The organism is Pseudooceanicola aestuariicola, from assembly GCF_045763785.1.
Lineage (GTDB): Bacteria > Pseudomonadota > Alphaproteobacteria > Rhodobacterales > Rhodobacteraceae > Pseudooceanicola.
Map to the genome: position 1 here is coordinate 113757 of NZ_JBJGSF010000006.1, position 45901 is coordinate 159657.

The window sequence follows — 45901 nt, forward strand, 5'->3', positions numbered from 1 at the left end:
CCGCTCAGCGTGGCCAGAGGCCTCGTGTTCCGGGTGGAGGCCGGCACGGCCATAACCTGCGAGCGCGGTGACGGCGGTGCAACCGCCGGCAGGGGCCCCTCATGACCGACGACCGTTCATCACCGACCTTCATGTCATCTGCGTCTGTCTGAGGGGCCACAGACAGTTGAATAGTGCAGCAGTCCCGCCCGGCCCAGGTCGGGCGGGACTGCTCTCGTGGATGGTGTCGCAGTCATCGGTGACGCGGAAGGTTTCGAGAGAGGGATCACCGGGCAACGGGTCCGCCCGGTGAGCAGTGACGTTCAGGCGAAAAGAGACTCGCTGAGGTGCCCGCAATGCGCACAGACCTCGCGCCAGTGGAAGTTGACACTCCCGCCATCGATGGTCTCCCAATCGGTCCGCAACGCGTCTTTGCCGCAGGCGGTGCAGGGGACGACATGGCCGCCATTATCGTGATGGTCCATCCCGGTGGCCGTTCCGGGCTGCGACGTGCCTGCGCGGTCGCAGTGTCGGCAAAGGTCGTCCTCGGTCTTGTTCTCGTCGGTCATGATCTCATCTCCAGATGTTCGAGGGACCACCACGTGAGTGTGGTGGCATGGCCGAATGCCTGGTTGCCGAATCTGTCCGGGTCAGGGACGGCGCAGCCGCCGGCTGGCCGGGCGCAAAAGTTTTCCGGGCGCATCGCTCACCACAGGCATGGGGTCAAACACTGGACCGCCCTCTCCTCCCCCGCCGCCCCGGCCGAAAAGTTTTGCGATCCTTGAGGCGGGCGGGTTCGGGGGCCATCCGGAGGATATGCTTCCGTACTCATGTGTGTGATTGACGACAGGTTTGCCCGACACGAGCAGGCAAGGGGCGCGACCGGACGCGGGAGGCGGATGGAGCGGCGGGATCGTTTTGCCCCGCAAAACAGACCGGAGCGCAATCCGGCGGAGCGGCCGGGGAGCGACCTGCTCGCGAGACGGGCAAACCGGGATGCTGGGTGCAACGCCGCGGTGAGGCCGAATGGCCGAATGCGCGATCGGCCACCGGCCGATATCTCCACCGCGACTTGGCTTACCGTACGGAGGAGGCCGAGAGGCTTAGGAACAGGCATATGGAAACGACGAAAGGGCCGCGCAGCGCACGACCCTCTCTCTATCACTCGTCTGCCGTCTTCTTCGCCGGATCGGCGACCCGCATGACGGTGAGCCCCTTCGCCTCGGCCTTCTGCCCGAGGTTCAGCGCGACCCCGTTGCCGCCGAAGAGCACAACTCCCGTCGCAGCAAACTTATCGTCCAGCATCTCGTCATTGCACTTGAAAGGTGCCGCCCGCCCATGTGCGGACCAACGCGGATCGAAGCGCGCCTGCGCAACGCCGCGCGCCCGAGCCCACCGGGCGGCGATCATCTCGGCCCCGTGCTTGCCACCCTTGTGACAGAGGAAGATCTCCTGGTTGCGGTTCTGCCGGATGCGCTCGCGAACCTTGTCGAGTGTCGAGAAGATGACGTCGATATCGGTCCAGTCGGTCGCACCCGAGACGATCAGAGGGACACCCTCGACCTTCGACTTCGCGGCGGTTTCGCGATCATGCTGCTCCAACAGCTGCCGGGCCTCGAAGACCGCTCCGGTCTCCTGAGCGCGAGCACTGGCGCGCGATCCCGATGCCGGGATGAAGACATGGCCGGTCTCGACCTCGTAGCATTCCGCCGCCGCCTCGCTCATCACCTCGATGGCCCCGACGATCTCGCGGACCTGCAGGAAGCGGGCCTGCGCCTCTTCGAGCGCGGTCTCGGCGATCTCCGATCCGTCATGGGATTTTGCCAGGGCGCCGATCTTATCAGCGGTGCGGTCAAGCTCCTTGCCCAGAGCGATCTTGCGGCGCTGCAGGATCGTGGCGATCCCGTGCGCGAGCGGTTCGATCTCGGTCTCGAGACCGGTGCCGCGCAGCTGGCCAAGCAGGGCCTCGAAAGTCTCGCGGACGATGCTATCGGTCAGGACGTGATCCTCGGGGATCGGTAGCTCCGCGCCTTTTTCCGTCAGGCCGAAAAGTTCGATGGTCTCGTAGGCGTTCGCGTTCTCGTATGTCATGTTGGTGTCTCCAGATGTTCGGGGAACCACCACGTGAGTGTGGTGGCATGGCCGTACGTCTGGTTCACCGAATCTGTCCGGGTCAGGGACGGCGAAGCCGCCGGCGCGCCGGGCACAAAAGTTTTCCGGGCGCATCGCTCACCACAGACGCGGCATCGAACACTGGACAGCCCTTTTCACCCCCGCCGCCCTCGCCGAAAAGTTTTGCGATCCTTGACGCGGGCTGATTTGGGGGCCATCCGGAGGATATGCTTCCGCACTCATGTGTGTGTGTTTTGACGGTAGGTTTGCCCGACGCGAGCAGGCAAAGGGTGCGACCGGACGCGGGAGACGGATGGAGCGGCGGGATCGTTTTGGCCCAAAGCCAAAACAGACCGGAGCGCAATCCGGCGGAGCGGCCGGGGAGCGGCCTGCTCGCGAGACGGGCAAACCGGGATGCTGGGTGCTACGCCGCGGTGAGGCCGCATGGCCGAATGCGCGACGGACCGCAGGGCCGTTCTCCCCTGCGACTTGGCGAACCGAGCGGGGGAGGCCGTAAGGCTTAGGAAGCCATGTGGCGGATATCATGGATCAGCCACTTGCTATGCTACTCCGCCCGCATGTCCCCGAGGTCCGCGTCGAGCAGATCGATGGTGGGATCGCCCAGGGTGACGAAGCCGCCGTCGACCGCGCCTCGTTCGATCGACAGGATTGCCTCTGCATAGGGAATCTCGGTGACGGTGACGCCGAGCGCCTCCAGCGGGCGGACGACGAGGCCGCGCGCCGGTTCCGCGAACCTCGGAATCCGCAGCTTGAGGCCCTGCAACACGTCCACGCCCTCAAAATCCGGCTCAAAGACCGTGTCGGCGGCGAACACATTCCGGCCCTTGTCCGGGTCGTAGAGCAGGATTAAGGGGGTGATGGATTGCTGAACCCTGGCCCAATCGATCCGACGCAACAACACCCGGTAGGCATCGCTGCGTACCTGTCGATCCGGGTTCTGGATGAACACTGTGTAGTACCTGTCCGGGAACACCACCGAGACGGAACTGTGCCTCGTGACCTCCAAATCGTTTGCGGCGGTGGCCGTGGCAGATACCGAATACGTCCCGGGGACCAGGAACCTGCACATGAGTTGCGCGGCCACGGCATCACATTGCGCGACATGCGAGCGGCCCACCGGTTGCCCCGCGACACGCCATGTCAGTGTCCTCACATCCGGACCCCCAGTCGCGTTGAATTCGGTGTCGAGCCCAACCTGTGCCGTGACGCTTTCGGGGGTGATCTCGAGAGAGGGCGGCTCCGCAGGCGCGGTCGCACGTCCCAGAACCCACCCGCCGATCCCCACGATCGCGGCCACCGTCACACCGACCAGAATCTGCCCGCCAAGACTCTCTGAGGACATCGATCTACTCCGAGACGGTCATCACGATCGGACAATGATCGCTCGGATAGGCTTCCGCAAAGGTCAGGACCTTCCCGTCGGCGAAGGGCTGAAGGCTCCCATCACAACGGGTCAGCGCGGCGCCGGGATCGCGGAACACATAGTCACCCGTCAACTCGATCTGATCCGCCGTCAGCGTCACACCTTGCGCGAGGTTCTCCACGACGAAGAAGTCGATCTCGGCGCTGCTGCGGGGCGTGTAAAGCCATGGGCGCAGACCCTCGGCCTCGAACCGCGGGTTGTTCGCCATGGCCTCTTCGCCCAATCGAGCGAAATCGAACGCGAACGAGGACCAACACGCGCGCGTCTCGGCACCCGGCAGGATGTGCCCCTGCGGCACGTTCGGGAAGAACTCCGCCCGGATGTTGTCCGCCCCCTCGAGGAGTTGCCGGTTGAAATCCCCCGCCAGGATGATTGTCGTATCGTCGTCCTGGGCGTCCATCCAGGCGCGCAGGCGACGCACCTGCTCGCGCTGCGTCGCACAGTCGTCCTCCGTGCCAGGTTCGACGGAATTGTTCTTGCAGGTTGCCTTCAGGTGGATCGACGGCACCAGGTAGCGTCGCCCGTCGACCGACAGATCGACGCCCACGCCGCCGCGCACCGGGCGCGCGGGCGCGCCGCATTCGTTCTGATGCGGCACGGCGAGCTCATCGATCTGGAAGAAATCGTGCGCGAACGTGTCCCTGATCGCGATCGCGTTGTATATGTCATCGGCATCCGCCGCGCATTTCTGTGCGTTCTCATAGCAGCGGGTCTCGAACCGGAAGCTGTACCGATCGGGGAGGACCGCTTCCAGCGCCGCGACGCTGCCAATCTCCTGGAATGCGATCACGTCCGCATCTATGGATGAGATGATCTCCCGGATGCGGGTGTAGTCATCCGCGTCGCGGTCGAACCCGCGCAGTTCCGAGCCCGGCGCCCCCAGGTTCGCGATGTTCCAACTGGCCACCGTGAAGGGTTCCGCGACACCAATGGTCGGCACGAGCAAACATGGAAAGACGAAATGAAAGCCCCGCATCTAAAACCCTCTTCTCGGAATTGAAATCATCGGAAAATTGTTGGTCTTGAGACCACGATACGACAGTATCGATGATTTCGCGACCCGAGATCCTGTGAGTGCTTCAGTGCGGACAAAAAAGAAAGACGCCATCCCGGGAGGTGGGATGGCGTCTGATCTCTTCTGCCCGCGCCACGGGAGGAGGTGTGGCGCAAACCTGAGGCCGGTCTCCAGGGAGGAGGAGAGGAGAGCGATCTCAAAAGTAGGCTAGCCCGAAATGCTGCGGCGCAACAACGGCAAATGCTGCAATGCAGCTATGCACTTCATGCAATGCTAAACTACGCGACCCTTCGTATACTATTGTCGAGCGACAAATATGGGTGACCCGTCAATATTCGATATGTGCCCACAGGCGTTTGTCTAAGTACTTGCGAACGCGGAATCACTGGCTACGCGACGCCTGTTCATCCGGCATTTGCCCGGAAAGGCCGACGGAGATAGGCTTTTGCAAGTTCAAAGGAGTGAGTCTCAGGTGTTGCCAACGGTTCATTACATAGACCGCCCCAGCTTCCCTGAAGATCTGTTCAAAGACGTTGACTCGGCACAGTTGCGGATGGCGCTGAGAAACCTCCAGACTGCGGCGCGTGCCGTGACCGGCGCCATCCGGGACATGTATGCCTTCCCTGACGGCGGCGATCTCAAGGTTGGCGTCACTCCGGAGACCCACCTGAACGCACGGGCCCGCCAATCGCGCGTCGGCAGTCCTTTTTCGATCGAGTTTACCTCCGGCTACGTCCTTTGGGCAGCCGTCGTAAGCTCGGTACTCGCCCGCATGGTAGCCTCCGGGTTTCGCCTCGAAAGGACCGTGTCCCTGTCGTTCCGTGACTTCGCGGAGGACGTGGGGACGTCCGGGGTGCAAACCTGTGTTGACGTGACGATCAACGAGATCGGTCCAGACATTGAGGGCAGCTGGCTCTTCTTCTTCGAGTCACTCTATCTGCCGGTCTTGTTTCACGAGCTGGCCCATATCGTGCGAGGGCATCTCGGCCTGCTCAGACAGCGACAGGGCGGGGCGGGCCTGTGCATGGTGGACGAGTTGATGAGCCAGGATGCGGTCAACACGCCTCCCGGCTTTCCGCTACGCGATGTCGAGATCGATGCGGACGTCTACTGCTCGGGTCTGTCCGGCGAGTTCGCCTTCGCGCGATCCGCGACCCTGCCGCGCTGGCAGTATATGACAGGCAAAGAGAACCTTTATGCCGAATTCGTCGGATACGCACTCTTCGTGGTCGGCCAGGAACGCATGGCACGCGACAGGATCGGAACCCGCGACACCTACCCGTCGCCAAATCTGCGGTTGCTATTGCACTCTGTCGCCCACAGGGCGCGTTGGAATGTGGAACATCCCGAAAGTGACTATTTCGCGGAGATCTTTGAGCCCGCCATGGAATTATTGGCACCGCTCGAACCGGCCTTCCCCGAGCTCGATCTCCTCCGGGACACGATTACCAGGGAGGGGGAGGCCGACCTCAGGAAAGAGATCGCCGCCTATTTCGATCAGGACCCCGAAACGGAGGACGGGCTTTTTGCACCCTTCGCGTTCGACGCGCGATGGAGCGACCCCATTCCGAAATTCTTTGGGATATCGTGATCGAATGGAAGAGGTCTCGCGTGCGTATTGGAAGGTCGATCCAATCGTCAGGACTATGGGCGGATATCTCGACGTCACGGGGCTCACACCGGTCGAGACGACACTGGTGCACTGGACCGAACATGTCTTCGACATCAACATAGGCCTCCTGGACGCGCGCGATCCGGACCTCGACATCAAGGGGATCGACCTCGTCATCTCAGCCGGCGATGCTCCGAACGCGGCCGCGCGCCAATCGGGCGATCGCCGTGCAGTCATAATAAGCCTCGGCCTGCTGCGAAAACTTTGGCGGTTCCTTACGGCCGCAGCCCATCATCCGGACGTGCTTTCGCGCGCGCACCCCCTGAGGGATCCGGGAAAATCGTGGAAAGAGGCGCTCGACGGCCCGCTCATCGCCTTCGATGACTGGTCGATGGAGGCGGAGCGTGCGGAGTATTTCGTCGACATACTGATGCAGATGTTCGACTACGTGATTTCGCACGAACTCGCGCACCTCCTGCGGCGGCATATCGATCTCCTCTTTCCGGACGCAACACCCGGCTTTGTCGACGAAGCGGCAACATATCTGGACAAGGCCCCCGGCCGATCGCCAGACATGCTGCCGGAAACGCTACAGGATATCGAGTTTGACGCGGATGCGAACGGGCTGAACCAAATGCTCCTGAGCATGGATGAGAAACATCCGTTTCGGACGGGCTGGGCCGCGGAGGATGGGCTCGAATACGGCTTCCAGCTGGCGTTCGCCCATATCCTTGTCATGCGGGCGCTCGACACGAGGGAGGGTCCGGTGGATCGACCGGGGACGGAATATCCCTCCCCGCTCTTTCGGGCGATGAACTTCACCAACCTGGTGTTCAGATCCCTTCACGACCTGGTGCCGTGTGACTTTGAAGAGTCGGTGCGCGTCCACGACACCGCCTGGTTCGAGGCGAGCGAGATCTCCAAAAACATCGGTTTCGGCGACGGCAGATGGTTCGGGGAAGGCCCCTCGGACGCGGATCACGAGAAGTTCCTCGTCAGCGAAGCACGATATTTCGAGGCCACGCGCCGGATCGATCGCATCCTCGACGGTGCTGACAATGGGTGAGGAAGACCTCGAAACCCTGACCATGATCCGCGTCGCCGGAGAGTTCGTCACTTACGTGCTCTTCCCCGGGATCGACGAGACGGCCTTCGCCGAACGGATAGACTGGAGGCATCGCGACAGTGCGGGCCTTGACGCGATCATTTCGCCCTGGCGCAAGGATCGCTATCGCATCGCGATCGGAACCGCTGGACCCGATCTCATCCTGTCTCGCCTCCAAGCCGTCAACGTCGAAGGAGAGACCGCAGCTCAGGCCGAGCGGTTGGGCGGGATCGAACCCGCAATGACGCTGTCATGGTTTGCCGGTGTCGCCTTCTTCGCCACCCACGAAGCCTGCCACGCCGCAGCAGGCCATGTCGCCTATCAGAAGGCGCTGAATCCGGAAACAAACACGGGTGACTTGCCGCGACCTCTGGATCTGGCGACATTCCGGCTCCTGTCAGAGCTTGAAGCCGATGGAGTCGCCGCGGCCAGCCTCCTGTCGGCGGATTATGAGCTGATGCGCACGATCGAGGGGCTCTCATCCGACGGTGACGACAGAGCCGACAGCGCCATGATGTTCATCGTCATCGGCGTCTTCGCGACCCTGGAACTTCTCGCCTCGGAAGGGCCGGTCGCGGATGGGTATCCAACGCCCGAAACGCGCTATCTGAACGTGGTCGCGGCCGTGTTCCGTCACGTGGCACCGCACCTTCTCCTGCTGAAGTCGGGCGACTATGTTCGCCGCGAGGCGAGCGGCGAAGAGGTGCAAAACGTCGCGAACAGGTTTCGCCACTCGGTCCTTCCGGCGCTCGTCGCCCTGAACCACTTCGATGTGACCACGCCCTTCGGGGAAGACATTGCGGCGCTACTCGGCGGGGCGGTCCCCAACAAAAGTGAGGCAGGGCGAGACCTTGCGCGCTATAGTCGCGACCGTGCCCGATTCATGCGGGCATTGAGTTGATTTCGAGAGACACGGATGTGGGACGATTTCAATGACTGACGTTGTGGTGGTGATGCGCCTTGCTGGCGATGACGCGGACGCGTCCAAACAGGATATCCTCGCGCTGTTGGAAGGCGTGGCCGGTGCGGACGTTACCGACAGCTCGGTCGACGCGGCCCTGGGCATGACCGCAAAAGAGCTTGTGCTGACCGTGACGATCAGTTTCGCGACGTCGGTCTCGGCGAATTTCGCAACCAAGGCGATCGAGGACGCGTTGCAAGGACCACTACCCGACCAGGTGACGGTCGCAGAGATCTTTTGTGAGACGCCCTCCGAGAACAATGGCACGGTGGAAGAGACCCCGGAGTGATGCTTTGCCAGCGGGGCTATCGGACCGACGGATTTCGCCATCATCCTGCGACTGACAGGCCGTTGACCTCGAACTGATCGACCACAAAGAAAAACGGGAGCCGCGTTTCCGCAGCTCCCGTAGGCTAGGTAGACCGGGCCGGTCTAGGCCGACCTCGCTTATCGATCGGGACCAGGTCCTGTCACATCAGGACACCAGAGACAATCCCGCACCGGCGTCCCGCTCGCGCGCACCGCTCTCGACGAAGGGAATGATCGAGAAGGTCTGGCCGCCGCGCTGCTCCTCGTTCTGCACGGCATTCACCCGCAGATCGCCATCCGGCGTGTTGATGAGGAGCGAGACGTAGTCGTTGCCGGTCCGGTTGCTCTTCGCCATCCAGGCCGAGCCGACGCGGATCGGGTGGCCGCGCGGCGAGCTGACTTCGATCCGGTAGTCGGGATGGGTCTCCTCGGTCTTGAACTCATTCTCGATGAGCATGAAGTCGAGGTCAAACATCATGTTGGCGATGTAACCGGCGAAGGCGTTGTCTGCATCCATCGCGGTCAGCTCGCCCGAGATCGAGCCGGACTTCATGGCACCGTTCGAGACGAGCGGGATGATCTCGAACTCACCGGTCATTGCTTCGCGTGCTTCCTTCGTCTGCACGGCGTTGACCCGGAAGGGCCCGAGGCCGACATCGATCTGCATCGAGATGTAATGGTTACCGGTGGTGTTGCCGGTCTCGTTCCAGGCCGTGCCGATACGCACCTTCCGGCCCGACTTGTTCACCGCGGTCACATCAAAATCCGGGCTGCGCTCGGACATCTTCGTGCGGGTCTCGAGCTGGATCGCGATGTCGAACCGGCTCGAGTGGATCATGCCGGAATAGGCGGTGGCTGCGGTCTCGGCATTCTTGGTCAGGGTTCCTGCGAACATGGGTCTTCTCCTTGGGTTTGCCGCTGCCCGACACTTGGCCAGAGCACGCGGGATTGCTTTTCGACCCCTCATGGGATCGCAAAACCACAAGGCCCTCTTTCCTTTCTCTCCCGCCTGTCAGCCCGACCCGGCGCCGGAACGGGTGTCCGGCGTTGCCCCGCGCACTTCCCTCCCCTTTTCCGCCGCGGCACCATGGCGCGGTTCCGATATGAAGAAGTCGGCCTCGGCCCCGTTCAGCCTACGGCCGCTCCGGTCGGTCAACCCGATCGTGCTGCCGTTCGGCACAAAGGTGATGAGGTACTGGCCGAGGCCGTCCCGATGCACCCGGTAGCCCTCGTTCGCCCAATGGACAGATTTGCCGGCATCCACGGCGGCCTTGATCTCGGCGATGTTCATCTGGATCTCCATTTCAGTATTGGTGTTGGAAACAAGAGAGGCCCGATCCGTGGATCGGGCCTCTGTGCAACCGCGATTGACCTACCAGTCGAAGACCTCGAGATAGGGGACTGGCGGGACGTCCCGATCGAAGAGGACGTAGTCGCACCCGGCATCCGTCGCCAACGCCATGACCGCCTTGAAGGCGTCGCAGTCGACGCCTTCCGGCATGTCGGCGAGGGTTTCAGGGACGGAGAACAGCCAGCCATACTCATTCTGCATGCTCGGCGATTTGGCAAAGAGCCCGTTCTCGATGGCCTGCGCGGTTTGTTCAGGCAGATGTGCGGTGCTGCAATCGTAGAACCTGCGAACGTTGCGCATCATGATCCCCTCGCCTCCATCCAGTCCTTGAGGCCGAGGATCGTCTTGCCGGCTGCCACCTCGACCAGCCATTCCGTGCGCGGATCGCCGACGGGCTCATGCGCCTGCCGGTCGATATGCCCATTGGCCATCCAGGGCTCGGGCTGAATCCGCCCGAGCCAGTCGGCGAGGCTCGGGATGCGGCCCTGACAGTCTTCGCGGACATGCTGCTCGCCGATCCAGCGGATGGGAATCTCGCGCCCCGCCCCATTGGTGAGGGAGAGCCCGAAGACACGTTCGGCCTCGAAGATGCCTTGCGTGTGATGGCGCAGAGCACGGTGGGTGAAGATGGCGAGATGCTCCTTTGAGGCATCGAACCAGTCGTGAACGGCCTGATAGTCGGATGGCTTTCCGCCATACTTCCGGGCGGAACTTTCGGCATGATGGAGGGGATGGGCCATGTCACAGGCCCTCATCGAAACTGTGGGAGCATTCAACGTAGCGGTCGGCATGATCGAGGGTGATGCTGTCGGCGATGACATCCCAGGTCAGCGTGCCGTAGCCGCCCTCGTTGTTCTCGAAGCCGGGATGCTGGTGATAGGCGACGGACCAGGCGAAGTCGCCGAGCTTCGTGCAGAGTTCGTCAGGGAGCGCAATGCCTGCGGGCTGCACCGTTACGTCTTCGATATTGCCGGAATCGCCGTAGCCTTCGTATTCGGCGGTGACCTCGGTGATGCCGAGGCCTCGCAATTGCGGGAGCAGCTCGTTTCGGGTGGCCTTGTTGGCGGCTTCGCGCTCGGCTTGCCATTTTGCCATCGTCTCGGCAAAGGTGGTCTCGGAGTTGGCCATGGGTCTCGTCCTCTTGTCTGGGATTGGGGAAGGTACCGAGGGGTCCAGAGACCCGCTACGGCGGCGGAACGCGAGGGGGCAAAGCACCCTTCCACGTTCCCCCGACCGAAAGCCCGCTTTTCCTTTCAGGCGGCTCGCTCCGCCGCCGTTGGAGACCCTTCCCCCACGATCCGAGCCAGGATAGCGACGGTATCGATGCCCTCCCCTTGCGGCACGAAGACCCGGAGCTGGAAGGCGATGATCTCCGTGAAGCACCCCATGGCTTTCAGCCCGTCGATCGTGCCGCGGTCGGCCCCGTCGATCTCGAGACGGGCCGCGCCCGCGACCCGGCGGCGGGTGAGCGTGAGACCTCGGCCCAGATCGACCGGCGCGGTGGACCCAAGCGCCGCCGTCAGCATCTCCGGCGGGGTTTCCGGGGTGCCGACCATGAACCGCGCACGCAGGGCCGCGGCGCCGTCCTCGCTGACGGTCCGGCCGATCATGCTTGCCTGCCCTTCCGGCGTGACCCGGTAGATGCGCTCGTTTCCCGACGGGATGCCCTTCCAGATCGGCAGCAACAGACCGGTCAAAAGATAGAGCTTCGTCGTGGTGGTTTTGGGGAGGCTATCGGCCTCCGCGTCCCAGAGGCGGCGGAACTCGGGCGGCTCGATCTCTTCCCAAGCGGAGGCCTGGAACTTCCCTTCCTCGACATAGGTGGACCCGCTCGGCCGGATCACCTTACGCATGAGCGTGACGATCTCCTCGTCATACATCTGCATCGGACGCGACGAGATCAGTGCCGCGCGACCCGACGCACGGTTGATCATTGGCAGCTTGTCGGGGTTCCGGTCCAAAGCTTCTTCTTCTGAGAGCACATGGACTGGGTCGGTCACCTCGAGTCCGACGATCCGTGTCACCGCCCCGGAGCGCGGACAGGTCCAGAGGTCTTCCGCCGAGACCTGTTCGATCCTCTCGCCACGCAACGTCTCGACGCCGAGATCGAGCGTCCCAGCCGCCCGCGCCCGCTCGGTTTGATCGGCGATCCGGCTCATGAACTCGGCGAAGAGCGCGTTCTGCATGTGGATCGGCAGGGCCAGCACCCGGTTAAGGAAGCGCTGGATTGGCGGAAGCTCTTCGAGCAGCACGCCGTCCTGGTCGATCAGTTGCAAGGCGGTCCAATCCGTGAACTGCTCATAGCTCATGGCTCCGGCACGCCCGGCGGCCAGATCGGCGTAGTAGCCCCGGAGAGCGCCCCGCGCGATCGGGCTTTCGAGATTGTCCTCCTCGCGGAACATGCCCTGCGAGCCGGTCTCGCGCTGGCCCTTGGTGAGCGCCCCCAACTGATCGAGCCGCCGGGCGATCGTGGAGGTGAAGCGCTTCTCGCCGTGCACATCCGAGGTGCAGACCCGGAAGAACGGCGCTGACACCTGAGCCGAGCGATGGGTGCGGCCGAGCCCCTGGATCGCCGCATCGGCGCGCCAGCCCGGCTCCAGCAGATAGTGTCGCCGCCGTTTCTGGTTCTTGGCCGTTTGAGCCGCATGGTAGGAGCGACCTGTCCCGCCGGCATCGGAGAAGATCAGGATGTCCTTTTCCCCATCCATGAAGGCGCGGGTTTCCGAGGAATTGCTGTTGGCGCTGCGCTTTTCGATAAACAGGGCCCCGTCGCTGGATTTCAGGGGGCGGATGGAGCGCCCGGTCACCTCGGCCACGGCCTCGTCGCCGAAGGCCCAGAGGATCTGATCGAGCGCGGCGGGAATAGGCGCAAGCGTCATCAGCTCCATCATCGCCGCATCGCGCAAGGCCTCGGCCTCGCGCGAGACGACCAGGGCACCGTTCGCATCCCTCAGCGGCTCGGCCACCATGTTTCCGTCGATCTCCACGAGCTTCTGGGCATGGATCGGGAAGGCCTGTTCGAGGTAACTCAAGACGTAGTCGCGGGGCGTGAGTGCACCTTCCACGAGCTCGTCTTCGGGCTCCATGGCCTCGAGCCGACGTTTCAACAGGCTCTCGCCCGTCGAGACCACCTGGATGACGCAGACGAATCCCTCGGCCAAATCATCTTCAATGGCACGGATGACGGTCGGGGCTTTCATGCCCATCAGAAGGTGGTTGAAGAAGCGTTGCTTGGTGCTTTCGAAACGGGACTTGGCCGAGGCCTTGGCGGCGGAGGCGTTGGTCTGGCCGGAGGCATCGTTGACACCGGTCGCGATCAGTGCCGCCTCGAGATTGTGATGGATCGTCCGGAAGGCCCCGGCATAGGCGTCGTAGATCTCGATCTGGGCGGGTGTGAGAGCATGTTCGAGCACGTCGTATTCCACGCCGTCAAAGCTGAGTGCTCGCGCGGTGTAGAACCCGAGCGTCTTCAGGTCGCGCGCCACGACTTCCATCGCGGCAACGCCTCCGGCCTCCATCGCCGAGACGAAACTCTCGCGGCTCGGGAAGGGATATTCGGGCCCCTGGCCCCAGAGCCCGAGGCGGGAGGCATAGGCCAGGTTTTGCACGCTGGTGGCCCCGGTTGCCGAGACATAGAAGACCCGCGCCCGCGGGGCGGCGAGCTGCAGACGCAAGCCCGCGAGACCCTGCTGGGAGGGCTTCACCCCCCTGCCCGCGTCGGACCCTGCGGCGTTCTGCATGGCGTGGGCCTCATCAAAAGCCAGCACGCCATCGAACCCGTCGCCCATCCAGCCCAGAACCTGGCTCAACCGGGTCGTGCCGCATTTGCCTGCGGACCGGAGTGTCGCGTAGGACACAAAAAGGATGCCATCGCCCATGGAGATAGGCTGGTCAGGCTTCCATTTGGAGAGCGGCTGGATGTCGGCGGGCGAGCCGCCGAGGTCGGTCCAGTCGCGAATGGAGTCTTCGATGAGCGTGGCGGACTTCGAAATCCAAACCGCCTTGCGTCGGCCCGCGAGCCAATTGACCAGGATGAGCCCGGCGCATTCGCGGCCCTTGCCGCAGCCGGTGCCATCGCCGAGGAAATAGCCGAGGCGATAGGCGCGCGCCTCCGGATCATCGTCCGCACGGGTCATCCGGGTCTGGTCCTCGTCGATGGTGAACCGACCCGGCAGGTCGCGCGCGTGGGCATCGTTCGCCATGAGGATGGTCTCGAGCTGTGCCTCTGAGAGATGACCCCCCTCGATCAGGCGGCCGGGCAGGCGCAGATCGGCGGCGGCTTCATTCGACGGAACCGGGGGCGCGACCGAGGCCATAGCGATACTTTCGACCAGCGGTGTGGGATGTTCCTGGGCACCCGCGATCTCGATCCGCTGCGGACGATAGCGGGCATAGATGTCAGAGACGGGCGTGTTTTCGCGGGGCGTGGCGAGACAGGTGAAGGTCAGCGGGATGGCGGCATGGGATTTGGGTTTGGCAGACGCCGCCTGGGCGATTGGGCGCTTACGTGCAATAGGGACACCGACCCGGCGCGAGTCAGTCCGAAACTGCGCACCGGTTTGGATCAAGGGAGCGGCAGTGCGGGTTGCGGCGATGTCATCGACAATTTCCCGCGCTTCATCCAGATCGCCGACCGTTGTGCGGACGCATTTAATCTCCTCCCGCACCTTGTCGAAGACCATGAGCTGGGTTTCCACAGTGGTGCCGAGCTTGGCGTAAACATGGCCGGGGATCGTGAGCGCAAGGCGCGGTTTTGCAATGGTTGATGCCCGCGCCCAATGGGCCGCGTCCCGTTCCGGCGAAAATCCCATGGGCATAATCGCCACGAGACGTCCGCCGGGCGCCAGCCGTTTGGCAGCGCCGATCAGGTGTTTCGCCGCGATGTGCTTGTCGCGCGACCGATCGACCGAGGAGGCGAAGGGTGGGTTCATCACGATGACGCCCGGAAAATCGGGCACCGACAGGAGATCGTCGATATGCTCGGCATCGAAACCTGTCGCATGGCTTCCGAACACCACCTCGAGCAGCGCGCGGCGGAAGGGATCGATCTCGTTGAGCGTCGGTTTGCCGCCGGCACGGACGGCAAAACCGGCCAGTGCGCCGGTCCCGGCTGACGGCTCAAGGACGGTTTCGCCGGGGCGAATGGCTGCTGCGCGTATTACCAGTGCCGCAAAGGGCAGCGGCGTCGAGAACTGTTGCAGGCGAATCTGTTGCTCGGAGCGCCGGGTCTCCGTCAGGAGCCGTGAGGCGAGCAATCTGGCCATCGCGAGCACGTCCGAACCGCTGTCCCGCATGATCGTCGTCACCGTGGCGGCCTGCATCAGGTCATAGGCCATGCGCCAGGACCACGCGCCGCCGGCATCGCTACCGCCGAACGTCTCACGCATGATCCGAGCGAGCGTCGAGCTTCTGAGGGGCTGGTCTTCGATCTCCCTGGCGATCTGTGACAAGGCCTCCCGGAGGTGGGCTTGTGATGGGATTTTGGGTCCGTTTTGTGGATTGTGATCGGGCATGTCGTCTGTCCTTTGGCTCAGGTATCGGGTCCGACAGGACAAAAAGCCGCCTCTGCGCTTTCAAATGCGCGGAGGCGGCTCGAAGCTGGACAGATGACGTCGCTGGTGGCGGTCAGGAATCCTTCCCGGCGAAGAACTCCGCCAGAACTGGACTCGCGTCACTCTTCGCCGAGCCGAGGAGCTCGGACCCGGCGAGCGAGGCTTTCGACAGACGCACGAAGCCGCCTGTCTCCTCGATGCGGTAGCAGCGACGCTTTTGCCCTCCGCGCCGGTAATGGGTGGCGGTCACGATCTGGCAGGTGCTGCCATCGGTCAGCGTTACCGGTGCGGCCAGTTTGATCTTGTCACCCTCGTCGTAGTCCGGGATTGCCGCCCAGTCGCGGCAGCGCTGACGCCAGGCATGGGCATAGCTGTCGGGATCCTTCAACTCGGAGAGCAACGCCAGAAGGCTGAGCGGCGCGCGCGACTCCACGGGCCCGGCGCTCTCCTCCATGTCCTTGTAGCCCCAGCAGCCCTCGTCATAGCGGGTCAGAAACACGGCTCCAAAGGTGATCGACCCGTCGGCATCGGTCACGTAGGTTCTGTCTTCAATCGGCACGCCAACGATGTTTGTGAGCCTCAAAGCTGCATACCAGGTCGAGCCGACCTTGCAGGCCTTGAGCAACAATGTCTTGCGGGTATCCGTCTCGAAGGTGCAGAGCCGGGTGATTTCAGCCTTTTCGTCCGAGTAAGTCTTCACACGACGATCTGTATAAAAGAGCCAACCCATTTCAGAGTCCTTTCTCTTAGAAAGAATTGTTTGTCGCCTATGTCCCGAGAGCGCGAAGCGCGGCAGGACATTGGCGACGCGATTGTGAGAAAGGGCGCTAAGCCGCCCTCCGGTCATCGATCTCGATGAGAGCGTCGAGCGGCACCCGGTAGGGCAGCATCTCGTCGAAATCCTCGCAGTTGCCGTGGTTCTGCACGACCGCGTGGGTGTCGGTGGCGTCCTTCAGGATCACCCGGAACGTCCCCCCGAGACCGGAGGGGACATCATAGGTGCCGCCGATCAGATAGTCAGCGGCGCGGCGCAGGAAGACGCGGGTCGTATGGCCATCGGTCGCCAGCCGGATGGTGTCATGACCACGGTCGATGAGCATCTGCACGTCATCGAGAATGTCGGTGTAAAACTGACCCGTCAGATCCCGAAACGCCGCTTGCCGGGCCGCCATCCAATCGGCGTCCCGAAACGGGTTGATGCCCTCGGCGAAGGCGTAGGAGGGATCGGCGTGTTCGGTGGTGACGATTCGCGTGGTCTTGCCGTCGATCCCGTTCGAGCGCAGATGGACGCCATTGCCGACGATCAGGATCAGGGCAGGTTTGCCAACCGGCCCGTTCCAGTTGGGAAGGAAGGTGGAACAGTCGCGCGCATGCGCGATCTGCGCCGCGACGCTCGCCGCGGTGAAGCTGAGAAGTGCCATGGGATTTACCTGTAAGATGGAGGGAAGGGTGTGACCCGCCCCGGTCGGAGCGGGTCGCCTGTAGGGTCAGGCCGCTCTGGCGACCTCGGTTTCGTCTTCGGGTGTCTCGGCCTCGCTGGCATCAACCGGTTCGACGCCTGCCGTCTGCATCATCGGCGGGCACCAGGCCGCGACCGCCGCCCGCTGTGCATCCGTCAGCGTGGCGAAGGGCTCCGCAAAGAGCTTGTCGCAGAAGGCAACGACCTCCTTCTTGGTCGAGGAGGCCAGTGTCACAGCCTCCTGCGCGAGCCCCAGCTCCTCGCCGAGGATCTTCAGGAGCCAGGCCTTCTTGAAGCGGTTGAAGAGTGCCGCGTTTGGCGTCCAATGCTCCCGGATGTCCGGCATAATCTCGACCTCGAAATCATGCATCAGGCTGTCGCGCTGCCGGTCCCGTGCGAAACAGGATTGCGTGGTCGCGGCCGTAGCGTAGGCCACGAGTTTCGCCTTCTCGCCCGCATCGAGCGCCCGGAAGAGCGCGAACTGGTCGGCGGGGGATTTCGCGTCATCGGCCCAGGAGAGGTCGAGTGCGTCATGGGCCTCGGCCACCTGTTCAAGCGAGGTGCCGTCGATCTCGTCCATTTTGGCGTGGGTACGATACTCCTGGCGCGCATCGACCTTGATCGCTTGGGTGACGCCCAAGCCGCTGGTCAGCACATCCGTGACCAATTTGAAGAGCGTGAGGTCGAGCGTCGCCTCTGGATGCATCGCCATGGCCGCGCCGAGCGCCATCGCGCGTTCGGTCTTCAGATCCTCGGTGAGCGAGGCGGGATAGGTGATCTCATCACTATCTGCCGTGCCTTTCTCGCCCGGCGCGGTGGAAGCAGCCTTGCCGGAGCTCTCCGCCTTGTCTTCAGGACGCACCAGGCCAACATGCAGACTGATCTTGCCATGCAACCAGGCGGCGATCACGCCGGAGCGCGCAAGATCCTCGGCGCTATAGGCCTCCTGCAGATCCCGTGCCTCGGCCTCCAGTTCGTCGACCCGATCGTAGAAATCGTTGTAGGCCTCGTCTTCGAGCTCCTCGTTCTCCATCTCATGTTCGAGTTTCTCAAGCTCGGCGGTGATCTCATCGACGCGTTTTTGGCCCTTCTCGTCGGGCTCGACAGGACCCGGATAGACCCGGCCGTAGTCTGCCATTGCGGCATAGTCGTACTGGATGACCGCGTCGGCCCAGGCAAAGCCGATCTCTGCCCGCGCCTCTTCGGCGGCCGCGGCGAGTTTCTCCAGCAGGATCGTCTCGACCAGCGCGGAGTCCTCGAGCACGGAATGCTCGTCCAGTAGATCGGCCGCGATGGCGCCGCCGCGCGCCTCGTAGTCTTTGCGCACGAAGGCCCCGATATCGTCGCTGACCTGCACGCCGCGGGACTTCAACGCGTTCCGAACGGTGTAGGCCTGGACATGGTTGTCCTCTTTGGTCAGCGCCTCGAAAACCTCGCGTTGCACCTCCTGGCTGGGATGATCCGCGAAGGCTTTCATCGTGTCGAGCGTGATCGATTTGGCGCGGGCCGCGGCACGGATGTCGGGATGGATGAGCCCGTAGCGCAGACGGCCTTTCACGGCGGCCACGGTCGTGCCAAAAGTCCTGGCGATGGTCTCAGGGGTCTGACCGTCGACCTCCATCATCCGGGCGAAGGCCTCGAACTCGTCGATTGCGTTCATCGGGGCCTGGGTGATGTTCTCGGCGAGCGACAGCGCGGTGGTCACATCGCAATCATCGGGAACAAGGCGGCAATCGATCTTCGTGCGGTTGGTGAAGCCCTTGGCGGTCTTGTCCGCGACGAGCTCGATGAGTGCAGCATGCCGCCGGCCACCGGCGAGCACCCCGAACTTGCCGTCGATCTTCTGGACGAGCAGCGGTTGCAGAAGGCCGAGGACGGCGATGCTGGCTTTCAGATTTGCGATGTTCTCCGAGGCGTAGGTCTCGGGGGAATTGGTCCGTACATTCGCGGGATGGGCGACGAGATCGCCGATGGCGACGGTGGTAGGTTTGAACGTGTGAGTCATGACATGTCCTTCTCGACGTGTTTGAAAGGGCCGCACGGGTCTTCGCGCGACCGATCCCCGGGATTGGGGAACTCGAGCGTTTTCGGACCAATCGTGAATGGTGTGTCGCCACCGCGCCCGAGGCAGCGTTTGCTCAGCAAACGCGTTCGGGTGCGAAGGCGATTCCAAATGTCCGAAAACGGCTCACAAGGACAAGAGGCCCACTTTCCCTTTCGGAGGGTCAGCGGGCCTGTCGGTGATGGAAGGTTGGGGTGCGGCCTACCCTACCAGTCGTGCGCCATCATGACGGTCAACACGCGCATGGTGGTTTCGGGATTGTCGGGAGCCTCGGCGCCGTAGCGGAAGTCAGAGCTGGCCTCGTAGAGATCGATTTTCCAGAACACGGTCTCGCCGCGGATCGTGGCCGCCCCGAAATCGTGCCAACCTGCGGGATCGTTCTCGGGCTCGAAGGTGTCGAAGGCACCGGTGGCCTGGACGGCTTCCGTCACGAAGCCATCGCCTGCTTCGATCAGGGACTGGGTTACGACGAGGCGGCCCTGGATCGGCTGGTCCGGGGCAATTCCGAGGCAGGCAAACCTGCGGAAGGCGTCGTTTTGGGCCGCGATGGCGGCGACGTCGGGCGGGGAGAGCTCGGCGGGTTCGGGAGTGTTCATGGGTCTGTCCTTTCGGGATGGGTTGAAACCACCAAACCCGAAGCCTTCTTTTCCTTTGCTCTGAGACATCACCTCACGCGGCCCGATCGGCATCCCCCGCCCTGCCCGCCTCCGACCGGGCAATCAGATAGTCGCAGGCCCGCTGCGCGTCCGCCGCATGCTTGAAAATCGCATTGGTGTCCGAGCGCAGGACCCGGAGCCAGTTGTAGAGGTAGGCCGCATTCATCTCGAGCGTATGCGCCGTGAATCCGAGCTGCTGGCCCAGGAAACAGGACGTCAGCTCGGCAACGATTTCTTCGCGTGCGTAGGCTGTGTTCCCGAACCGAGACAGACCGTAGTTGCGGTTCAGGCGGTGCGGCGCCTTGGTGGCATGAGAATACTCGTGCGCCCAAACGCCGTAGAAGTTTCGCGGGTCCTGAAACCGTGTGATGGCCGGCATGTAGACCTTGTCGACAGCAGGCATGTAATAAGCCTCGTCGCCCGCGAACACCGTGGTGATGTCGATGGTCTCGAAGAAGGCCTGCATATGCGCGATCGGCTCTGCGGCCGGATGATCCGGCACGGGCTCGGGGTCGGGATGGAAACTGTCCGGGAGCCCTTCGATCTGACAGGCATTGAAGACCCGGTAGGACTTCTGGAAACGGAAGACGCGGGTGTCGTCGGTCTCGCCATCGTCAGCCCCTTCATCCCCCTCCCCCTGTTTCCGGCTCTGCCCGTAATAGACCACCAGGGAGGATTTCTCGCCTTTGCGAATCCTGGCGTCCAGCGCGTTGGCCTGTGGCATCGTCATCCAGAAGGGCGAGCGGTAGCCCGCCATCGTCGTCCGCATGGTCAGCAGGAAGTTATTGACGCCTTGGTAGGGCTCACCGCACACGCGCAGGGGCCGGGAACTCCCACCTGCCGTCCAGGGCTTGCGCCACGGCAGGACTCCGCGTTCGATGATGCGGATGAGTTCGTTGGTGATCGACGCGGCAGCGTTGAACTTGGGTTTGGATTTGGCCATGGGTTGTCTCCGATGTCAGAAGGAGCGCACGGCAACCGTGCGCGGATCGGAGAACGGTCTTGGAAAGCAGTTTCCCGGCGGGGGAGCGGGATCCCTCCGGAACCCCGCCTGACCCTTTTCCAGCCTTCTCCGGATCCGTCAGGACCCAAGGCCAGCTTTCACTTTTTTGGTGCTTCAGGACAAAATCCAAAGGCGGCACCCGCAAACAAGGAAGATCAACGCTCGCGAACACCGCGGTGGCGAGTCGCGCGACGACCGCATCAGCTCAACCGAGCCGACGCATGCCGACTCAAGAAAGCTCTGCCGTTCTCATTGGCCGTGCCACTTTTGGACTGTATGTCACCATCTGCTGGATGGTCACTGAAACGCAGCGACGCGGACTTTTCAGCCGTTCGCGCCGTTCGCCATGACTGCGCTAATGTCGGCTCATAACTTTGCAGCCAATCAAACGAGAGTACTATTTCAGAAGAGTAAATGCCCTCTCGATTACCGATGGGGCTGGACCCAGGCAAAACCGGCTTTGCCGCGCAGATCGCAGGTTAATTTCGTCGACGAGCCTTCCCGAGATATGACATATCTCATCTTCTGGCTCGGAACGAATTTCCAAACACAATCGCTTCGCTATCGGGAAGATAATTCCCAAATCAAATGGGTCGACGTCTTCGGTGGATTTCAACACAACAGGCACACTTCCGATCAGAAACTGACCTTCCGGGCTAGCGGGCGTTAGCCATGAAAAGCTGCATCTGGCAAGGTCGTCGATGGCTTGATGATTTTGTTGTGCGATCGCCCGTACTGTCGCATTCTTGACAACTCTAGTTTGAAAGGCTGGATCAGTAATCCTGCTTCGGAAATCGGCGCGTCGAGGCGAGTCTGACAGCTCAGTGCCCAATATGTCTCGCAGAGCGCCCTCCGGATCTTGATGTACCGACGATCTCTGATGGACTTCTGGTACACGGGTGTAAGCGTTGTAAACATACTGCGCGAAAGCTCTGCGAGTACTTTCATCCATTTCAGGCAAATTGCCATCAGCTGTGATGTTTAAGATTTCATCGCACATTGTAGCCCATTGTCCGTCCAGTGGTGCAAAGAAATCTTTTTCTAGTCGGCTGTCGTAACGGTTGTCTTTACCTGCCATCGGTTCTGTGACGCGGGTGGAGTAAAGCTCACTTTGCTGCATCGCACTGTAGGTCGATATTGGGATGACTTTGTTTTGTTCCTTAATCCCAAGGAAAAGGTTCCCTTCTTCGTCTTGGAAGCGTCGTTGTTGGTTCTGCGGGACGAAATGGTGTGCTTTGGGGCGGTTCAAGATTTTTGCCTTCTACCAAATACTTCTCTTTGATGCTCGCACGCGGCTGTTATTCGCAGCAAGTGGAAGCGCGTAATTTTCTGGAAGCTAATTTTGCCCTCGTTTGTAAGAGTCGCGTGTCCTGATAGCAGTCATTCGTACACCGTCCAGCAACGGTCAAAATGGGCTCAAAACCGACCCTCGCTGCGTCCTGCTTGAGCGACTGCGTTCGTCACGACGGCTGGAACGCAAGCTATAGCCGGTCGCACTTTCCAGCGGCCGCATGTTCTGTCATTGTTCTCAATCGAAACCCTGTTCCGATTCCCGAGCGTACCGCAGATGTGCAATCTCTATTCCCAGACCAAGAGCCAGGACGCGATGCGCCACCTGTTCGACGACATGGTCGAGGGGGATGAGGAACTTGTAGACAGCACCGGGAACCTGCCGCCTCAACCTGGCATCTGGCCCGATTATCCGGCACCGATCATCCGACATGGCGAAAGCGCAGCATGGCAGCTGGCAATGGCCCGTTGGGGCATGCCGACCCCTGCGAAGTTTCTCGAAGGCAAGCGCACCGACAAGGGTGTCACCAATATCCGCAATGTCGGCTCTCCCCATTGGCGGCGCTGGCTCGGTGTCGAACATCGTTGCCTCGTGCCCTTCACCAGCTTTTCAGAGATCGACGGACGCCGGGGTGCGCCGCGCAATTCGCCGGTCTGGTTCGCTTTGGACGAGGATCGGCCGCTCGCCTTCTTCGCCGGACTGCGAACGACATGGACCTCGGTGCGCAAACTGAAGGAAGGCGAGGTGACGGCGGAGATCTTCGGTTTCCTGACCTGCCCGTCCAATGCCGAGGTGGCGCCGATCCACCCCAAAGCCATGCCCGTCATCCTCACGCAGCCCGAGGAATGGCGGCACTGGCTGACCGCGCCCGCCGAGGAGGCCCTGAAGCTCCAGCGTCCCCTCGCGGACGGGATGCTGAAGATCGTTGCCGAGGGGGTGCGCGAGGATGCGGTTTGATCCGGCTCCGAGCGAACTCTTTGCCCTGGCCAGGCATCGGGTCCATGAGGCCGAAGGCCCGGGCCGGCGCAGCTTCGCATTGCTGCAGGCCGCCAGACATACCGAGGCCCTGATCTGGATCATTCCCGGCCATGCCCCGCACCAGCCGATGCTCCGGGGTCTGCCCGTAGGCGTCGGGGAGCGGCTGTATCTCATCCGTCCTTTGAGCGAGACCGACCTGCTCTGGGCCACCGAGGAAGCGCTGCGCTCTGAAGGCGTCGGACTGGTGATCGCGGAGCCGGAGAAGCCCCTCTCCCTGATCGCCGGGCGACGCCTGCAGCTGGCCGCGGAAGCCGGTCGAACCACCGGACTCATGCTGATCCGCGAAGGCCAGGGCAGCAATGCCGCAGAGACGCGGTGGCATTGCGCACCGAATGCGTCGGAACGACGGGACTCGACTCTGCATCAATGGGCCCTTAATAAGAACAAAAAGGGAACATCTGGAACCTGGACTGTGCATTGGAATGGCAAGACGGCTGCTGTCCATCCGGTTTCCGCGGCTGGCAAGCGACACAAGCCTGCGGAGACGTCCCGTTGAGGGACCGTTCGCACTGATCCACAGGTCAGGGAATGCCGATCATGTGCATTGCCTGAACCCGGCCGCCGAGACACGCGGATTGCATCCCGGCATGGCGGCGGCCGATGCCCGCGCCATCTGCCCCGAGCTGATCACCCGGCGCGCCGATCTCGCACAGGAAGCAGGGGCACTGGCAGGCCTCAGACGGTGGGCAGGTCGCTATTCGCCAATGGTGGCGCGCGACGGCCCGGACGGGCTTATCGCCGATATCTCCGGTGTGCCGCATCTCTTCGGTGGCGAGGCCGAAATGCGGGGCGACCTTCATGCGCGGCTGGAACGGGTCGGCCTGACTCTCTCGAGCGCCATCGCCGAAACCCGTGGCGCGGCCCAGGCGCTCGCCCGTCATGGCGGCGGCATCCTGCCCGAGGGCGCGGCGAAGGAGGGTATCGCCAGCCTGCCGGTCTCGGCGCTGAGGATCGGGAGCGATGTGGCGGAGGGGCTCGCCCGCATGGGGCTGAACAGGATCGGCGATATCACCGATCTGCCGCGGGCGCCGCTCGCGCGACGGTTCGGTTCGGGGCTCGTGCTGCGGCTCGACCAGGCGCTCGGCCTTCAGCCGGAGCCGGTCTCTCCCGAGCCGGACGCGCCGTATTTCGGGGTGCGGATAACCATGCCGGAACCGATCGGTCTCGAGGCCGATGTCATGTCGGGCCTTGCACGCCTGCTCGACCGGCTGTGCAGCACGCTGGCCCAACATCATCGTGGCGCACGGCGGCTGCGGCTTGAGTTGCACCGGGTCGACCGGGAGACCGCGCAGGTCGAGATCGGGCTGGCCCGGCCGATGCGTGATCCCGAGCGCATTGCCGCGCTCTTCAAGAAAGGCGTGTCGGAGGTCGAAGCCGGGTTTGGGATCGAGGCGATGCGCCTCGTCGCCCATGTGACCGAGGATTTGCCACCTGAGCAGCTCGGCGGACCCCGAACGATAGCCCGCGAGGACGCGCTGGCCGACCTCTTCTCCCGGCTCGGCAACCGGCTGGGCTTCGACCGGGTTCTGCGGCTCCTGCCTGCCACCAGCAAAATCCCCGAGCGGAGCTTTCTCGTGACACCCGCCGCCTACAGCGCGGCGGAACCTTCGCCACCGCATCGTGGACCGGATCGGCCGATCATCATCTTTCCGCCTGAGCCGGTCACCACGAAGGGGCTGGGCCAGCCCGGCCATCCACCGGCCCGCTTCGCCTGGCGGCGCATGTCTTTCACCACCCTGCGTGCGGACGGACCGGAGCGGATCGCGCCGGAATGGTGGTTCGACGATCCGGCCTGGCGCTCGGGCCTGCGCGACTACTGGCGGGTGGAGACCCGCGAGGGCGCACGGCTCTGGCTCTACCACACGCCGCAGGCGCCGGCCTGGCCCGCGCAGAGCTGGTTCGCACAAGGAGAGTTCGCATGACAGGCTATGCGGAGCTCTGCGTGACGAGCAATTTCACCTTCCTGACCGGCGCCTCGCATCCCGAGGAGCTGGTCACGCGGGCTGCCGAACTGGGCCTGAAGGCCATCGCCATCACCGACCGCAACTCGGTGGCGGGCGTGGTGCGGGCTTTCTCCGCCCTGAAAGAGCTGGCACGACTGCGCGAGGAGGCCCGCGCAGCGAGCGACGGGGCCGAGGCCGGTCCGGCGATCCGATCCCGGCAGGTGACCGATCATTCCAGCCGCCAAACCATGCAGCAAATGCCGGCAGGCGATGCACCCCGGATACCGCCGGATATGGTGTTGCCGAAGCTGATCCCTGGCGCCCGCATCGTGCTGACCGACAGCCCGGTCGACTGGCTCGCCTTACCCATCGACATCGCGGCCTGGTCGCGGCTGACCCGGCTCCTGTCCCTCGGCAAGCGGCGGGCCACGAAAGGCGAATGCCATCTGACGCGCAAGGATCTGTTGGATTGGGGCGAGGGCATGATGCTGATCGCGCTGCCGCCCGACCCGATGGAGCACCCGGCCCGGGCGGCTGCCAGCGACCTGCGGCACATGCTGCGCACCTTCCCGGGCCAGTGTTTTCTTGGCGCGGCACCGCGCTATGACGGGCGAGACCCAACCCGCCTCGACCAGCTGGCCCGGATCGCCCACGACACCGGCCTGCCGCTCGTGGCCCTCGGCGAGGTGATGATGCATCGCTCGTCCAGGCGTCCGCTCGCCGATGTTCTGACCTGCCTGCGCGAGGGCTGCACGATCAATATGATCGGGGAGCGCCGGCTGACCAATGGCGAGCACCGGCTCAAATCCCCGAGCGAGATGGCCCGGATGTTCCATCGCTATCCGGCGGCGATCCGGCGTACGCTGGAGATTGCCGACCGCTGCGCCTTCCGACTGGACGATCTGCGCTATCAATATCCCGACGAGGCGCGGGACGGCGAACCCGCGCAGGCCCGGCTCGAACGATTGTCGCGGGAAGGGCTGCATTGGCGCTACCCCGAGGGGCCGCCGGCCCGGATCGTTACGCGGGTCGACAAGGAACTGAAGCTCATCGGCGAGATGGGCTATGCGCCGTATTTCCTGACGGTCCATGACATCGTGGCTTTCGCGCGCTCGAAGGGCATTCTCTGCCAGGGCCGCGGGTCGGCCGCCAATTCGGTCGTCTGCTACCTGCTCGGCGTGACCGAGGTGCCTCCCGAGAGCATCACCCTGATCTTCGAACGCTTCATCTCGAAGGAACGCGGTGAGCCGCCGGATATCGACGTGGATTTCGAGCACGAGCGGCGCGAGGAGGTGATCCAATGGATCTACGAGCAATATGGCCGGCATCGCGCCGGGCTGACGGCGACCGTCATCCATTTCCGTTCACGCGCCGCGATCCGCGAGGTCGGCAAGGTGATGGGGCTGAGCCAGGACGTGATCGCCCGGCTCTCGGGGCAGATCTGGGGCTGGTCGTCCAGCGCACCGGGCGAGGACCGGATGCGCGACGCCGGGATCGATCCGGCGGACGGGCGTGTGGCGCTCGCGGCGAAGCTGATCGGCGAGATCATCGGCTTTCCCCGGCATCTGAGCCAACATGTCGGCGGTTTTGTCATCACCCATGGCCGGCTCGACGAGCTCTGCCCCATCGAAAACGCCGCGATGGAGGATCGCACCGTCATCGAGTGGGACAAGGACGATATCGACGCGCTCGGGTTCCTGAAGGTCGATGTGCTGGCGCTCGGCATGTTGACCTGCATCCGCAAGGCCTTCGGGCTGCTGGAAGATCACCGTCACCTGCAGCTGACCCTCGCCAATGTGCCGCCAGAGGACCCGGTGGTCTATGACATGCTCTGCAAGGCCGATGCGGTCGGGGTCTTCCAGGTCGAAAGCCGGGCCCAGCTCAACTTCCTGCCGCGCATGCAGCCGCGGAAATTCTACGATCTGGTCTGCGAGGTCGCGATCATCCGCCCCGGCCCGATCCAGGGCGGCATGGTTCATCCCTTCATCAACCGCCGTCAGGGCAAGGAGAAGGTCGAAGACCTCGGCCCCGCCATGATGGAAGTGCTGGGGCGCACCTATGGCGTTCCCCTCTTCCAGGAACAGGCGATGCAGATCGCGGTGGTTGCGGCCGGTTTCTCGGCGGCTGAGGCCGACCGGCTGCGCCGGTCGCTCGCAACCTTCAAGCGGATGGGAACCATTGGCGCATTCCGTGAGCGATTCATCTCGGGCATGTTGGCTCGCGGCTACGAGGCGGGGTTCGCGGAGCGATGCTTCGCCCAGATCGAAGGCTTCGGCAGCTATGGTTTCCCCGAAAGCCATGCGGCGAGCTTCGCGCGGCTGGTCTATATCTCGGCCTGGCTGAAGCGCCATCATCCCGCGGTCTTCACCTGCGCTCTGCTGAACAGTCAGCCGATGGGCTTCTACGCCCCGGCGCAACTCGTCCGCGACGCGCGTGAGCATGGCGTCGAGATCCGTGCCGTCTCAGTCAATCATTCGGCCTGGGACTGCACCTTGGAGCCACGCGGCGACGGGGCGCTGGCGCTGCGGCTCGGGTTTCGGCAGATCAAGGGGATGCGGGAGGAGGATGCGGTTTGGATTGAGGCCGCCCGAGGCAACGGCTACCCCGATGTAGAGAGCCTCTGGCGCCGGGCCGGTGTCAGGCCGGACGCGTTGGAACGGCTGGCAGAAGGGGATGCCTTCGCCTCGCTCGGTCTCAATCGGCGCGATGCGCTCTGGGCCGCCCGGGCGTTGCGAGGGCCAAAGCCCCTGCCCCTCTTCGGCGCTGACGGTGAGGGCGGAGCGGAACCGGCAGTTGCGCTGCCGGCGATGACGTTGGGCCAGGAGGTGATCGAGGATTACTTAGCGCTGCGGCTCTCCCTGCGCGCCCATCCGGTGGAATTGCTCCGGCCGCGCCTGCCCGAAAGCCTGCCGCATGAACGGCTGAACCAGGCGACCGGGCGCATCACCGTCACGGGTCTCGTGATCACGCGGCAACGGCCCGGCACGGCATCGGGCGTGATCTTCCTGACGTTGGAGGACGAGACCGGCGTGTCCAACGTGGTGGTCTGGAGCCGGGTCTACGAGACCTTCCGCAAGGCGGTGATCGCGGGGCGGCTGCTGCGTGTCACCGGCAGGATTGAACGCGAGGGACAGGTCGTTCATGTGATTGCCGAGCGGATCGAAGATATCTCGCCGATGCTTTCGAGCCTCGGGCGACCGGCCACCGACGCGGGCGATCGTCAGGCAGGGGCAATGGGGCACCCCACCCGAGGTGGCGGCGGATCAAGCGCCCGGCATCCGCGCGAACAGGCAAAGAAGCTGTTTCCGAGCCGGGATTTTCACTAGCAGCGCCTTTCCCAGAACTGCTGATGCCGTTCGGAGCTTTTCAGCATCTGAACGACGAAAAACCTCAGCCTTCAGCCAACAGATTCTTCTGAGCCGCTACCTAACCCTAGGAATAGTTTGGAGCTTCATCTTACTAGCATAGCAGGCCAGCACCAAAATGTGGCATAACTCCTCCAACAAACCTGAAAGAACGAATGAGAGGACAGCGAGCAGACCATGTCACCCGATACAGACATCGATCTGGACTCGCCGGGTCTTGCATTTTCCAAACTCTTACGCTTGGCGAAGCCTGGGAGAGTCAAAGCCCTTCTTCCTGACGAAATGCTCGACATTATGGATGGGTTGGAACCGGGTTTCAGCACGTCAGACAAATTGACCGAGCTGGCAGTGAACATGCTGGACCCTGCCGAGACACTGCAGCACGATACGTTGCGCGACGCCGTAATTTCTCTGATGCCGCTAAGGAAAGCGCGCGAGCTTTGCACAAAACTCGGCACTCCAGCCGGGCGAAACCCTTTCGATGATGCACTGAAGCTTGCCTCGGACGCAGAGAACCTCCCAGCCTTGCTTTCCTTTTTTGGTGTCGTCGACGACCCGACAGCTCCAGGGGCGCAGCTGCCAGGAAATGATCGCGCCCCCGTCGGCTACGGGCTCTTTGAGCATCAGCGATTGGCGGCAAGGCGCACTGAACGGATGCTCTTCGAAGGCCCCCACCGCGGTGTCCTGCACATGCCTACAGGCGCCGGAAAAACACGTACCGCAATGCACCTCGTCGGATCCCACCTGAGCGCCAGTGAGCCGACACTAGTCGTATGGCTCGCACAGAACATAGAGCTTCTCGATCAAGCAGCCGATGAGTTTCAGAAGTCGTGGCGCTTCCTTGGCAACAGGGATGTCGGGCTTTGGCGGCTTTGGGGAAACAAACGTGTCGATCTCGCTAACGCCAAGGACGGGCTCGTCGTCGCCGGCCTGGGAAAGATGTCCGCGTTGGAAAAGAACGCAGTGAACGATCTGCTCACCTTGGCTGATCGGGCGTCTTTGGTTGTCATCGACGAGGCACACCAAGCAATCGCCCCAACATACCGCTCCGTTCTAGATGCCCTGGCAACAAAACGGGCGACGACACGTCTGCTAGGCCTGACGGCCACTCCGGGACGAACCTGGGATGATTTGAGCAAAGATGAAGAGCTCTCCGAGTTCTTCGGTCGTGAAAAGGTAATGTTGGAAATCGAGGGCCACCCCGACCCGGTCACATACCTGATGGACGAGGGCTATCTTGCTCGTCCGCACTTCCGGACACTGAATGTGCAGGCCGGCCTCGATTTATCGCAGGAAGACATGCAGGGCCTGTCACAGGCGATAGATGTGCCGGGGAGTGTTCTGGAGCGCCTAGGTCAAAGCACACAAAGAAACCTCAGGATTATTTCAGAGTGCGAGAAACTCGTGTCGTCCCATCGCCGCGTCATTGTCTTTGCCCCATCGGTTGCCAACGCCAGGATGCTAGCAGCCATCATGCTCGCACGGGGCACTGAAGCACTTGTCGTCACCGGAGAATCTCCTCCGGCAGCTCGCGAACGGGCTATTCGACGCTTCAAGAGCCAGGCGCCAGAACCTATTGTGATGTTCAACTATGGCGTTCTCACAACTGGCTTTGATGCACCGCAAACGAGCGCGGCCATCATTGCCCGCCCCACCAAGTCTCTGGTTCTCTACAGCCAAATGGTGGGCCGGGCTACGCGAGGCGTAAAAGCTGGGGGAAATGAAACCTCAGAGATCGTCACGGTGACGGATACTGAAATGCACGGCTTCGGAGACGTGGCCGACGCTTTCTCCAACTGGGAAGATGTTTGGAATGAACGAGATTGTTGAAGATGGGGCCGCTGAGTCCGGATTCATTATTCCACCGGAACTCGCCGTCAAAGCGATGCGCGATAGTGGGTATCGAAATACCGCATACGCACTCGCAGAGCTGATCGACAACTCAATTCAGGCTGATGCTAGTGAAGTCGAGCTCATCTGTGTCGAGCAATACGAGCAGGTGAATTCTCAGCAGCGTCTTCGCCTGCAAGAGATCGGTACCATCGACAACGGCAATGGGATGTCCGCACAAACATTGGCCATCGCGTTACAGTTTGGAAACGGCACTCACCTGGAGGATCGAGCTGGCATTGGACGGTTCGGCATGGGACTTCCAAACTCTTCGATTTCGCAATGCCGCCGCTTGGATGTCTGGACTTGGACGAACGGTCCGGACAACGCAATTCATTCCTATCTGGATGTCGCTGACATTCAAAGTGGTGTGAAAGATCGGGTGCCTCCGCCAACTCCTTCACCCGTTCCCGCCAAATGGCGCGAACGGTCCGAGATTTTGGGAACGTCCGGTACACTCGTTGTCTGGTCGCGATTTGAAGAGTATCGACTTACATGGCGAGGCGCTGAAGCGACCCTGCGAAATACCGAGGCGATCATCGGCCGGATGTATCGCAAGTTCATTAACGATGGCCGTGTCGCCATTCACCTCGTTCGGGTCGAAGAGGGTGGGAACACCGGCCGAAGGTTGGCGGTTGTCAATGATCCCCTCTACCTCATGCCGAACTCCTCCACTCCCGAACCTTTTGAAAAGGTTCCGATGTTTCAGCGTTGGGGCGAGAACGACGAAGAGTTCACAATCGATTTTGGAGGCAAGCAGCACAAAGTCTTCGTCAGGTTTAGTTGGGCCAAACCAGAGACTGTGCCTGATGACGGGCTGAATCGCGGCTCAAAGCCGTACGGCAAGCATGCCATGAAGAACCTCGGTCTTTCGATTGTTCGAGAGGGTCGTGAACTCGATCTGGATACATCTTGGACCAACAGCTATGACCCCACGGAACGATGGTGGGGAGCTGAGGTCGAATTCCCTGCCACGCTCGACGAAATCTTCGGTGTAACGAACAACAAGCAAAGTGCGACGATCTTTTCGCAGCTGGCCCAATATGATTGGAAGGCCGACGCAGAAGCGAATGAAAGCCGTTCCTCTTTCATTGAACGAGCGAGCAGCGAAGGTGACCCGCGGGCGCTCCTAATCCCTATCGTCGAGCACATCCGGGAACAGATCACCCAACTGAGAAAAAGGACAGAACAGCAGACGAAAGGCACGCGAAGTACGGGCGGCCGCAAGCGTCACGAAGAGCCAGGCGTGGAAGACACCGTCACCTCGAAGTTCCGCCAACGTGCAGACGAAGGATATGAGACACCAGGAGACACGGAGGATTTCGGAGCCGATGACCGGGATGCCTATGAAGACGACTTGAAGGACGACAAGCACTATCCCGACGACGTCGCCAAGGCCATTGCTGACGCTATCCTTACGAGAAAGCGCAAGGTCGCTTTCCTGGAGAAAGCCATGGAAGGCTATGCGTTCTTCAACGTGGAGAGCGTCCAAGGCGGTGTCACCAACGTTATCTTCAATTCCAACCATCCGTTCTACGACAACCTGGTGAGAGCGCTGAACCCGGACACAGAAGAAGATACCGAGAAGGAACTGCTCGACCGCGTACACATGGCTTCGGACACACTACGCATCGTGTTTTCGGCTTGGGCTCGCTACGAAATGGAAGAAGTCAGGCACAAGCAACGCCTCTCGGACATGCGTCAAGAGTGGGGCAAGATGACCCGGTTCTTCCTCGACGATGGCGAGGATGATTGATGCTGGGCGACCAACTGCTGGAACTAGTGTCATCGGCGAAAGAGCGAGTCGTCCTCGTTGCGCCCTTCATTAAGGTCGATGCGCTCCAGCGGGTATTGGACGCCATCCCAAATTCGGCAGGGCTCCATATCGACTGCGTTACACGTTGGCGACCCGAAGATATCTTAGACGGTGTCTGTGACCTGGAGATCTTCGAGGTCATTACCGATCGCGCGAACGCGCGGCTTTGGAGGCACCCAAACCTGCATGCCAAATTCTTCAGGGCCGACCAGTCTTGTCTTCTCGGCTCCGCTAATCTGACAGGGCGAGCGCTTGGTTGGCGTCTCCCGACCAATCTCGAACTCCTTGTTGAGTTAGATATGAGCCGACATGAGCTCCAGGCATGGGAAACATCGTTAATGAGCAGCTGCGTCTCAGTGACGACCGAACTGCGTGATCAGATCGCGCACCAGGCCGCAGACCTGGCGGCCCAGCGTCCAAAGATAACCTCGATCGATGTTGAGCACGACGATGATCCGAGTTTTCGATGGATACCCCTCTGCCCGTCGCCAGAACGGCTATTCAAGGTATATACCGGCGAGCTTGACGAGGCAAAGATGGTCCGGTCGGCCTTCGAGTTCGCACAACGCGATTTGAGAACACTGGGCCCGCCCAAAGGCTACCCGGAGGAACAGTTCCTGGAGTACGTTGCGGATCGACTCCAGAAGTTGGAAGTCGTCCAAAAAGTGGTTTCTGCCAGCAGTTCAGGGATTTCGGATTCTCAGGCGGCCGAGCTGATCTCAGAGTATATCGATGCGTCATCAATGATCGGTCCGACTGACGCCTGGAGAATTCTCAAGCAATGGATGATGCACTTCTTTCCTGAGCAGTATCGCATCGAAGTTGGTCAGGAAATACTGGTAAAAGGCCGTACTTTATCCCGCTGACTAGCGACTAAGACTTCGGACGTTATCTACAATCGCAAATCTTGTTGTTCGGGAGAGTAGGAAATAGCTCCCAAGTTAGATTTAAGCGGGCACCTCCTCGACGTTGATTCTGAAAATGAGCCCCGCCTTTCTTAGGTCGCCACCAAGTTGACCGGCGATGTCGGGGTCAAAGACGATCTTGCCGATCTTCTCTGTCTTTGGCTTTCTGTCGTCTTCATCTGGTAATGGCTCGCCATCCTTCAATAATTCAGCTTCACGCGCACCTTGCAAGGGGAGCGGAGTCCACTGAAGTCCCGACCGAAACAGCTTTCTGAGCTGGCTTTGTTGCTTCAACTTGTTGATGCGAGCACGGCTGCTTTGATGAACAGCTGCAATATCGAGGTCCAGAATCGCTTGTGTGAGTTCGTTCTCGCAGTTCGAGTCGAGGACAAGGTTCGCGGAACGAGCCTTTCGTGGAACCAACATGTTGCCACGTACTTGCACACCATCCGGCAAAGCAAGCTGTGCAGCCGTTCCGTCTGCTTGAGGAAAATGTATCTCTGCGCCAAATGCGAATGACCGCGGAAGAGGCGCTATTTCACCGACTCTACCAACATTACCAAGCAGTTGTTGCCTTAGACCAAGTGCCGTGACATCACGAAGACGCCCTATAATGTTTGCGTCACCTCCAGCTCTCAAAAGCCCTTTCGCCCGCGACAAGCCAATTGTTCTAAGATTCCCGAAGTCCCAGCTAATCTGGAAGCGCCCTACACCATCATAGTTGAGGATTGGCGTTGTATTCCCTGATACGCCGAGAACAGGTTTGGCCATATCCACTTCTTCAAGCGTTCCGGCAACGAGCAAAACAGTTTTCAATCCATCGGTGCGAATGAGGTCGCACTCTGGCGACGCGACGAAGAAAACCAGGTCTCTCCTGCCCCCGAAAAAACCGCGAGGTTTGTCGGGAGCACCGAGCCTCGGCCCAATGATGTCGCCGAAGGTTACGGGCCAAACCGCACCTGTCGCATGCGCCCGTCGGGCGGGGTTAACGAATAGTGTCTGCTCCAGAATCGTAAAGGTGTCACGATCATTCGATATCATCAACGGTGGAGGATCGTCAGCCATTTCATCAAGCGGAACGGCGGCTGCTAGCACCTCGTCATGTGCTTCGATTTGGTACTGCAAAACACGATCAAACACGTCGAGCATGTAACTTGAGGTGTTTACTCCCTCGAAACGTAAGAGCATGGTGCGAATATGCTGAAGATCATCGATATCGATCTTTCGCAGCGAGGCAGCTGCTTTTCCTACCGCTTCAATGGCTTTCTGCTCCCACGTATCGACAAACGTCGCCAAGGCTTGGCTATCTGAGCGATGCGCCGCGAGCGTCAGGATCAGGCCCCGAACACGCCCAGGGACAGCGAGATCGTTCTTGCGGACATAGCGAAAAGCCGATGCGTGAAGCTGAACATCGTTGCGAAATTCTTTCGCCAAGTCATCAATTGTCGGTATCTGGGACATCAATACGATTGACGGCAGGGGGCCGTCCCGCATGTCGATCGCCTCTTTCAATCGCTCAACAGTAACTTCCCTATCTCGGGCACCTTGCTGAATTCCCAGAAACAAGTCGATGAGAATGAGATCGGCAGATGCAGCGGCAGCAACGAAGTCACGTCCATGAGTCGTAAATGGAATTCCAAGCGCACTAAGTGCCGCCTCTGCAGACTGAAGGAAAGGGGCATTGTCGACAGCCTTCTGCTCATAATTGGCAAACAAATCGCCCAAAAGGTCGACTACTGCATCGCGGTTTTCCCACAGAGCCGTAACAAATCCCTGTTCTTGTTTTAGCCGGTCTCGATCGCCAACATCGAAGTCCGGATAGAAAGCGACAATTCGATCCTCGTGGCCGGCCTGAACATCATCAAAAAAGTTATCCCAACCTTCTTCGTCTCTTAGTTCATCAACCAGTGGGACTGTATCGTAGCCGTCATCCACGATGATAGCGGACCGAAGACCAGCATTCGCTACCTGACGACGATCGTTCATGCCCCGTCGCCCACCACGCGATAGTCAAAAGTCGTATACCGACCTTCAGAATTGGTCATATCGGGGTCCAATGTCAGGCTACCGCCGTTGTGCTCTGCTGCCTCCTTAGCAATAAATAATCCCAGTCCACGGCGTCGGCTCTTATCTTTGAGCGAGAAGAACAGATCGAAGATCCGATCCCGGTACTGCTTTGAGATACCGGGGCCATTGTCACTGAATCTGATGCGGGGTGGATTGTCTTCGACCACGATTGTAATCTCGGGCTCTAGCGAAAGCTTGCGTTGCTTCTCAACGTCCATCCAGTAAACGGAGTTGGATATCAGGTTCTCCAAGACCTGAACTACCATGCCTTTCACGGCGGATAGCTCAATAGATTTCTCGGGCAACAAGACGTTTGGCTTGACCTTGTGACGCTCAAATTGGGCTTCGTGCGCCTCAATGATCTCTTCCACGAGTTCATCGAGCTTGAAGCGTTCTTTCCGCTGTCGTCCGGTGACGCTTAACGGGTCTAAAATGCGCAAACGCTTGCTAATGCTGTTCATCGAGGCACGCAAACTCTCCAACCGACGACGGATTTCGTCGGGAACAGATTTTTTTCGTAGTCCATTGAGGATATCGAGGGCATCTTCGGCGGACCGAGTTAGCTCATGAGCAACAACTTCGACCATCAAGCCGATCCCCGCCATAACAAGCATCTGATCGGCGTCCTTTTCCATATCTGCAATCCGTTCGCGTGCTTGCGCCGCGTATCGAGAGAATTCTTCTCGCATAAGCTCCAATTCTTCCACGGCATCGCGATGTTCATTTGGTACGACTTTGCTGATCGCGCGAATGGTATCTTTCATTCGCTTCTCGAGATCCACAGTCCTCGTTTCATCTGCAATGAACGGTTCTTTGGCATCTTTCTGTTCGCGGGTGATACGGTTCATCTCATCACGCAGACGTTCGACCGCGAACTGTACCGTCTCCTTGAGAATTGCCTCCTCTGGCGTCTGACGAAGACCCTCACGATTGGTTTGATCAATGAGGCTTGGGTTGGATAAGCGACCGATTTCAACTTGCCCGACGAGCTGGATACGGTTCAAGGCATACCCCTTTGAGGCCAGGGCCGTCTTGTCGAGCTCTAGCCAGTCGTCATTCTCGGAACCATACGGATATACTCGGAACCCATCCCGATAAAGCCTAACACCCATCCATTGATCGAGGAGATTGCGCAGGGCCTGATAGTCGCCCGTCGACTTACCTTTGCGGAGTATCGAGCGGTTGAACCAATGTAACTCAAAGTCAAATGGACCAACTGAATGCAGTGCTGTGTAGTCTATGTCCCGCTTGTTCATGCGGCGGCGCTTGGCTTTAGGTCCAACCAAGGCGCCATGTAGAACGTCCGCCGTCGCAGTTTCGATACTAATTTCCTTGGGATGCTTGAAGCCAAGATTGTTGAGTTCGATGCGTAGCTCAAGCTCCGGTCCGGTTTCGCTAACTTTGTATGACCCCCGAACGACCGCATTTGCGTGAGACAGGAAGCTCCGCTCCAAGCGACGGATCGCTACCCGTTTTCCGTTCCAGAACACCGCAATCCGTTGACGGGTTTTCTTTCCCAGCGGGTTCACGAGTAGAGACAAGTCATCCATCGCAAGCCGCTCTACTCGCTTTTCAGACCAGTCAGCGTTTAAACGGCGGATACGGATGTCTGTCCCGCTAAAATCACGATTAGGCTTTTCAGCACCCCGCGATGGGTTGATCTCAATGTCCTCGATCATTTTTGAGGGGTCATCGAAAGCTGACCAGTCTATGTCAATGAGACTGAAATGTTCATCGGTGCTTTGGGCCGTACGGACCGACAGTTCGTCTCCCAAACGCATCGCCGAGAGGCGGCCGATCCCCTTCTCTCCTAGATACGGTGTATCTGACGCCCCATTCGAAATGGCTGCATCGATTTCCTTGCGACGCGACGGCGTGCCGATGACGAGAAAAAGCGAGCTCAGGTCATCTAACGACATTCCAGAGCCAGTATCACTGACGGTGATCGTGTTTAACCCATTGATTCTATCAAGGGCATGGCGGAGACCTTCAAAAGTTCTGGCCTGCTCAATGAGTTCTGCGGCCTGATCCCAAAGCACCCCAGCTTCTGTAACCAATTTACCGGAAATCCAGTTCTTTAGCTCTTCAAAGTCCCAAGTCTCTCCTTCAGGGCCATCTTGAGCTGTCGAAATCACGCGACTGACTTGTGCTTTAGCTTCCTCAAGATCCCTGCGCGGCAAGACAATGTCAAATAAGATAGTTACGCCATCTTTCGATCCAGCATCGATACCATTTTTGATCAGTTCGTAGAATGCGATTGGGTCTGAGCTAATGAGCTCAGACCCTAGTTCCAGAACAGTTCTCGCTGTAACTTTAAACAACTAGCGACCTTTTTTCATTCTGCTTCCGAGTGAAATCTCTCATGCTGATTGTGAGCAAGCCAAGAATTATTTGTGGCAAACAACACAAGAATTTCCTTCAAAGACACCAAAAATCTCGTCGATCGACGGCTCGGAGCGCGCCGACAGTGGGTTGGGGCGCACGGCGCGCATGGCGCGGGCCCGGCGCTTTTCGTAGTCCGCCTTGATCGCCTCTACACGTTCAGGTTTGGCCAGGTCGTCTAGGCTTTCACCATCGCTCCAGGTGAAGGGGGAGCCGTGTTCCTCTGCCGACTTCTCATATGCCCGGGCTTCTTCAAATGCCTTGGGATGCTCTTCCATCAATCGCACCCACTCAATCTTCTGTTGGAAGAAGCAGAAGGTGCATCCGGATCTGGACCGCCAGCGGTAGTATTCTGGCTCGCCGATGTCGGTGTCTTTCAGCAAATCGACCACACCGGCCTTGTCGATGCCGGCGTCTCGCAGAGGGAACCTCACCTTCATGTTTGGATGCTGTGACTTGTAGCCGGCCCGATTGGGTTCATCGGCACGAATTGCGACATAGGAGTGAACCACGACACCCTTATCCAGGTCCTCGCGCAGCCATAGGTTCAACGGTCGCAGCTTTAGCTGCCGGGTACACCAACGGGTTTTGGCCGACGGTAGGAAATGCCCATACTCCGCCAGCCAGAAATCGAAATCCCGATCAGGGTTCAGCCGATTAATCCGCTTGCCAAGGAACCCCTCGAGCCTGTTCAGAAAGTCATAGACCTCTGGTAGCTCCTTCCCTGTGTCAGTGAAGAAATACTCCATGTCGATGTCGGGGTGGTTTTGTCGCATATAGACGGCCAAGGCCGCACTATCGCGGCCGCCCGATATCCCGAGAATGTGTCGTTCGTTGGTCATGCTTCGATCTTGTCCATATTGTCGGTGAGCGCCGCAACAGCCCGAGCGAGAGCCGCCAGCGCGAGCTCATGCCCATGTTCACTTTGGCCAAGATTCCGAATGATCTGGTCCGCAAGCTTGCTTGCAGTCTCTTTTTCGTTTTCGCTGAGTTCGAAACTCTGAAGGATTGGCGGCTGCTTCGGATCGACGCCCACAATGAGAGCGATCGCTTCCGTGTTTGATTTTCGGTCGCGCATCAATGCCACTGCTTCGGCCTGCCTGAAGCGGCGCCCAAGCCTCGCTACCTCAGACAAGGCTCCTTCGCGGTTGCGGTCGGACCAGTCGCGCATGGGCTTCGGTTGCAGAGTTCCGGCCACTGCCTCCAGGCTGCCGGTCCCGGCTTCAATTTCCCCAACACGCGCCGCAAAAGCCTCGAATTTCAGGTCTGAGCTCAACCCCTTAATGGACTCTGCGCGCTCGAGGCTTCCGGCAAAGGTGTCACTCGGAACTCCGATGGATTGCGCCAAAGCATGCCGCAAGTCTTTGGCGAGGCCATCATAGGCCGCCTCGCACTCTTCAATCGCAGCGACGGTCTTTTCGACTAGATCACCTTTGATGTTCAGACCGGGAAGCGTTTCGAAGAGCAGTGTTTCCGGATCGTCTGCGTGCCGAATTGCATCGCGGATCTTGCGGGTCTCGGCAGAGACAAGATTGGTGCGTTTGGCAAAGTCGCTCAACGCCTCGATACGCTGGAAGGCCGCGCTTGCAACGGTAAGTGCGGATGCATCAGACAGGGCCAGCCCTTCCGCAAGCCGGGATAGGAACGCCAGATGATGTTCAGAACGTCCTGCGGGCTTCAGAATGATGGCCGAAGGGTCCTGAAGCATCCTGTCGACAAAGATGTCATCGAGATCCGCCACAAAGCGACCGTCTAGGTAGACAGCATAGGTCTGCCGATTCGCGAGCAAGAATGCGAGCGCCAAAACCGGCATCACGCCGATCTTCATGCCAAAGGGTACGCCCCGCCAGGTCTCATAGACTTCCGCCAGCGACTGCTCCTTTTTCGAGTGCAAGATCTTCCAGGCTGGCTTCAGGGAAGCACCGGTCACGGTCTTATCTGGGTCAGCAAAACCGTAGCCTGACTTGGATTTTCGGTGCAGACCGCTCGGGGCCAGAGTCGTGAGGTAGAGACCGAATGCAGCGGGAAACCCCTCGAAGCCAAGGTTTTTCTGATCCGGGCTTTTCACCATGGCATGGCAAAGAGCTCGAAGAGCGGCCGCAGCACTCGAGGATGGTTTGTCCTTTTGCAGCAGCTCGCTGTGAATAATTGGTGTCGAATGATAGGCAGTGTCAGCCAAGCGCGATGCGGCGGCGGACAGGGAGAGCACAATCTCAGAGTCGTTTGCCCTCAGGATTTGCCATTGGCTCGACAGCATCAGGCGCTGGAGTTCGACGTTCGAGCGATTGCGCAGCAATGCCTCTCGCGCACGGATTCCCCGTCGCGCGATCCTATCTCCAGCTATCTGCGGTACTTGCTTTTGAACTTGAGACAACGCCGCCAGGTCGCCTGCATCTTCGATCAAGCGCTTCCCATCTCCGACCAAGGAGACTGCGCTCACGACGCCCGTACGCCTTAGGATCCGAACAATCTCATCCATCATCGCTTCGATGTCTGGTGAGCGCGCGTCTTGAGGCGCGATAGCCATCACCATGACACCACTCGCGATCGACGCCTTGCGACCTACTGTACGCTTGAACTCATTTGGATCGAATTGCTCCCCCAGGCACTCTACGTGCAGCGCAAAGGTTCGCAGTACGCCGCAATCGAAGTAATGTCGTTTAGCGACAATGTGGTCGAAGCCGGCTTTTGCGGCGACTTGGGAAAGATCTGAAGAGGTGGTCCGACCGCCAAATCTCTCAAGAGCAGCATCGAGGTCAAAATCGCTGCCGGAGAACAGGGCATACCCACCCACTCGCTTCTGGCGAAGCAGAACTCCCCAGTCACATAGCTCGTCGAGCGCCCCTGTGATATCAGAGACGCTGCCCCCCGGAACCGCGATCAAAAGGGCGTCCTGGTCGACGGCCAATCCTGTCCCGTTCTTGAAGATCTCAATGAGCGCGGCCGATTTCGCCAGCGTCACGTGCAGGTCGGCTCCGAGCACGTTCGCTTTCTCGATTGCCTCTAACGCCAGCGTCATTTGCGATCCCAACGGACCAGCCGCAAGAGCAAGACCAAAGTTCGTCTGAAGATAGTCCCAGAGACGATCGGGGCCGAAGGTTTCCCCTGAGGTTGCCGATGTCGACTTCAGGAACTCGCGAAACCCCCCAGGTTCTTCGGATGCCAGGAAACCGAAGATGCTACGCTCGTTCTGACCAAAACTTCGGCGTGTGATACCGCCAAGCAGCAAGGCGCAGATCGGGTTTAGAGGCCACGTCTGCGTAAGCGCCTCGGTCAGCTCCGCTTCGTCCGTCGGTCGATTTGAAGCGACAAATGTAGCCAAGCTTCTAGCCTGCGCTTCCGCTGTGCCAGGGGTATCGTCCGTATCGATTGCCCGCCCGAGCAACCTGACAGTCTCATCACTTGCAGAAAGGAAGGATAAGTCCTGAAACCGCCCCTGGATCTTGGCCCATTCGAGACGGGCGCTCGAAGCGAGCTTGTCCGCGTATGCCTCAAAAGCCTGATGCAAGATTCCGATTACAACGAAGCGACCCTCGCTCCTGGCACTTATTTCAGCCAGATCCTGCAGGAGGTGCGCATCGTGGTCCTTATCGGCCGCGGCTTCGAGGAACTTTCCCAGTTCATCCAGAACCAGAACAATTGGCCCCTGCCTGGCGTGTTCAGATATGTCCTGGACGAGTTGGCCATCGCTCTTGGTCGCGCGTTCCTTTCTTGCGCGGGTCCACCTGTATCGCTCTGCGATTTTCTCGGCGACGGCTTGTCTCAGGCTAACACGACTTCCAGTAACCGGAATAACGGTCCAATCGCCCAAGTTGGGATCGAAGGCCTTCGCAATGGCCTTTGACAGCTTCGGCCCGGCGATCTTTCGTGCGAGTGCCTTTCCTTCCTTAGAACCGGCAACGAGGTTACCCAAAAGCAGTGCTGTACTCGACTTGCCGCCGCCGTAGGGTCCGGTCCAGGTAAAGGCGCTTTGCGCCCCCTCCGATAGCGATGCGGCCATCGCGAGGAGCGATTTTTCGGTACTGGCCTGGAGAACATAGCCTTGAAGGGGCGGCGTCCCGGTCAGGTCCATGTCGATCCGTGCACTTCGCACGAACCGGCCGTTTAGTCTGACTTTGTCTGAGAGCGTTTCAGGCGCCATATCATGCAGCCTTTCCGTGGCGCGCGATCTCGCCAAATGCGCTTTTCAACAGAACATCCGGGTCAGGACGCCGATTGCGTTGGACTTGTCGCAGGCCAGCCGTATCGGTCCAGACGAAGGCACCACCAGTGCTTTCGTCGATCCGCATCAGCCGCTCGATGACGCTGTCTTCATCCATCTTGAACACCCGGCCGGGACTGCCGGCGTCGTGGCAGATCAATTCTGCGGCGAGCGTCGCGCGGTTGTCGTGCGCCCGAGTCCAGTAGGCATCCAATGCGTAGGCGAAGAGAGCGTCGTGAAGGTTCGGCTTTGGACCAACCGAGAATTCGAACCATCCGCTCGAGCCAGTTTCCTGAATCAATGCCAGTTCAGCCAGCAAGGGTTCCGCAGCGTCATCCATCGCCCCGCTCGGTCGGCTGCAGTAGCTCCGCAGAAAGACCGTGACGTCGTTCTGGATGGTCTTGTGAGCACCACGCCATCCCTTTTGCTCGATCAACTTCTCGATGGCATCTACCAAATCCGTCGATCGAAACTCATGGCCAAATAACCCGTTGAAACAATAGTAGAAAGTTGTGGTGTGTTCCGGTACCGATGCAAGCTTCCAATGGATGAGCCACAGTGAGGTTGGATGCTCCAGAAAAGGGTCAAATCCGTTCTCGCCGAAGAGCAGGTCACCCAAATCGTCGGGCTTTAGCTCCTTGCCGTCGAGTTGGATTACTTCCGCGGCTTGCGCCCAAAATCGCATCGAAACAGCCATGTTTCGGCCAACGCCGAACCGGGAGATGGCTTCGTCGTCCTTGAATACCGTCAGCGGGGCGCCGCCCCGAACCGCGTCATATGCTTTGCGCAACCAAAGGATGCGCAGCGGGAATGTTTCGTGCCCGGCGAATTGCGGTTTGCCGGACCAATTGTCAAATACATCGGCCATAAGCCTATGCTACTGGTGAAGCTCACCAGTAGCAAGGAGGACTTTCTCCACTGCGCCGGCCATGATCGCCATCGCCGAGCCAATATCGTCTTCAGAAAGCCACCACCCGACACCTATGCGCAGGAAGCGTTTCTGCTCATCATGAGTGAGATGCAGCGCGGAAAGAACCGGTGAAGGCTGCAAAGAACCGGAATGGCAGGCAGACGCGTTCGAAAGACATACTTTGGTGTTCAGACTGTCGATCAGATCTGAGCTCGCCGGCGTGTCGATAATGAATGCGGCGGCTCCGGGAACCGCCGGACTTGATGGGAAAAGCCGCTCCACTCGCAATCCGTCGCCGGAGAGTTGCTCCTCGAAAAAAGAAATCAGGCGCATACTGTGGACGGTCTCACGTGCCATGTTCTGAAGCGATATCTCCGCTGCACGGCCCATCGCCGCGACCAACGCGGCCGGTTGCGTTCCGCTCAGATGTTCTTCCAAGGGTCTTGCGGATGTCAGCTCGGATGGCTTTGGGGCGTTCGCGGCAACAAACAGCGCACCGACCCCCTGTGGTCCCCCGAATTTGTGGGCCGACAGGCTGAGGTAGTCGGCGCCGAGATCGAATACGTCGATGGGATACTTGCCCGCTGCCTGTGCAGCATCGACATGCATGAGCGCACCGACTGTATGCGCCATTTCACTTATCTTTTCAATTGGTTGGATCACACCTGTCAAATTACTTGCAAGCATCGTGCTGACGAGCAGTGTGGTTTCGCCTAATAGAGCTTCCAAACTTTCCAGGCAAATCGAACCACTTGCTCCGACAGGACACACCAGAACCTCGAAGCCCAGCTCGCGCAGCGCTTCTGCAGGACGCCGAACCGCGTCGTGTTCCAGCGCGGACAGAATGATTTTGTTTCTACTTGGAACCTGACCCGCAAGGGTGCGCGCAGCCCCTATGATCGCGAGCGCATTTGCCTCCGTAGCGCCGGAGGTTATGAAAATCTCGTTCGGCGCAGCGCCGATGAGATCAGCGACCGCCCTTCTTCCTTTTTCGTAGAGACTGTTGGCCTGCCAGCCGGCAACGTGATTGGAGTTCGCATTTCCGGGTTGGGCCAGTGCTTCTATGAGTGCGTCTTTGGCTTCCGGACGCATTGGCCAGCTCGCCAGGCCATCAAGGTAATACATCAATGCTCTGATTGCCTCCTTCGATTGCCGGTTAGCGTTTGTGAATTGTAGGAACGGGTGCGCCCGACCAGACAAAATCCCAAGTAGCGCCTTGTCGGATGTTCTGTACGAGATGGGGCCGCAGGGCCACCAGACATTGACCGGATGCTTGGCGAGCCGAAGGGTAGAGGATGCCGTTGCCGCCGGAAGCAAGGATATCACGCGCCAGGACCTGACCTGCCGGATATGCAAGAGCCGGATCTGGACTCAGAACGGCATCCTTCGTTTCAGGGTCGATGACATGAAGCTGAGAGGTGAACCCTGCAAAGAGCTCCCTGTAGGACGTCGTGTTCTCGAAGATACCGGTCGCTTCAAGCTCCTGCGTAAGATGCCAGGATACCTCGGCCTGCGCGGTCTCCACCGCAAGGTCGCCGTATGACGCGTACCACGCACCTCGCTCGGGCCCGTTGAATCTGTTGCCCGTGGAGCGCGTGTAGCAGAAAGCAGCGTTGACCAAAGTCCAACCGTACCCGGCGGCCTCAGTGAGAAGTTCACCGGGGTGAAGTCCGCCGGGAATTGGTAGGGCGATGGTTTGCCGTGCGGATGTCATCCCCTCGATTTCTTCCAGAATTGCCAGATCTTCCTCGCCGTCCGCCAACGGTGCCATGGCGGGTTCGTCGATATAGGCGGTGGAAATCAGCCTGACGGTCTTGGGGTCCGTGAACTCAACCGAATTCAGATCGGCTGCTCTGATCACACCCCACCCCGGAGCGCATCGATATGTTGTCGCACTTTCATCATGGCCGGAATGCCTCCCTCACACATGATCTGAACGGGGGTCTTCCCGTTGAAGCCAGGTCCCGCGTTTACGGTCTTCGGCCATCCGAAGGTAAGCGGCCCGTTAAACAGCAGCCTCAACCCCTTGTAGAGCCCAATCAGCAAGCTGGCGCGGGTCACCTTGTCCTGATCCAAAATACCCTTGTAGGTGCCAGCCTTCATGCGACCCCAAGTTGCGCCCGGAACATCGAACAAGGTTGCAGCCTCAGCGTTCGATAATCCCCAGGCATCTGCTGCTCTCACAACGCCCTTGATGATCGCAGCGATCTTGTCCTGTTGATCGATCGGCTGAACATATGTCTGCTGCGGGGTTGTTTGGATCGGTTCAAGCATGGGTTTCTCCATATGATTGGATTTTATACATCATATGATCCGCTCTGTCAACTGCAAAGGCACCTCGCCTACTGGCGTTGTCTCTCGGGTGACGGCCTGTGCTTAGTACAATCAACTGTTGAGCCCTTCATTCAGCTCCAGCTCCGGAAGATCCCTCAGACTCTGCAGATCGAACGTCACCAGGAACGTCTCCGTCGTCACGAAGGTATGCGGCGCCCCGGGTCGCGGCGAACGGGGCCCGCTGGCGATCAGGTCCTTGTACCGCAGCCGGGCCAGCAGATCGCGGCTGACTTCCTTGCCGAAGATGTCGGCGAGGCCGGCCCGGTCGATCGGCTGATGATAGGCGATGGCGCAGAGCACGCCCATCTCCATCTCGGTGAAAGACAGCGACTGCTCCCCGAGATCGGCTGCCGCCTTGATCGCGTCGGCGAACTGGGCCTTGGTCCGGAACATCCAGCCACCCGCCACCTGCGCGAGTTCATAGGGGCGGCCTCCCAGCTCGGCCTGAATATCCTCAATCAGCATCTCCACCGAGGCCCCCTGCCCGACCACGCGCGCAAGATCCTCACGGCCGACCGGCGAGGCACTCGCGAACAGCACTGCCTCGATCCGCCCCATCCATTCGCGCCAGCGCAGCTCCTGCGGCAGGTCGTCGAGCTCCCGGTCAAAGACGGCGCCACCCTCCTCTGCCGGTTTCCGCTTCCTGGTCGCGACTGTCATGGCGCGATCCCATAGATCCGGAACGTCGGCCGCCCGGTCAGCTCTCGCGCAACACCCAGCTCGACCAACCGGTCGCAGAACCGCCGCGCGGCGCGATCGGTCATCGGAATGTTGGTCCCGCGAATGCGCGGCGACAGCATCGAGGCCGGGGCCACGGCATCCTCGGTCAGGAACAGCTCGACCGCGGCGTTCGATCCTTTTGCTCGCAGTTTCGGTGCTACGGACCGAAGTGCCTCGGCTCGGCGGGCCAGATCGCGCGCCACCCGGATTGTCTCCTCGATGCACTGCAGAATCCGGGCGTGAACCGCCAGCTCGGCCCCCTGCCCGTTCGCGGCCAGATCGCGCAACATGGCCTTGGTGAGATTCTGCGCCGAAACCGGCAGCACATTCTTCCAGTTCAGCTGTCACTGTACCCTAATTAATCAGATTCTGCGGATTGGAAGCGTTTTCGGCAGATTCTGTACCCTTAATTGCAATAT

At 60.5% G+C, this 45901-nt stretch carries 37 protein-coding genes; 11 read left to right on the top strand and 26 right to left on the bottom strand.

Translation table 11 applies throughout. From position 1 onward, the window contains the following. Window positions 1-302: 302 nt before the first annotated feature. The 4 genes from ACI3GR_RS17395 to ACI3GR_RS17410 form a co-directional block, all read right to left on the bottom strand. Window positions 303-548 (bottom strand): hypothetical protein, encoded by a 246-nt coding sequence (locus tag ACI3GR_RS17395; protein ID WP_407496290.1) that lies wholly within the window; start codon window positions 546-548, stop codon window positions 303-305. 592 nt (window positions 549-1140) lie between these two features. Continuing rightward, window positions 1141-2070 carry a DUF2493 domain-containing protein gene (locus ACI3GR_RS17400; protein ID WP_407496291.1) on the bottom strand — a complete coding sequence of 310 codons (930 nt, stop codon included), beginning with the start codon at window positions 2068-2070 and terminating at the stop codon, window positions 1141-1143. A gap of 586 nt (window positions 2071-2656) precedes the next feature. Next, window positions 2657-3454, bottom strand: coding sequence for a hypothetical protein (locus tag ACI3GR_RS17405; protein WP_407496293.1), 798 nt, complete (start codon window positions 3452-3454; stop codon window positions 2657-2659). Between the two features lie 4 nt (window positions 3455-3458). Continuing rightward, complete coding sequence (locus ACI3GR_RS17410) at window positions 3459-4511, bottom strand: endonuclease/exonuclease/phosphatase family protein (protein WP_407496294.1); 1053 nt, start codon at window positions 4509-4511, stop codon at window positions 3459-3461. A 511-nt stretch (window positions 4512-5022) separates the two neighbouring features. Between ACI3GR_RS17410 and ACI3GR_RS17415 the strand changes: the two genes are divergently transcribed. From ACI3GR_RS17415 to ACI3GR_RS17430, 4 genes are read left to right on the top strand one after another with little or no spacing between them, the layout of a single operon-like run. Further along, the gene (locus tag ACI3GR_RS17415; RefSeq protein ID WP_407496296.1) at window positions 5023-6141 is read left to right on the top strand and encodes a hypothetical protein; all 1119 of its coding nucleotides are present in this window, start codon (window positions 5023-5025) and stop codon (window positions 6139-6141) included. 4 nt (window positions 6142-6145) lie between these two features. Continuing rightward, entirely contained in the window at window positions 6146-7228 is a 1083-nt protein-coding gene (locus ACI3GR_RS17420) for a hypothetical protein (protein WP_407496297.1), read from the top strand. Next, complete coding sequence (locus ACI3GR_RS17425) at window positions 7221-8168, top strand: hypothetical protein (RefSeq protein ID WP_407496298.1); 948 nt, start codon at window positions 7221-7223, stop codon at window positions 8166-8168. The genes ACI3GR_RS17420 and ACI3GR_RS17425 overlap by 8 nt, the downstream gene beginning before the upstream one ends. A gap of 31 nt (window positions 8169-8199) precedes the next feature. Beyond that, window positions 8200-8517, top strand: a complete 318-nt coding sequence (locus ACI3GR_RS17430) for a hypothetical protein (protein WP_407496299.1) — start codon at window positions 8200-8202, stop codon at window positions 8515-8517. 186 nt (window positions 8518-8703) lie between these two features. On the opposite strand, the gene ACI3GR_RS17435 is transcribed toward ACI3GR_RS17430, so the two are convergent. From ACI3GR_RS17435 to ACI3GR_RS17490, 12 genes are all read right to left on the bottom strand, one after another. Then, complete coding sequence (locus ACI3GR_RS17435) at window positions 8704-9432, bottom strand: DUF736 family protein (protein ID WP_407496300.1); 729 nt, start codon at window positions 9430-9432, stop codon at window positions 8704-8706. 117 nt (window positions 9433-9549) lie between these two features. Continuing rightward, window positions 9550-9828: a hypothetical protein gene (locus ACI3GR_RS17440; RefSeq protein ID WP_407496302.1), complete on the bottom strand. Its 279-nt coding sequence runs from the start codon at window positions 9826-9828 to the stop codon at window positions 9550-9552. An 81-nt stretch (window positions 9829-9909) separates the two neighbouring features. Beyond that, window positions 9910-10191, bottom strand: coding sequence for a DUF5983 family protein (locus tag ACI3GR_RS17445; protein WP_407496303.1), 282 nt, complete (start codon window positions 10189-10191; stop codon window positions 9910-9912). After that, window positions 10188-10628, bottom strand: coding sequence for a DUF6915 family protein (locus ACI3GR_RS17450; protein WP_407496305.1), 441 nt, complete (start codon window positions 10626-10628; stop codon window positions 10188-10190). The genes ACI3GR_RS17445 and ACI3GR_RS17450 overlap by 4 nt, the downstream gene beginning before the upstream one ends. Window position 10629: 1 nt before the next feature. Beyond that, window positions 10630-11016 carry a DUF6878 family protein gene (locus ACI3GR_RS17455; RefSeq protein WP_407496307.1) on the bottom strand — a complete coding sequence of 129 codons (387 nt, stop codon included), beginning with the start codon at window positions 11014-11016 and terminating at the stop codon, window positions 10630-10632. A 125-nt stretch (window positions 11017-11141) separates the two neighbouring features. Continuing rightward, the gene (locus ACI3GR_RS17460; RefSeq protein ID WP_407496308.1) at window positions 11142-15401 is read right to left on the bottom strand and encodes a strawberry notch-like NTP hydrolase domain-containing protein; all 4260 of its coding nucleotides are present in this window, start codon (window positions 15399-15401) and stop codon (window positions 11142-11144) included. A 112-nt stretch (window positions 15402-15513) separates the two neighbouring features. Then, window positions 15514-16170, bottom strand: coding sequence for a DUF6927 domain-containing protein (locus ACI3GR_RS17465; RefSeq protein ID WP_222481174.1), 657 nt, complete (start codon window positions 16168-16170; stop codon window positions 15514-15516). Window positions 16171-16267: 97 nt separating this feature from the next. Further along, window positions 16268-16861, bottom strand: a complete 594-nt coding sequence (locus tag ACI3GR_RS17470; protein ID WP_407496309.1) for a regulator — start codon at window positions 16859-16861, stop codon at window positions 16268-16270. Window positions 16862-16927: 66 nt separating this feature from the next. Next, complete coding sequence (locus tag ACI3GR_RS17475) at window positions 16928-18904, bottom strand: ParB/RepB/Spo0J family partition protein (RefSeq protein ID WP_222481178.1); 1977 nt, start codon at window positions 18902-18904, stop codon at window positions 16928-16930. Window positions 18905-19167: 263 nt separating this feature from the next. Continuing rightward, entirely contained in the window at window positions 19168-19557 is a 390-nt protein-coding gene (locus tag ACI3GR_RS17480) for a DUF3768 domain-containing protein (protein ID WP_222481179.1), read from the bottom strand. Window positions 19558-19630: 73 nt separating this feature from the next. Next, complete coding sequence (locus ACI3GR_RS17485; protein WP_222481181.1) at window positions 19631-20560, bottom strand: ArdC family protein; 930 nt, start codon at window positions 20558-20560, stop codon at window positions 19631-19633. Window positions 20561-21017: 457 nt separating this feature from the next. Continuing rightward, complete coding sequence (locus ACI3GR_RS17490; protein WP_407496312.1) at window positions 21018-21869, bottom strand: DUF4238 domain-containing protein; 852 nt, start codon at window positions 21867-21869, stop codon at window positions 21018-21020. A gap of 318 nt (window positions 21870-22187) precedes the next feature. Between ACI3GR_RS17490 and ACI3GR_RS17495 the strand changes: the two genes are divergently transcribed. From ACI3GR_RS17495 to ACI3GR_RS17525, 7 genes are all read left to right on the top strand, one after another. Continuing rightward, the gene (locus ACI3GR_RS17495; protein WP_286200796.1) at window positions 22188-22868 is read left to right on the top strand and encodes an SOS response-associated peptidase; all 681 of its coding nucleotides are present in this window, start codon (window positions 22188-22190) and stop codon (window positions 22866-22868) included. Continuing rightward, on the top strand, window positions 22858-23445 hold the full coding sequence (locus ACI3GR_RS17500; protein WP_298501043.1) for an ImuA family protein: 588 nt from the start codon (window positions 22858-22860) through the stop codon (window positions 23443-23445). Before ACI3GR_RS17495 ends, ACI3GR_RS17500 begins: the two co-directional genes overlap by 11 nt. Continuing rightward, a complete protein-coding gene (locus tag ACI3GR_RS17505; protein ID WP_298501041.1) occupies window positions 23372-24871 on the top strand; it encodes a Y-family DNA polymerase in 1500 nt (499 codons plus the stop codon). The genes ACI3GR_RS17500 and ACI3GR_RS17505 overlap by 74 nt, the downstream gene beginning before the upstream one ends. Further along, window positions 24868-28218: an error-prone DNA polymerase gene (locus ACI3GR_RS17510; protein ID WP_407496314.1), complete on the top strand. Its 3351-nt coding sequence runs from the start codon at window positions 24868-24870 to the stop codon at window positions 28216-28218. Before ACI3GR_RS17505 ends, ACI3GR_RS17510 begins: the two co-directional genes overlap by 4 nt. Before the next feature lie 216 nt (window positions 28219-28434). Then, window positions 28435-30087: a DEAD/DEAH box helicase gene (locus ACI3GR_RS17515; protein WP_222481655.1), complete on the top strand. Its 1653-nt coding sequence runs from the start codon at window positions 28435-28437 to the stop codon at window positions 30085-30087. Continuing rightward, entirely contained in the window at window positions 30071-31903 is a 1833-nt protein-coding gene (locus ACI3GR_RS17520) for an ATP-binding protein (RefSeq protein ID WP_222481653.1), read from the top strand. The genes ACI3GR_RS17515 and ACI3GR_RS17520 overlap by 17 nt, the downstream gene beginning before the upstream one ends. After that, window positions 31903-32829, top strand: a complete 927-nt coding sequence (locus ACI3GR_RS17525; RefSeq protein ID WP_298501037.1) for a phospholipase D family protein — start codon at window positions 31903-31905, stop codon at window positions 32827-32829. The genes ACI3GR_RS17520 and ACI3GR_RS17525 overlap by 1 nt, the downstream gene beginning before the upstream one ends. Window positions 32830-32910: 81 nt before the next feature. Here the strand turns inward: ACI3GR_RS17525 and ACI3GR_RS17530 are convergent, their stop codons facing one another. The 10 genes from ACI3GR_RS17530 to ACI3GR_RS17575 form a co-directional block, all read right to left on the bottom strand. Further along, window positions 32911-34854, bottom strand: a complete 1944-nt coding sequence (locus ACI3GR_RS17530; protein ID WP_222481074.1) for a hypothetical protein — start codon at window positions 34852-34854, stop codon at window positions 32911-32913. Beyond that, window positions 34851-37256 (bottom strand): sensor histidine kinase, encoded by a 2406-nt coding sequence (locus tag ACI3GR_RS17535; RefSeq protein ID WP_407496316.1) that lies wholly within the window; start codon window positions 37254-37256, stop codon window positions 34851-34853. Before ACI3GR_RS17535 ends, ACI3GR_RS17530 begins: the two co-directional genes overlap by 4 nt. Window positions 37257-37322: 66 nt before the next feature. Next, a complete protein-coding gene (locus ACI3GR_RS17540; RefSeq protein ID WP_222481078.1) occupies window positions 37323-38159 on the bottom strand; it encodes a phosphoadenosine phosphosulfate reductase family protein in 837 nt (278 codons plus the stop codon). Further along, a complete protein-coding gene (locus ACI3GR_RS17545) occupies window positions 38156-41458 on the bottom strand; it encodes a hypothetical protein (protein WP_298501034.1) in 3303 nt (1100 codons plus the stop codon). The genes ACI3GR_RS17540 and ACI3GR_RS17545 overlap by 4 nt, the downstream gene beginning before the upstream one ends. 1 nt (window position 41459) lies before the next feature. After that, complete coding sequence (locus tag ACI3GR_RS17550; protein WP_222481082.1) at window positions 41460-42386, bottom strand: DUF4007 family protein; 927 nt, start codon at window positions 42384-42386, stop codon at window positions 41460-41462. Between the two features lie 9 nt (window positions 42387-42395). Continuing rightward, window positions 42396-43553 (bottom strand): cysteine desulfurase family protein, encoded by a 1158-nt coding sequence (locus tag ACI3GR_RS17555; protein ID WP_222481084.1) that lies wholly within the window; start codon window positions 43551-43553, stop codon window positions 42396-42398. 31 nt (window positions 43554-43584) lie between these two features. Then, window positions 43585-44289: an RES family NAD+ phosphorylase gene (locus ACI3GR_RS17560; protein ID WP_222481086.1), complete on the bottom strand. Its 705-nt coding sequence runs from the start codon at window positions 44287-44289 to the stop codon at window positions 43585-43587. Further along, window positions 44286-44702 carry an antitoxin Xre-like helix-turn-helix domain-containing protein gene (locus ACI3GR_RS17565; protein ID WP_222481089.1) on the bottom strand — a complete coding sequence of 139 codons (417 nt, stop codon included), beginning with the start codon at window positions 44700-44702 and terminating at the stop codon, window positions 44286-44288. Before ACI3GR_RS17565 ends, ACI3GR_RS17560 begins: the two co-directional genes overlap by 4 nt. Before the next feature lie 111 nt (window positions 44703-44813). Then, window positions 44814-45422 (bottom strand): SMC-Scp complex subunit ScpB, encoded by a 609-nt coding sequence (gene scpB / locus ACI3GR_RS17570; protein ID WP_222481091.1) that lies wholly within the window; start codon window positions 45420-45422, stop codon window positions 44814-44816. Beyond that, on the bottom strand, window positions 45419-45823 hold the full coding sequence (locus ACI3GR_RS17575; protein WP_407496323.1) for a DUF1403 family protein: 405 nt from the start codon (window positions 45821-45823) through the stop codon (window positions 45419-45421). Before ACI3GR_RS17575 ends, scpB begins: the two co-directional genes overlap by 4 nt. Window positions 45824-45901: the final 78 nt, after the last annotated feature.

What these genes read in the sequence shown, in the direction of transcription:
- ACI3GR_RS17460 (WP_407496308.1), bottom strand. Translation starts at nt 15,401, where the DNA reads ATGCCCGATCACAATCCACAAAACGGACCCAAAATCCCATCACAAGCC.
- ACI3GR_RS17525 (WP_298501037.1), top strand. Translation starts at nt 31,903, where the DNA reads ATGCTGGGCGACCAACTGCTGGAACTAGTGTCATCGGCGAAAGAGCGA.
- ACI3GR_RS17470 (WP_407496309.1), bottom strand. Translation starts at nt 16,861, where the DNA reads ATGGCACTTCTCAGCTTCACCGCGGCGAGCGTCGCGGCGCAGATCGCG.
- ACI3GR_RS17565 (WP_222481089.1), bottom strand. Translation starts at nt 44,702, where the DNA reads ATGCTTGAACCGATCCAAACAACCCCGCAGCAGACATATGTTCAGCCG.
- ACI3GR_RS17465 (WP_222481174.1), bottom strand. Translation starts at nt 16,170, where the DNA reads ATGGGTTGGCTCTTTTATACAGATCGTCGTGTGAAGACTTACTCGGAC.
- ACI3GR_RS17545 (WP_298501034.1), bottom strand. Translation starts at nt 41,458, where the DNA reads ATGGCGCCTGAAACGCTCTCAGACAAAGTCAGACTAAACGGCCGGTTC.
- ACI3GR_RS17530 (WP_222481074.1), bottom strand. Translation starts at nt 34,854, where the DNA reads ATGAACGATCGTCGTCAGGTAGCGAATGCTGGTCTTCGGTCCGCTATC.
- ACI3GR_RS17520 (WP_222481653.1), top strand. Translation starts at nt 30,071, where the DNA reads ATGAACGAGATTGTTGAAGATGGGGCCGCTGAGTCCGGATTCATTATT.
- ACI3GR_RS17420 (WP_407496297.1), top strand. Translation starts at nt 6,146, where the DNA reads ATGGAAGAGGTCTCGCGTGCGTATTGGAAGGTCGATCCAATCGTCAGG.
- ACI3GR_RS17440 (WP_407496302.1), bottom strand. Translation starts at nt 9,828, where the DNA reads ATGAACATCGCCGAGATCAAGGCCGCCGTGGATGCCGGCAAATCTGTC.
- ACI3GR_RS17405 (WP_407496293.1), bottom strand. Translation starts at nt 3,454, where the DNA reads ATGTCCTCAGAGAGTCTTGGCGGGCAGATTCTGGTCGGTGTGACGGTG.
- ACI3GR_RS17435 (WP_407496300.1), bottom strand. Translation starts at nt 9,432, where the DNA reads ATGTTCGCAGGAACCCTGACCAAGAATGCCGAGACCGCAGCCACCGCC.
- scpB (WP_222481091.1), bottom strand. Translation starts at nt 45,422, where the DNA reads ATGACAGTCGCGACCAGGAAGCGGAAACCGGCAGAGGAGGGTGGCGCC.
- ACI3GR_RS17450 (WP_407496305.1), bottom strand. Translation starts at nt 10,628, where the DNA reads ATGGCCCATCCCCTCCATCATGCCGAAAGTTCCGCCCGGAAGTATGGC.
- ACI3GR_RS17555 (WP_222481084.1), bottom strand. Translation starts at nt 43,553, where the DNA reads ATGTATTACCTTGATGGCCTGGCGAGCTGGCCAATGCGTCCGGAAGCC.
- ACI3GR_RS17480 (WP_222481179.1), bottom strand. Translation starts at nt 19,557, where the DNA reads ATGAACACTCCCGAACCCGCCGAGCTCTCCCCGCCCGACGTCGCCGCC.
- ACI3GR_RS17505 (WP_298501041.1), top strand. Translation starts at nt 23,372, where the DNA reads ATGGCAAGACGGCTGCTGTCCATCCGGTTTCCGCGGCTGGCAAGCGAC.
- ACI3GR_RS17445 (WP_407496303.1), bottom strand. Translation starts at nt 10,191, where the DNA reads ATGATGCGCAACGTTCGCAGGTTCTACGATTGCAGCACCGCACATCTG.
- ACI3GR_RS17455 (WP_407496307.1), bottom strand. Translation starts at nt 11,016, where the DNA reads ATGGCCAACTCCGAGACCACCTTTGCCGAGACGATGGCAAAATGGCAA.
- ACI3GR_RS17410 (WP_407496294.1), bottom strand. Translation starts at nt 4,511, where the DNA reads ATGCGGGGCTTTCATTTCGTCTTTCCATGTTTGCTCGTGCCGACCATT.
- ACI3GR_RS17550 (WP_222481082.1), bottom strand. Translation starts at nt 42,386, where the DNA reads ATGGCCGATGTATTTGACAATTGGTCCGGCAAACCGCAATTCGCCGGG.
- ACI3GR_RS17395 (WP_407496290.1), bottom strand. Translation starts at nt 548, where the DNA reads ATGACCGACGAGAACAAGACCGAGGACGACCTTTGCCGACACTGCGAC.
- ACI3GR_RS17510 (WP_407496314.1), top strand. Translation starts at nt 24,868, where the DNA reads ATGACAGGCTATGCGGAGCTCTGCGTGACGAGCAATTTCACCTTCCTG.
- ACI3GR_RS17515 (WP_222481655.1), top strand. Translation starts at nt 28,435, where the DNA reads ATGTCACCCGATACAGACATCGATCTGGACTCGCCGGGTCTTGCATTT.
- ACI3GR_RS17400 (WP_407496291.1), bottom strand. Translation starts at nt 2,070, where the DNA reads ATGACATACGAGAACGCGAACGCCTACGAGACCATCGAACTTTTCGGC.
- ACI3GR_RS17495 (WP_286200796.1), top strand. Translation starts at nt 22,188, where the DNA reads ATGTGCAATCTCTATTCCCAGACCAAGAGCCAGGACGCGATGCGCCAC.
- ACI3GR_RS17425 (WP_407496298.1), top strand. Translation starts at nt 7,221, where the DNA reads ATGGGTGAGGAAGACCTCGAAACCCTGACCATGATCCGCGTCGCCGGA.
- ACI3GR_RS17500 (WP_298501043.1), top strand. Translation starts at nt 22,858, where the DNA reads ATGCGGTTTGATCCGGCTCCGAGCGAACTCTTTGCCCTGGCCAGGCAT.
- ACI3GR_RS17485 (WP_222481181.1), bottom strand. Translation starts at nt 20,560, where the DNA reads ATGGCCAAATCCAAACCCAAGTTCAACGCTGCCGCGTCGATCACCAAC.
- ACI3GR_RS17475 (WP_222481178.1), bottom strand. Translation starts at nt 18,904, where the DNA reads ATGACTCACACGTTCAAACCTACCACCGTCGCCATCGGCGATCTCGTC.
- ACI3GR_RS17540 (WP_222481078.1), bottom strand. Translation starts at nt 38,159, where the DNA reads ATGACCAACGAACGACACATTCTCGGGATATCGGGCGGCCGCGATAGT.
- ACI3GR_RS17430 (WP_407496299.1), top strand. Translation starts at nt 8,200, where the DNA reads ATGACTGACGTTGTGGTGGTGATGCGCCTTGCTGGCGATGACGCGGAC.